47 protein-coding genes and 2 tRNA genes (2 of these 49 cut by a window edge) are annotated in these 57,671 nt (G+C 30.5%); 33 read left to right on the top strand and 16 right to left on the bottom strand.

Features of this window, described 5'->3' with window-relative positions; genetic code table 11:
• The 3 genes in view from ACN0WB_RS00460 to ACN0WB_RS00450 are tightly spaced (at most 45 nt apart) and all read right to left on the bottom strand, a layout consistent with a single transcriptional unit that may run on beyond the window.
• Window positions 1–346 carry the 5' portion of a four helix bundle protein gene (locus tag ACN0WB_RS00460; protein ID WP_417427743.1) on the bottom strand. The gene continues 44 nt to the left of window position 1, outside the view, so 346 of the gene's 390 nt are visible here — the first part of the coding sequence; the start codon lies at window positions 344–346; its stop codon lies beyond the left edge, outside the window.
• 45 nt (window positions 347–391) lie between these two features.
• Window positions 392–1,477, bottom strand: coding sequence for a dTDP-glucose 4,6-dehydratase (gene rfbB, locus ACN0WB_RS00455; protein ID WP_417427741.1), 1,086 nt, complete (start codon window positions 1,475–1,477; stop codon window positions 392–394).
• A 44-nt stretch (window positions 1,478–1,521) separates the two neighbouring features.
• Window positions 1,522–2,832, bottom strand: coding sequence for a UDP-glucose dehydrogenase family protein (locus tag ACN0WB_RS00450; RefSeq protein WP_417427740.1), 1,311 nt, complete (start codon window positions 2,830–2,832; stop codon window positions 1,522–1,524).
• A gap of 181 nt (window positions 2,833–3,013) precedes the next feature.
• Here ACN0WB_RS00450 and rimP point away from each other — a divergent pair, with 181 nt between their 5' ends.
• From rimP to ACN0WB_RS00385, 13 genes are all read left to right on the top strand, one after another.
• Complete coding sequence (rimP, locus tag ACN0WB_RS00445) at window positions 3,014–3,481, top strand: ribosome assembly cofactor RimP (RefSeq protein ID WP_417427738.1); 468 nt, start codon at window positions 3,014–3,016, stop codon at window positions 3,479–3,481.
• A gap of 20 nt (window positions 3,482–3,501) precedes the next feature.
• On the top strand, window positions 3,502–4,737 hold the full coding sequence (gene nusA, locus ACN0WB_RS00440; protein ID WP_417427736.1) for a transcription termination factor NusA: 1,236 nt from the start codon (window positions 3,502–3,504) through the stop codon (window positions 4,735–4,737).
• Between the two features lie 82 nt (window positions 4,738–4,819).
• Entirely contained in the window at window positions 4,820–7,639 is a 2,820-nt protein-coding gene (gene infB / locus ACN0WB_RS00435) for a translation initiation factor IF-2 (RefSeq protein ID WP_417427734.1), read from the top strand.
• Between the two features lie 190 nt (window positions 7,640–7,829).
• The gene (locus tag ACN0WB_RS00430) at window positions 7,830–10,685 is read left to right on the top strand and encodes a SusC/RagA family TonB-linked outer membrane protein (protein ID WP_417427732.1); all 2,856 of its coding nucleotides are present in this window, start codon (window positions 7,830–7,832) and stop codon (window positions 10,683–10,685) included.
• Window positions 10,686–10,694: 9 nt separating this feature from the next.
• Entirely contained in the window at window positions 10,695–12,272 is a 1,578-nt protein-coding gene (locus tag ACN0WB_RS00425) for a RagB/SusD family nutrient uptake outer membrane protein (RefSeq protein WP_417427730.1), read from the top strand.
• 53 nt (window positions 12,273–12,325) lie between these two features.
• Window positions 12,326–13,090: a hypothetical protein gene (locus tag ACN0WB_RS00420; RefSeq protein WP_417427728.1), complete on the top strand. Its 765-nt coding sequence runs from the start codon at window positions 12,326–12,328 to the stop codon at window positions 13,088–13,090.
• Between the two features lie 130 nt (window positions 13,091–13,220).
• Window positions 13,221–15,149: a putative porin gene (locus tag ACN0WB_RS00415; protein ID WP_417427726.1), complete on the top strand. Its 1,929-nt coding sequence runs from the start codon at window positions 13,221–13,223 to the stop codon at window positions 15,147–15,149.
• 81 nt (window positions 15,150–15,230) lie between these two features.
• Window positions 15,231–16,817 (top strand): bacillithiol biosynthesis cysteine-adding enzyme BshC, encoded by a 1,587-nt coding sequence (bshC, locus tag ACN0WB_RS00410; protein WP_417427724.1) that lies wholly within the window; start codon window positions 15,231–15,233, stop codon window positions 16,815–16,817.
• Between the two features lie 39 nt (window positions 16,818–16,856).
• Window positions 16,857–18,767, top strand: coding sequence for a LysM peptidoglycan-binding domain-containing protein (locus ACN0WB_RS00405; protein WP_417427722.1), 1,911 nt, complete (start codon window positions 16,857–16,859; stop codon window positions 18,765–18,767).
• A gap of 36 nt (window positions 18,768–18,803) precedes the next feature.
• Entirely contained in the window at window positions 18,804–19,679 is an 876-nt protein-coding gene (gene fabD, locus ACN0WB_RS00400; RefSeq protein ID WP_417427720.1) for an ACP S-malonyltransferase, read from the top strand.
• Window positions 19,680–19,728: 49 nt separating this feature from the next.
• Complete coding sequence (locus tag ACN0WB_RS00395) at window positions 19,729–20,646, top strand: GYDIA family GHMP kinase (RefSeq protein ID WP_417427718.1); 918 nt, start codon at window positions 19,729–19,731, stop codon at window positions 20,644–20,646.
• 112 nt (window positions 20,647–20,758) lie between these two features.
• The gene (pckA, locus tag ACN0WB_RS00390) at window positions 20,759–22,363 is read left to right on the top strand and encodes a phosphoenolpyruvate carboxykinase (ATP) (protein WP_417427716.1); all 1,605 of its coding nucleotides are present in this window, start codon (window positions 20,759–20,761) and stop codon (window positions 22,361–22,363) included.
• 185 nt (window positions 22,364–22,548) lie between these two features.
• Window positions 22,549–23,577 carry a DUF4407 domain-containing protein gene (locus tag ACN0WB_RS00385; RefSeq protein ID WP_417427714.1) on the top strand — a complete coding sequence of 343 codons (1,029 nt, stop codon included), beginning with the start codon at window positions 22,549–22,551 and terminating at the stop codon, window positions 23,575–23,577.
• Between the two features lie 2 nt (window positions 23,578–23,579).
• Here the strand turns inward: ACN0WB_RS00385 and aroQ are convergent, their stop codons facing one another.
• The 5 genes from aroQ to ACN0WB_RS00360 form a co-directional block, all read right to left on the bottom strand.
• On the bottom strand, window positions 23,580–23,993 hold the full coding sequence (gene aroQ, locus ACN0WB_RS00380; RefSeq protein ID WP_417427712.1) for a type II 3-dehydroquinate dehydratase: 414 nt from the start codon (window positions 23,991–23,993) through the stop codon (window positions 23,580–23,582).
• A gap of 139 nt (window positions 23,994–24,132) precedes the next feature.
• Window positions 24,133–24,204 (bottom strand) — tRNA-Glu (locus tag ACN0WB_RS00375).
• Window positions 24,205–24,217: 13 nt separating this feature from the next.
• Window positions 24,218–24,472 (bottom strand): 30S ribosomal protein S20, encoded by a 255-nt coding sequence (gene rpsT, locus ACN0WB_RS00370; RefSeq protein WP_417427711.1) that lies wholly within the window; start codon window positions 24,470–24,472, stop codon window positions 24,218–24,220.
• Window positions 24,473–24,576: 104 nt separating this feature from the next.
• Window positions 24,577–24,648, bottom strand: a tRNA-Glu gene (locus ACN0WB_RS00365).
• Window positions 24,649–24,706: 58 nt separating this feature from the next.
• Window positions 24,707–25,990: an N-acetylmuramoyl-L-alanine amidase gene (locus ACN0WB_RS00360; protein WP_417427709.1), complete on the bottom strand. Its 1,284-nt coding sequence runs from the start codon at window positions 25,988–25,990 to the stop codon at window positions 24,707–24,709.
• Window positions 25,991–26,017: 27 nt separating this feature from the next.
• Here ACN0WB_RS00360 and ACN0WB_RS00355 point away from each other — a divergent pair, with 27 nt between their 5' ends.
• The 3 genes from ACN0WB_RS00355 to ACN0WB_RS00345 all read left to right on the top strand — a co-directional run bounded on the left by ACN0WB_RS00355 (window position 26,018) and on the right by ACN0WB_RS00345 (window position 29,546).
• The gene (locus ACN0WB_RS00355) at window positions 26,018–28,630 is read left to right on the top strand and encodes a putative LPS assembly protein LptD (protein ID WP_417427707.1); all 2,613 of its coding nucleotides are present in this window, start codon (window positions 26,018–26,020) and stop codon (window positions 28,628–28,630) included.
• 79 nt (window positions 28,631–28,709) lie between these two features.
• On the top strand, window positions 28,710–29,093 hold the full coding sequence (locus tag ACN0WB_RS00350) for a RidA family protein (protein WP_417427705.1): 384 nt from the start codon (window positions 28,710–28,712) through the stop codon (window positions 29,091–29,093).
• On the top strand, window positions 29,094–29,546 hold the full coding sequence (locus ACN0WB_RS00345; RefSeq protein ID WP_417427703.1) for a hypothetical protein: 453 nt from the start codon (window positions 29,094–29,096) through the stop codon (window positions 29,544–29,546). It abuts the gene before it with no gap.
• A gap of 50 nt (window positions 29,547–29,596) precedes the next feature.
• Here the strand turns inward: ACN0WB_RS00345 and ACN0WB_RS00340 are convergent, their stop codons facing one another.
• Window positions 29,597–31,132 carry a trypsin-like peptidase domain-containing protein gene (locus ACN0WB_RS00340; protein ID WP_417427701.1) on the bottom strand — a complete coding sequence of 512 codons (1,536 nt, stop codon included), beginning with the start codon at window positions 31,130–31,132 and terminating at the stop codon, window positions 29,597–29,599.
• 364 nt (window positions 31,133–31,496) lie between these two features.
• Here ACN0WB_RS00340 and ACN0WB_RS00335 point away from each other — a divergent pair, with 364 nt between their 5' ends.
• The 6 genes from ACN0WB_RS00335 to ACN0WB_RS00310 are packed head-to-tail and all read left to right on the top strand — an operon-like array spanning window position 31,497 to window position 39,618.
• The gene (locus ACN0WB_RS00335) at window positions 31,497–32,003 is read left to right on the top strand and encodes an RNA polymerase sigma factor (RefSeq protein WP_417427699.1); all 507 of its coding nucleotides are present in this window, start codon (window positions 31,497–31,499) and stop codon (window positions 32,001–32,003) included.
• The gene (locus ACN0WB_RS00330) at window positions 31,981–32,685 is read left to right on the top strand and encodes a hypothetical protein (RefSeq protein ID WP_417427697.1); all 705 of its coding nucleotides are present in this window, start codon (window positions 31,981–31,983) and stop codon (window positions 32,683–32,685) included. The genes ACN0WB_RS00335 and ACN0WB_RS00330 overlap by 23 nt, the downstream gene beginning before the upstream one ends.
• Window positions 32,686–32,698: 13 nt before the next feature.
• Window positions 32,699–33,991 carry a DUF4252 domain-containing protein gene (locus ACN0WB_RS00325; protein ID WP_417427696.1) on the top strand — a complete coding sequence of 431 codons (1,293 nt, stop codon included), beginning with the start codon at window positions 32,699–32,701 and terminating at the stop codon, window positions 33,989–33,991.
• Between the two features lie 2 nt (window positions 33,992–33,993).
• On the top strand, window positions 33,994–34,506 hold the full coding sequence (locus ACN0WB_RS00320) for a DUF4252 domain-containing protein (RefSeq protein WP_417427694.1): 513 nt from the start codon (window positions 33,994–33,996) through the stop codon (window positions 34,504–34,506).
• Between the two features lie 39 nt (window positions 34,507–34,545).
• A complete protein-coding gene (locus ACN0WB_RS00315; protein WP_417427692.1) occupies window positions 34,546–37,041 on the top strand; it encodes a T9SS type B sorting domain-containing protein in 2,496 nt (831 codons plus the stop codon).
• 30 nt (window positions 37,042–37,071) lie between these two features.
• Entirely contained in the window at window positions 37,072–39,618 is a 2,547-nt protein-coding gene (locus tag ACN0WB_RS00310; RefSeq protein WP_417427690.1) for a T9SS type B sorting domain-containing protein, read from the top strand.
• Between the two features lie 32 nt (window positions 39,619–39,650).
• Here the strand turns inward: ACN0WB_RS00310 and ACN0WB_RS00305 are convergent, their stop codons facing one another.
• Window positions 39,651–41,696, bottom strand: a complete 2,046-nt coding sequence (locus ACN0WB_RS00305) for a prolyl oligopeptidase family serine peptidase (protein WP_417428737.1) — start codon at window positions 41,694–41,696, stop codon at window positions 39,651–39,653.
• A 196-nt stretch (window positions 41,697–41,892) separates the two neighbouring features.
• Between ACN0WB_RS00305 and ACN0WB_RS00300 the strand changes: the two genes are divergently transcribed.
• A complete protein-coding gene (locus ACN0WB_RS00300; protein WP_417427688.1) occupies window positions 41,893–42,072 on the top strand; it encodes a hypothetical protein in 180 nt (59 codons plus the stop codon).
• 152 nt (window positions 42,073–42,224) lie between these two features.
• Window positions 42,225–43,889: a 2-succinyl-5-enolpyruvyl-6-hydroxy-3-cyclohexene-1-carboxylic-acid synthase gene (gene menD / locus ACN0WB_RS00295; protein ID WP_417427686.1), complete on the top strand. Its 1,665-nt coding sequence runs from the start codon at window positions 42,225–42,227 to the stop codon at window positions 43,887–43,889.
• A 17-nt stretch (window positions 43,890–43,906) separates the two neighbouring features.
• On the opposite strand, the gene ACN0WB_RS00290 is transcribed toward menD, so the two are convergent.
• Entirely contained in the window at window positions 43,907–44,527 is a 621-nt protein-coding gene (locus ACN0WB_RS00290) for an aminotransferase class IV (protein WP_417427684.1), read from the bottom strand.
• Window positions 44,511–45,485 carry an aminodeoxychorismate synthase component I gene (locus ACN0WB_RS00285; protein WP_417427683.1) on the bottom strand — a complete coding sequence of 325 codons (975 nt, stop codon included), beginning with the start codon at window positions 45,483–45,485 and terminating at the stop codon, window positions 44,511–44,513. Before ACN0WB_RS00285 ends, ACN0WB_RS00290 begins: the two co-directional genes overlap by 17 nt.
• 45 nt (window positions 45,486–45,530) lie before the next feature.
• Here ACN0WB_RS00285 and ACN0WB_RS00280 point away from each other — a divergent pair, with 45 nt between their 5' ends.
• Genes ACN0WB_RS00280 through ACN0WB_RS00265 form a run of 4 tightly spaced genes read left to right on the top strand, consistent with a single transcriptional unit; the run spans window position 45,531 to window position 48,371 of the window.
• The gene (locus ACN0WB_RS00280) at window positions 45,531–46,268 is read left to right on the top strand and encodes a hypothetical protein (protein WP_417427681.1); all 738 of its coding nucleotides are present in this window, start codon (window positions 45,531–45,533) and stop codon (window positions 46,266–46,268) included.
• 34 nt (window positions 46,269–46,302) lie between these two features.
• Window positions 46,303–47,043, top strand: coding sequence for a beta-carotene 15,15'-monooxygenase (locus ACN0WB_RS00275; RefSeq protein WP_417427679.1), 741 nt, complete (start codon window positions 46,303–46,305; stop codon window positions 47,041–47,043).
• A 28-nt stretch (window positions 47,044–47,071) separates the two neighbouring features.
• A complete protein-coding gene (locus ACN0WB_RS00270) occupies window positions 47,072–48,151 on the top strand; it encodes an AI-2E family transporter (RefSeq protein WP_417427677.1) in 1,080 nt (359 codons plus the stop codon).
• Window positions 48,152–48,161: 10 nt separating this feature from the next.
• Complete coding sequence (locus ACN0WB_RS00265; RefSeq protein ID WP_417427675.1) at window positions 48,162–48,371, top strand: DUF3820 family protein; 210 nt, start codon at window positions 48,162–48,164, stop codon at window positions 48,369–48,371.
• Between the two features lie 257 nt (window positions 48,372–48,628).
• Here the strand turns inward: ACN0WB_RS00265 and ACN0WB_RS00260 are convergent, their stop codons facing one another.
• Genes ACN0WB_RS00260 through ACN0WB_RS00245 form a run of 4 tightly spaced genes read right to left on the bottom strand, consistent with a single transcriptional unit; the run spans window position 48,629 to window position 52,676 of the window.
• Window positions 48,629–49,702, bottom strand: a complete 1,074-nt coding sequence (locus ACN0WB_RS00260; protein ID WP_417427673.1) for a DUF3810 domain-containing protein — start codon at window positions 49,700–49,702, stop codon at window positions 48,629–48,631.
• Window positions 49,683–51,437, bottom strand: a complete 1,755-nt coding sequence (locus ACN0WB_RS00255; RefSeq protein WP_417427671.1) for an MFS transporter — start codon at window positions 51,435–51,437, stop codon at window positions 49,683–49,685. The genes ACN0WB_RS00260 and ACN0WB_RS00255 overlap by 20 nt, the downstream gene beginning before the upstream one ends.
• A 30-nt stretch (window positions 51,438–51,467) precedes the next feature.
• Window positions 51,468–52,205, bottom strand: a complete 738-nt coding sequence (locus ACN0WB_RS00250; protein ID WP_417427669.1) for a lysophospholipid acyltransferase family protein — start codon at window positions 52,203–52,205, stop codon at window positions 51,468–51,470.
• A gap of 12 nt (window positions 52,206–52,217) precedes the next feature.
• On the bottom strand, window positions 52,218–52,676 hold the full coding sequence (locus ACN0WB_RS00245; protein ID WP_417427667.1) for a GtrA family protein: 459 nt from the start codon (window positions 52,674–52,676) through the stop codon (window positions 52,218–52,220).
• A 191-nt stretch (window positions 52,677–52,867) separates the two neighbouring features.
• Here ACN0WB_RS00245 and ACN0WB_RS00240 point away from each other — a divergent pair, with 191 nt between their 5' ends.
• The 5 genes in view from ACN0WB_RS00240 to sprA are tightly spaced (at most 56 nt apart) and all read left to right on the top strand, a layout consistent with a single transcriptional unit that may run on beyond the window.
• Window positions 52,868–53,131 (top strand): hypothetical protein, encoded by a 264-nt coding sequence (locus tag ACN0WB_RS00240; RefSeq protein ID WP_417427665.1) that lies wholly within the window; start codon window positions 52,868–52,870, stop codon window positions 53,129–53,131.
• A 56-nt stretch (window positions 53,132–53,187) separates the two neighbouring features.
• Window positions 53,188–54,054, top strand: coding sequence for an ATPase (locus tag ACN0WB_RS00235; RefSeq protein WP_417427663.1), 867 nt, complete (start codon window positions 53,188–53,190; stop codon window positions 54,052–54,054).
• Between the two features lie 9 nt (window positions 54,055–54,063).
• Complete coding sequence (locus ACN0WB_RS00230; RefSeq protein ID WP_417427661.1) at window positions 54,064–56,361, top strand: NADP-dependent malic enzyme; 2,298 nt, start codon at window positions 54,064–54,066, stop codon at window positions 56,359–56,361.
• Window positions 56,358–56,942 (top strand): Holliday junction branch migration protein RuvA, encoded by a 585-nt coding sequence (gene ruvA / locus ACN0WB_RS00225; protein WP_417427659.1) that lies wholly within the window; start codon window positions 56,358–56,360, stop codon window positions 56,940–56,942. Before ACN0WB_RS00230 ends, ruvA begins: the two co-directional genes overlap by 4 nt.
• A 3-nt stretch (window positions 56,943–56,945) precedes the next feature.
• A protein-coding gene (gene sprA / locus ACN0WB_RS00220; protein WP_417427657.1) for a cell surface protein SprA crosses the window boundary here: on the top strand, window positions 56,946–57,671 show its 5' portion. Its footprint extends 6,345 nt past the window's final position; only the first 726 of its 7,071 coding nucleotides appear in the window; the start codon lies at window positions 56,946–56,948; the stop codon falls past the right edge of the window.

Here is a 57,671-nt window from a genome sequence, read left to right as displayed (position 1 = left end):
TTATGGTCATTGAAACTAGCATTCCCAAAACTTCATCATATTTTTTATATAGATCTAAATAGACTTTTTCATCTAAATATCCGCAAGCTAATGCAAAATCCAACCAATTCTGTGTTTCGGCTGCTTCTCCATCTGCATCATTTAATTTATTGATAAAGGACTTTTCGTATCTTCTTTTTCGCCACGCTTCCGTAATATTTGCATTGACGGAGCGAGATGACCTTCTGATTTGATCAGTTAATGAATATTTTTCTTCCGCAGGAAATTTTTTAGATAAATGAAATATTTCCATCGCTGCGGAAAATGCCTTCTGATAAACAATTAAATCCTTATGAACTTTTACCATAACTATTTCCGTTATCTATAATTTATTTTCCAAACCCTCAAACCCTCAATTACTCAAATATTGATCACTATAATACTTTTGATAATTTCCTGAACTTACGTTTTCAAGCCAATCTTGATTTTCTAAAAACCAATCAATCGTTTTTCCTAAACCTTGTTCAAAAGTAACTGAAGGTTTCCAACCCAATTCTTTGTTAAGTTTTGTAGCGTCAATCGCATAACGTAAATCGTGTCCCGGTCGGTCTTTTACATAAGTTATTAATTTTTCTGAATGACCTTTTGGATTTCCCAATTTCTCGTCCATTTGTTTGATGAGTTCTTTCACCAAATCAATATTCTTCCATTCATTAAATCCACCGATATTGTAAGTTTCGCCGATTTTTGCTTCATTAAAAATCTGATGAATTGCTTTTGCATGATCAATTACAAAAAGCCAATCTCTGGTATATTTTCCGTCACCGTAAATTGGAAGTGGTTTTCCATTAATAATATTTAAAATACAAAGCGGAATTAATTTTTCTGGAAAATGATTTGGGCCATAATTATTAGAACAATTTGAAATAATAAATGGCATTCCATACGTATTTCCATAAGCGCGAACTAAGTGATCGGACGCGGCTTTACTTGCAGAATAAGGTGATTTTGGATCGTAAGAAGTTTCTTCCGTGAAAAATCCTGTGTCTCCTAAACTTCCATAAACTTCATCTGTAGAAACGTGGTAAAATAAGAAATCTCTTTTTTCATCTGGAAAGTTTCCGTGTTGATGGTCTGGATTTAAAGTCCAGAATTCTCTTGCTAAATTTAAAAGATTTGCCGTTCCATTTACGTTTGTATTAATGAAAGCGTTTGGATCTGTAATACTTCTATCAACATGAGATTCTGCCGCCAAATGAACAATCGCGTCTGGTTTGTATTTTTCAAAAATCGGACGCAATTCTTCGGGTTTTGTAATATCTGCTTTCTCGAAAACATAGTTTGGTTCGTTTTCAATATCGGTTAGATTTTCTAAATTCCCTGCATAAGTTAAAGCATCAAGATTAATGATTTTTTTATCAGGATTATTTTTCACAAATTCCCTTACAACGTGAGACCCGATAAATCCTGCACCGCCTGTTATTATTATTGTTTTCATATTAGTTTTTAACCTTTAAATATGTTTTTTTTGATTGTTGGTTTTTATCCGATTGTTCTTCTTCCAATACTTTTATAAAAGAAACCATTTTGCTCGGGTAACTCTAAAGGAAACATATTTCTGCCATCAAAAATCGCTTTATTTTTTAATTTTTCAGCCATTAATTTGAAATTTGGGTTTTTAAATTCCGGCCATTCAGTTGCAATTAAAAGACAATCTGCATTTTCCAACGCAGAATACATGTCTGCGGCATAAGAAATTTTATCTTTTAATAAGTTTCTTACATTTTTTTCTGCAATCGCATCGTAAGCAACAATTTCTGCACCTTTTTCAAGTAATAATTTGATATTATCCAAAGAAGATGCTTCTCTTATATCATCTGTATTTGCTTTAAAAGCCAAACCCCAAAGTGCGATTTTTTTACCTTTAAGTTTTCCGTCAAAATATTTTTCAATTTCTGAAACTAAAATCACTTTCTGCGATGTATTTACATTTTCAGTAGCTTCTAAAATTTCAAAATTAAAACCCTCTTGTTTGCCACTTTTTATTAAAGCTTTTACATCTTTCGGGAAACAGCTTCCTCCATAACCAATTCCAGGAAAAAGAAAACGATGCCCGATTCTATCATCACTTCCCATCCCCAATCTTACTTTATCTACATCTGCACCTACTTTTTCACAATAATTTGCAATTTCATTCATAAAAGTAATTTTCACTGCTAAAAAAGAATTTGAAGCATATTTTGTAAGTTCCGAAGATTTTTCATCCATGAAAATTATTGGAATTCCAGTATTTGTAAATGGTTGATAAACTTTAGACATATAAGATTTTGCTTTCTCAGAACTTGAGCCAATTATAACTCTGGACGGATTCATAGAGTCATCTACTGCAAAGCCTTCACGCAAAAATTCTGGATTAGAAACAACGTCAAATTCTACTGTAGTTTTAGCTGAAATAGTTTCTCGCACTTTGTCGGCAGTACCAACAGGAACAGTTGATTTATTTACAATCACTTTATAAGAAGTCATCATTTCACCAATGTCATTTGCTACTTTTAAAACGTAAGATAAATCTGCAGAACCATCTTCTCCCGGTGGGGTAGGAAGCGCAAGATAAATTACATCGCTTTTATCTAAAGACTCTTTTAAATCTGTAGTGAAAAATAAACGTTGCGCTTGGATATTTCGCAGAAACATTTCTTCAAGATTAGGTTCATAAATAGGAACTTGCCCTTGTTTCATTGATTCTACTTTATTTTCATCTATATCTACGCAAAAAACGGAGTTACCCAATTCTGCTAAAGTGGTCCCTGTAACTAAACCAACGTAGCCAGTTCCTACAATTGTTATATTCAAAAGATTATGTTTTTAATTTGGCAAAAATACAAAATTTAACAGATAAAGATATTAAACTTAAGTGAGCGTATTTGCATAACATTAAATTTTATTTTATCTTTGCAAAAGATTTACGGGATATAATGGGAAGGCTTCGGAAGAAAGCCTTTTTTCGTAGATGAACTTTCAGTATTGTTTTTAGATGAGTTTTAGAGAAAAAGTAACGGTTTTAGTTAATGATTTTTTAGCAGAAAGAGAAGATTTGTTTTTAATAGAAACAAAAATTTCTACTGCGCAAGACATTACTGTAATTTTAGACGGAGATAACGGAGTTACGTTGCAGGATTGTTTAGATGCAAGCCGCGCAATAGAATTTAATCTTGATAGAGAGGAAGAAGATTTCAGTCTTCAAGTGATGTCCGCTGGTTTAAGTGAACCGTTAGTTACACCGAGACAATTTAGAAAAAATATTGGAAGAGAGATTGAAGCTTGGTTAAATAATGGAGAAGAAATTGAAGGAGAACTTGCAGAAGTAAGTGAAACAGATATTACTTTAATATTAAAATACAGAAGACCAAAATTAATTGGCAAAGGCAAAGAAGATGTGGTAGAAGAAAGAAAAATTTCTTTAGAGGAGATAAAAAAAGCCTTAGTGAAAGTAAAATTTTAAAAATAAAAAGATTAAAATAGATGGATAATTTAGCGTTGATTGAATCCTTTGGAGATTTTAAAGACGAAAAAGGAATCAGTAAAATAGATTTAATGGCTATTATAGAAGATTCCTTAAAAACTTTGCTTAGAAAAAGATATGATTCTGATGATCATTTTGATGTGATTGTAAATCCAGATAAAGGAGATTTTCAGATTTTTCTTAATAAAATGATTGTGGAAGACGAAATGTCTGAAGATGATGATTTGGAAATCGAGATTTCTGAAGCTAAAAAAATTGATGATAGTTTTGAAGTTGGTGAAGAATATACCCAAGAAATTTTAGTAAATCAATTGGGAAGAAGAAGTGTTTTAACTTTAAAACAAATCTTAACAACTAAATTACAAGAATACAATAACGCTGCACTTTATGAAGAATTTCATGATAAAATCGGCGAGATTGTGACAGGTGAAGTTCACCACATTAGAAATAAACATGTCATTTTATTAGATGACGACGGCAATGAATTTATTTTACCAAAAGAAAATCAAATTCCTTCAGATTATTTTAAAAAAGGAGAAAGCATTCGCGCAATTGTAGAAAGTGTAGATTTTCACGGTTCAAAACCACAAATTATTCTTTCGAGAACGGCACCAAAGTTTTTAGAAAAATTATTAGAATTAGAAATTCCAGAAATACAAGACGGAACTATTATTTTGAAAAAAGTGGTAAGAATTCCTGGTGAAAAAGCAAAAATTGCAGTAGATGCTTATGACGACAGAATAGATCCAGTCGGAGCTTGTGTTGGAGTAAAAGGTTCAAGAATTCACGGTGTAGTTCGTGAGTTGAAAAATGAAAATATCGACGTTATCCAATGGTCTAAAAATCCAGAAATAATGGTAAAAAGAGCTTTGGGAAATGTGACAGTTAATAAAATTGAAATCAACGAAGAAAATAAATACGCTTTAGTTTATACTCCTGTAGAAGAAATTTCTAGAGTAATTGGTAAACAAGGACAAAATATCAGATTAGCAACTTGGTTAAGTGGTTATGAAATCGATGTTTACAGAGAAAAACGGGAAGATGATGATGTAGATTTAAATGAATTCAGAGATGAGATAGAAGATTGGGTGATTGATGAATTTAAAAAAGCAGGACTTCTTACCGCTCGTAGTATTTTAGATAAAGATACAGATGTATTATCCAAATTAGTAGATTTGGAAGAAGAAACTATTGATGATGTGAAACAGATATTAAAAGCGGAATTGGATATTTAAATTTCAATTTTATTATCAATATTAATTTAAATAAAAAAACAAGTTTTGTGCAAATGTTGCACATTGAAGCAAACAAATTTATATGCCAAAAATAAGATTAAATAAAGCAGTAAAGGAACTTAACATTTCTATCCCAAGAGCAGTAGAATTTCTACAAAGCCAAGGAATAGAGCTGGAAAGTAATCCAAATACTGTATTAGAAGAAAAGGCATTTTCTGCATTAGAAGCTGAATTCCGTAAAGACGGTGAACAGAAAAAGGCTTCTCATGAGGTGGTTATTGCGAAAGTTCCAGAAGAGAAATTGGAGATTGAAGTGCAAAGAACACCTGAGGTCATAAGAGCCAAAACCAATCTAAGACCTGAAACAAAGATTTTAGGCAAAATAGATTTGAATTCTACTAAACCTGTGCGTGAAGAGCAAAAAGTTCAGCCGGAAAAAGTGGAAGAGAAAAAACAGGAAGTTGTAAAAGAAGAACCTGCTAAAGTAGAAGACGTTGCAGAAAAAAATTCAGAGAAGCAAGAGTTTAAAGTTTTAGATAAAATAGATTTATCACAGATTGAAGGAACTCGACCTAGAAATACCAAAAAGGAACATCATAAAACTTCTAAATCACAAGCAGAAGAAAAAGTTAATCCAGAACCGGTAAAAGTTCTTACTCCCGAAACCAAACCTGTGGCAGTAGAACCAACAAATGAAGAAGAACCAGAATCTCAAGTAATTGAGACGGTGTATAAAAAATTAGACGGTGTAAAAATTCTTAAACAAACAGTTGATTTATCCCAATTTAATAAACCAAAAACTGCAGGCGGACAAAAGAAAAAAAGAAAAAGAATTGAAAAACCAGCTACTCCAGGAACTACAATTCCAGGAACAACAGGAGGGAATCGCCCACCGCAACAAAACAGACCAGCTGGTGCAGCAAATAATAACAGAGGAACCGGTCAAAGACCTGGAAATTCTAGAAGAGGTTCTAGCCCATCAATGCCGGTTGAACTTACGGAAGAGCAAGTTAAAAATCAAATTAAAGAAACTTTAGAAAAATTAACTAATAAAAAAGGTAAATCTAAAGGATCTAAATATAGAAAGGAAAAAAGAGTTTATCGAAGAGAACAAGATGATCTACAACACGAATTAGACGCAAAAGACAGAACTTTAAAAGTAACGGAATTTATTTCTGTAGGAGAACTGGCAAGTTTAATGGAAGTAAGTCCGATGGAAGTTATTTCTGCGTGTTTCTCTTTAGGAGTAATGGTTACAATGAATCAGCGTTTAGAAGCAGATACACTTTTATTAGTTGCAGACGAATTTGGATTTAAAATAGAATTTTCTGATGCAGATTTGGAAGAATCTATCACGGAAATAGAAATAGATGCGCCGGAAGATTTACAAAGTCGAGCACCAATCGTTACTGTAATGGGACACGTTGATCACGGTAAAACATCTTTATTAGATTATATTCGTAAAACAAATGTAATAGCCGGTGAATCTGGAGGAATTACGCAGCATATTGGAGCTTATAATGTTCAATTAGAAACGGGACAAAGAATTACATTTTTAGATACACCTGGTCACGAAGCTTTTACAGCGATGAGAGCTCGTGGTGCGCAAGTTACTGATATTGCAATTATTGTAATTGCCGCAGATGATGATGTTATGCCACAAACTAAAGAAGCAATTGCACACGCACAAGCAGCTGGAGTTCCTATGATTATTGCTTTAAATAAAATTGATAGACCAGGAGCAAATCCAGATAAAGTTAGAGAGCAACTTTCAGCAATGAATGTTTTAGTAGAAGAATGGGGTGGAAATGTTCAGTCTCAAGAAGTTTCTGCAAAAGTAGGAACCAATATGGATTTACTTTTAGAAAAAGTTTTACTACAAGCAGAAATTCTAGAATTAAAAGCAAATCCAGAGAAGTTAGCGCAAGGTGTTGTTATTGAAGCGGCATTAGATAAAGGTCGAGGTTATATTGCAACGATGCTTGTACAAGCTGGAACTTTAAATGTTGGAGATTATGTTTTAGCTGGAACCAATCATGGTAAAGTGAAAGCAATGTTAGATGAAAGAGGGAATGCTATGAAATCTGCAGGTCCTTCAATTCCTGTTACAATTTTAGGTTTAGACGGCGCGCCAACTGCGGGAGATAAATTCCGGGTTTTTGAAGACGAAAAAGAAGCGAAAACAATTGCTAATAAAAGAGATCAGTTGCAAAGAGAGCAATCTATTAGAACTAAAAAGCACTTAACTTTAGATGAAATCGGTCGTAGAATTGCTTTAGGCGAGTTTAAAGAATTAAACATTATCTTAAAAGGTGATGTGGATGGTTCTGTAGAAGCACTTTCAGATATGTTAGAAAGATTATCTACGGAAGAAATTCAAGTTAATATTTTGCATAAAGCTGTAGGACAAATTACAGAAAGTGATGTTCTTTTAGCTGCTGCTTCAGACGCAATTGTAATTGGCTTTAATGTAAGAGCTGGTGCAAATACAAAAGAATTAGCAGATAGAGAAGAAATAGAAATCCGAACTTACTCTGTAATTTATGATGCAATAGATGAGGTTAAAGAAGCGATGGAAGGAATGCTTTCTCCTGAAATAAAAGAACAAGTAATTGGTAATGTTGAAATTAGAGAAACCTTTAAAATCACGAAAGTTGGAACTATTGCAGGTTGTATGGTATTAACTGGAAAAGTTAACAGAAGCTCAAGTGTGAGATTATTAAGAGACGGTATTGTGAAGTTCGATGGCAAACTAGAAAGTTTAAAACGCTTTAAAGATGATGTAAAAGAAGTAACCAAAGGTTATGAATGTGGACTTAATATTAAAGGATACAACGATATTGAAGTTGGAGATATCCTTGAAGTTTATGAAGAAATCTCTGTTAAGAAAACCTTAAAATAAATTATAAATAAATAATATTTAGAAAAAAAAATCCTACACTCTGTGTGGGATTTTTTTTGTTTTGATAATAAAATATCTATTTAAATATCTATTTCATTATGGTTTTTAAGATTTAAAAAAAATAATATAAAATTTGTGTATGTTAAAATTATTTAACATCTTTGCTTTTTAATATTAAAATAATCTTAATATGAATTTAAAATTACGTGTAGTAAGTATGGCAGCGGTGTTCTTTACAGGATCATTGGTTGTGGCGCAAAAGTCTAAAAAAGACACAATTACCTCAGAAAAGAAAATTGAGGAGGTTGTGGTTTTGGGATATAGTAAAACTTCAACAAAAGCTAAGTCTACAACATCTTCAGTTACTGTTAGTTCCGAAGTGCTCGAGAATAGACCGAATGTATCTGTGCTTAATTCCATTCAAGGAACAGCGCCTGGGATTTCGGTTAATTCCTTTTCAGGTTCTCCAGGATCAGGTAAATTTGATGTTGTAATACGAGGATTAAGCAGTTTAAATGGATCAACAGATCCTCTGTATGTTGTAGATGGATTAATTACGTCCTCTTCACAATTTCGAAATATAAATACTTTTGATATTGATACCTTTAGTATTTTGAAGGATGCTCAAGCAACAGCGATTTACGGAAATAGAGGAGCGAATGGAGTAGTTGTTATTACAACTAAAAATGGAAGATATAATTCAGCTTTAAAAGTTTCTTATAATGCTTTAACTTCTTTTTCTGAATATCCAAAAACAAAATATAATTTAGCAAACGGTACACAACTTTTGACCATTCAAAAACTATATGGTGCAGGTTATGGTTCTACTTTGTCACAAAGTCAAATTGACAGCAATCTGATTAATACAGATTGGAATAATGAATTTCTCCAAACAGGAGTATCTAAACAACACAATTTAAGTATTAGTGCAGGTGGAGAAAATGTAAATAATTTTACATCACTAGGATATTTAGAAAGTGACGGAATCGTAAAAGCAACAGACTTCAAGAGATTTACTTTAAGAAATAATCTAAATGCGAAATCAAAAGATGGAAGATTCCTTATTTCTGCCTTGGTAGGAATTGGATATTCTAAAAGACATCAATTAGATGATGAAACTAATGGCGGGATTAACGCAAATGTGATTCAGAATCCATTATTTGGTACAGTTCTATCACCTGGATATTTGGCACCTGGTAATTATGCAAATGGTCAAGAATTATTTAATGCAATTGGTGCTAATACAACAGATTTCAGACCTTTAATTTTAAAAGATATTATCAATGGTGGGGTGAAAAACTTATTTACTGAAACAAGCATTTCAGCTAATGTCAATGGTTCTTACAAAATAACTGATGATTTCACAATAGGTAACAGAACTGGAATCGACTTTCACCAATATCAAAGAACTTTTGCTAGATCTGCAAATGGCTACTTATCTCTGGTTGTTGCAAATAGTCAAGGAGCACAATATGGTGGTTTTGAAACTTTTGATAAAACAGATGATGCTACAATAAATTCTGTAACTAATGTAAAATATGACAAGGTAATTGGTAATCATACTTTTTCCGCTGCAGTATATTTAGACTATTTAAAGGTAAATTGGGAACGTAATATTCAAACTCAAAATGGTTTAAATCCATTAAATTGGGCGTTTGGTGCAGGTACGGGATATGTGCCATTTAATGCAGCAACTCCAAATATATATAGACCATCGGTTTCTGCAGGAAAAGTAATTGCTGGTACTTTGGCGTTTTTTGGCACACTTGATTACGATTATAAAGATAAATATGGTTTTAGCGCCGTTGGAAGAAGAGATGGTTCTTACAGATTGTCTCCAGCCAATAAGTGGGAAAACTTTTGGTCTTTTGCTGGAAGATGGAATATTAATAAAGAAGATTTCATGAGCGGCTCAAAATTTAATTTATTAAAACTTCGCGCATCCTTAGGAACAACTGGTAATCAAAATTTAGGACAACCAGGAAATAATACAAATCCATTAGTGCTTAATCCACTAATTTATTTAGATCAGTATAATAGTACTTCAGGTTATCAAAATTTACCAGGATTCGCCTTAACTAATGTAGGAAATAATTCACTGAAATGGGAAAAGGTTAGACAATATAATATAGGTTTAGACTTTAATTATGATGGTAAACTAGAAGGAACTTTTGATTATTACAGAAAATTAACCACAGATCTTTTTAATGGTATTGCAATATCTGGTATTACTGGGCAATATAATATAACAGGTAATAATGGAAGGTTAGAAAATAAAGGTGTTGAAGCATCTTTAAAATATAATATGGTTAGAAACGAAAATCTAAGAATTTCGTTATTTGCTAATGCTGCTTATAATAAAAACACAATTTTAGATTTAGACACTCAAGATTTAACTAATGATGTTGTAGATGCAGTTGGAGGACCAATCAATCAGTTTCAACTTTATAACTATTTGGGGGTTAATGCAGCAAATGGAAATCAATTATTTCGAGATATTAATGGTAATGTAACTGAAAACCCAGTAGCATCAGATAGAGTTTTAACTGGTAAATCGCCAAGACCAAAATATACAGGTGGATTTGGAGCAAATGCTGATTACAAAGGATTTTATTTAAATGTTTTGTTCTCATGGCAACAAGGTGGTTATATCTGGGATAACTTATACTCTTGGTTAATGGATCCTTCTTATGCCGCAGCTAATTTAAATGTTTCAGCGGATTTATTAAATGCGTGGACACCAACTAATTCAAATTCGAATATTCCATCCGTTTCCGCTACAAATGCAGGGAAAGAAGGATCTTCAGACAGATTTCTATTTAAATCAGATTTTATAAAATTGAAGAATATAGAGGTTGGATATAGCTTACCAAAATCCATTTTAAAAAATATGCCTATTAAGGCTTTAAGAATTTTTGTTCAAGGTGAAAATTTATACACATGGTCTCACTGGAAAGGTTTTGATGCTGAACCAGTTACTACATACTCATTAAATGTGTATCCAAATACAAAAGTAATTTCATTAGGAGTAAATGTAGATTTTTAAAAAAAAAATATGAAAAAAATAATTAATATAGCTATAGTTTTAGCTGCTATGTCACAAATTACAATGTTGAATAGTTGTAATGACGCAATAAATATAGATCAACCTGGTCAAATTGACGATAAAGCTATTTTTACAGATGTATCCAATTTAAATTCATTTTTGGTAGGGTCTGTTTATGCGAGTCTAGATTTAAGTAACGAAATCCTATTTTCCTCCGTTTTTACTGATGAAGTAAAACCTGGTGATGGGAGTGGTGGACAAAATTTTGATTCCCATCGTTTATTTCTTGACCCATCTAATGGTTTTGCTTCCGCTATTTGGATAAGTAAATACAATGTTATTAATAATGTAAATCGTTTATTAGAAGGTGCAAAGCTTATTACACCACAACCATCGCAAGTTGCTCAGTATAATAATATTTTGGCACAAGCGAGAGCGGTTAGAGCTTTTGCCTATTTAGATTTAGAAACCTATTATTCACCGAATATGGAAGATCCCAATGCATTAGGTGTAATAATTGTAGATGGTATTCCTGAAACAGATGTGAAACTTCCAAGAAGTACAAATGCACAAGTTTATGATGTTATTAATGCGGATTTAGACTATGCAAGAGGTATTTTAACTTATGACAATTCTACCTCTGCACGCTATTATGTGGGGAAAGGTTTTGTGAATGCTGTTTCTGCGAGATTTAATTTATATAGAGGTAATTTGCCTTTGGCAAAAACTTATGCCCTAGATGTCGTTGCAAACTCAGGTTTATCGCTTACGAATGCAACACCTATATCAAATGCACCTTCAGGTCCATTTTCGTTTCCAACACCTTCTGCTACATGGAATTCTCAATTCTATGCAGTTGCATCATCTTTCAATCCATACCGAAATCTGTGGAATGATTCTGCAAGAGGTGAAATTATATTTTCATTAAATAGACTTGCAACAGGAAATGGAGCAAGTATTGGTACAATTTATAATACTAATACTTCAAATACCTCTGGAGCACCACTATGGTTTATGGGTAGAAATTTATTTAATGCAATAAATGTAAATGGAGATATTAGACGATATGCATTTGTAGATCCATCTTCAATTATTAGTCCAACTTATGCAACGGATCCAGCTCCTATAAATTCTGATAAATTAATCATTGATAAGTATCCGGGTATAACAAGTGCAGCAACTCGAAATGATTTGAAAGTATTTAGATTATCTGAAATGAAATTTATTTTAGCTGAGTGTGAAGTTCCAACTAGTCTAACTAATGCAGCAAATTACATTAAGGAAGTTAGAGTTGCAAGAGATTATGTAGGTGGTGCATTATTAACACCAGTTTATGCAACTCCTACGCAAGCTTACGCTGATATTTTAAAAGAAAGACGTAAAGAATTAGCGTTTGAAGGACATCGATACATTGATTTAAAAAGATTAGCTGTAAAAGCGGGAGTGACAATGGATAGAAACTCTACTGATGATGTTTCAACAATACCAGTTGTAAATTTAGCAAATGGAAGTTATAAGTATACGCTACCTATTCCACTTTCTGAAATTGCTGGTAACCCAACAATTCAGCAAAATCCTGGATATTAATTTTAAAAAATAATAAAATGAAAAAAATATTTTCAATACTCGCAATTCTCTTATTGACTTTATCCATAAATTCATGTACAGATAATGACGCACTGGCTTACGATGGAGATTCATTATTGCTTTTCAGCGCTCCTCAAAGTTCAGCAGATGTTTTTGTTTTTTCAGGAACAGGATCTACTGATTATAAAATCCCATTTGGTGTTGCCAAGCAAGTAGAAACTGACAGTGATGTGACATTAGTTGTAGATGCTGCAAATTCTACAGCTAAGGAAGGAGTAGATTTTACTATTCCTAATAAAACTGTGACACTAAAAGCTGGAACTGCAACTGGTGTTTTTCCAATTAAATTTTTAGAAGGAGGTGCTACGCAAAGTGGAAAAACTGTTGCGTTTAAACTAACTTCAAACAGTTTAAAAAATGCTGGTTTTAATCAAAACTTTGCAATTAATGTTTCTCTTACTTGTCCAGTTGCTACATTTTTAGGTGACTTTACAAATACAGAATCATTCTTCTTTAATCCTGGTTCTGTGGTTTCTATTGTGGCAGCTCCAAATGCTCAAAATCAGTTAATAGTAAAAGATTATTTTCCTAATGATCTTGTATTAAATTATGATCCAAATACATTTGTAGTGACGATTCCAACTCAAAGTTGTGGTTTTTCTTATGCTGCTTACGGTAATGTGTCTGTAAGAAAACCATCTGATGCAACTTTAGTATCAAGTTTTAATCCTTGTACACGAGTACTTACTTTGTATATGAACTACTTTGTAAGCGCTGGATCTTTCGGAGATGGTCAAGACATTTTTGAAGGAATTTAACCAAGACTTTAAATTAATTTTTAATAAAAATCCGTCCCGAATTTATTCGAGACGGATTTTTTTAGTATTTAAAATTTTGATATTTTTTATTCCCTTTCAATTCTTTACATTTGTAGCACAATTTTTTTGAATGAAATATCTTTTTCTAAGTTTATTTTTTTGTTTTTCTTTAAAAGCACAGATTATAAATAAAACTGATTCTAATCAAGTAAAGTCTTCGGATACTTTAGTAGTAGATTCTGGCGTAAAAGATTCTTTGAAAATATTTAAACCCACTATTTACGATTATCAATTCCAAACACAATTTTCTGAAAAGAAAATTTTTGATACCGTTCTTTCACCTAACAAAACTTTTATTTTTTCTCAATACAACAATCAAGATAATTTTGGAAAAATTCAATTTTCTAATGTTGGAGAAGGTTTTCAAAATTTGGTTTATAGCGTAAATCCAGAAAAAAACTTATCACTTTTACCTGAAAATAAATCTTTTAATATTTTACCCATAGAAGATGTGAAATATTATGATGTGAAAACGCCTACAGCTGCATTTATTTATCATAATGCGGTGAATAATGGCGCTGTTTTAAATTCTACTTACACCCAAAATATCGGTTCGCGTTTTAATTTTGCTATAGAATATTTTGGATTGCGTTCCTTGGGAAATTATCAAAATAATTTAGCAAGTAGCAATAACACATTATTTTCCGGTCATTATCTTTCCAAAAACAAACGCTATCAATTTTTCGCACATTATCTTCATCAAAATGTTTACAACGAAGAAAATGGTGGAATTACAGATGTAAATTTATTTTTACAAGGAGATAGTAGATTTAATAATCGACAAAATTTCCAAACCAATCTTACAAATACAAATTCTCGTTTTGCTTATAGAAGATATTATTTTAGTCAAGAATTTGCACCATTTAATGTAGATAAATATCCATTTAAAATTCGCCACACAATTTATAATCAAAGAAATAAATATTATTTAGATGGTAAGTTGGAACCTTACTATTATTCTTCGGTAAATGAATTAATTCCAAATTTTCCCGTCACAACTAAAAAATATTCTAATAATTTCAGCAATACTTTAAGCTTGGTTTTTGATAAAGAAAAATTTAAATTTGATGCAGGAGTTCGATATCAAATTATAAAAACGGGTGCAACTCCAGGTGTTATTTCAAACTTGTACACCATTCCTACTGAAATTTCAGAAAATAGAATTGGTGCAGTTGGAAATCTGCAAATAAAATTATTAAATAAAATCAATCTGAAATCTTTCTTTGAATTTTCTCAAGGAAGTGCTTTCGGTACTTATTTACGTTCCGAAAACTTACTTAATTTTGAACCAATTAAAGGTTATAATGTAGATGCTAAAATAAACTTTCAATCCGCTTCTCCTTCTTTTAATTTGCTGGAAAATACTTCTCCCTATCGAAAGTTTAATTATTATTTACAAGATGTAAAAAATGAAAATGTAACCGAAATTGGAGGAAAAATTAATTTGAAATGGTTTAAAACCGAACTTTTCGCAAATTATTTCCGAATTGATAATTATACTTATTTAGATGAATTTGCACAGCCACAACAAAGTGCTTCTTCATTAAATATTTCTCAAATTGGCGGCGAAGCAACTTTAGATTATTACAAATTTCATCTCAACGGGAAAGTTTTATTTCAAAGTGCTTTAACAAATAGTGCACTTTTACCAATGCCGAATTTTATCGGAAGAATAAATTTTTATTATCAAACAAAAGCCTTTAAAGATGCTGCTGAAATTCAAACCGGTTTAAAAGTTTATTACTTTTCAAAATTTGCATCAAGAGAATATTTTCCTTTGCTTAATGAATTTATTTTACCAAATGCAAATTCTTATTCCATCGGCGGACAACCAATTGCAGACGCTTACTTTAATTTAAAAGTTAAAAGATTAATCCTCTTTTTAGAAGCCGAACATTTTACAACTACATTTTCTCAAAATAAATCTTTTACCGCACCAAATTATCCACTTTACGATTTCCGTGTAAATATTGGCATTGTGTGGTATTTGTTTAATTAATTTTCGCACGAATTTTGTTTTTCATTTTGTAAATTTGAAAATTATCGCTTCTCATTTTTATTTCGTTAAAATTATTTTATTTTGAAAAGAAAATTAAGTTTATCTTTTACTGAAATCACTTCAATTCCGCAGCTCATCAAAGATTTCTTGAATGAGAAATTTCCGAAATTTAAAGAAGATGTTTTTAGTTTAGAGAATTTTAAAATAAAAATTGAAAATAAAGCTAAAAATTTTTCTGCCGAGAATAGAAAAAATCTTTGTACTGTATTAGAAAATCAGTTAGGTAATTTGAATTTGACTGATTTACAAAAGACAAATCTCACTCTTTTAAAAGAAGAAAATACGTTCACAGTAACCACAGGTCATCAACTTAATCTTTTTTCCGGTCCTGTTTTTTTTGTTTACAAAATTTTACAAACCATTAAAACTGCGGCGTTTTTAAAACAAAATTTCACTAAAAATAATTTTGTTCCTGTATTTTGGATGGCGACAGAAGACCATGATTTTGAAGAAATTAATCACTTTAAAACCAAACATAATTATTTTGAAATTAAAGGAAAATCCGGCGGCGTTGTAGGAAAAATAGAAATTGAAGATTTGGCTTTTATTTCAGCTTTTGAAGAAGAATTTAAAGATGATATTTTTGGAACTGAATTGATTTTACTTTTAAAGAAAGCTTATAAAAAGGGAGAAACTTTAACTACTGCAACAAGATATTTTGTTAATCAATTGTTTTCAAAATATGGTTTAATTATGATTGATGGCGATGATCATTTGCTTAAATCTGAAATGAAATCTATATTTTCAGCAGAACTTTTAGAACAAACTTTATATAATTCCACTAAAAATACAGTTCAAAAATTAACTGATTTGTATGGAAAAGTTCAAGTGAATCCACGAGAAATCAATCTTTTTTATCTCACAGAAACACGAAATCGAATTGAATTTGATGGTGAGAATTTTAATATTGTAGATACAGATTTAAAATTCACGAAAGAAGAGATTTTATCAGAACTAGAAAATTATCCAGAAAAATTTAGTCCAAATGCGGTTTTGCGTCCGGTTTATCAAGAATATATTTTACCAAATATTGCTTATATTGGTGGAAATGCAGAAGTGATGTATTGGTTAGAACTAAAGGAATTATTTAAAAAAATAGATTTGGCTTTTCCAATTCTTATTCCAAGAAATTCCATGCTTTGGCTTCCAGAAAAAGTCTTTTCAAAATTGGAAAAATTAGACTTAGATATCACAGATTATTTTAATAATTTTGATTTGTTAGTGCAAGAAAAACTGCTAAATAAGAATGAAATTTTAGATGAAATTAAAAATTCAGAAGAAACATTAAAGAAACAATTTCAAACTTTGAAAGAAGAAGCAGAAAAAACCGATGTCACTTTTTATAATTTAGTGGAAGCCGAAGAAACACGCCAATTAAAATCTTTTAACAAAATGAAAAAGAGATTATTACGAGCTGAAAAAATAAAAAATTCGGAGCTTTTAAATCGGATGGAAAATTTATTTTTAGATATTCATCCCGGAAAAACTTGGCAAGAAAGAGTATTTAATTTTAGCGTGTTTTATAGTGAGTTAGGAAAAGAATTTATTGAGAAATCTTATGCTGAAATGAATGTGGAAAATTCAGAATTAATTATTCTGCAGGTTTAATTTTAAAGACTTATTTTTGTAAAATATTAAGACTATTCAATGATTAAGAAAATCCTCTTTTTATCTGGACTTTTTTTAGGTTTCAGTGCTTTTGCACAAAGAACTCACGTGGTTGTAAAAGGAGATAATCCTTATAATATTTCTAAGAAATACGGCATTTCTTTAGACCAACTTTATAAACTTAATCCACAAGCGAAAGGAACTCTTGCTTTGGGAGAGGTTTTAAAAATCGATAATTCTACCAACAAAAACATAGAAAAAGAAAAAGTTTCTTCCAGTAAAACTTTGGGTAAAATTGTTCTGCAACCAAAGCAAACTATTTACGGAATTACGAAGCAATATCACATTACAGAAGCAGAATTGCGCGCGCTAAATCCAGATTTAGATAATCATATGAAAATTGGTGATGAAGTGATTATTCCTTCTAATTTGATTTCAAAATTTGGTGGAAACCAACCGATTGCTAAAACTGAAACTCCAGAAAACGTTGTAACAACACCTTTATTTAATTCCAAAGATGTTTATACAATAGAAAGTAAGGACAATTATTACAAGATTTCCAAAAAATTTAATCTTACTCAAAAAGAATTATTTGCTTTAAACCCAGGTTTAGAACAAAAAGGTTTGCAACCCGGAGAACAAATTATTATAAAGGGAATTGAAAAAGATTCTCCAAAAACGGACACAAATAAAGAAATAAAAACAGTAAAAGTTGATGAAGAAAAAGCTACGAATAACGTTCAGATTTCCTCTTCAAATCCTTCAAATACAGATGATTATGTAACTTATACGGTTCAAAGTCACGATACGGTTTTTGGTATTTTAAATAAATTTGGAATTTCTTTAGATCAATTAATATCTTTAAATCCATCTCTATCAGAAGGTTTAAAAGCAGGGATGGTTTTAAAAATTAAAAAATTACAACGAGGTTATGAAAAGAAATCTGGTGATGCTTTAAATGTAGTTTTAATGTTGCCTTTTGGTTTTGATACCAATGACACAAAATACAGAAATCTTTCTCTTGATTTTCTTACAGGTGCAAAATTAGCTATTGAAAGAAATGTGAAATCTGGACAAAAACTTGATATTAAAATAATTGATGCGGGAAACGAAAAATCTTTTAAAAATAGTTTAACGCAAATTAATCCAGATAATACGGATTTAATAATTGGTCCATTTTTTAAATCAAGTGTTTTAGAAGTTTTAAATTTTGTAAAAAAACAAAATATTCCGGTGGTTGCGCCTTTCGCAAATTCAGAAGATTTATATGATTACGGAAATTTAATTATTATTGAAACCAAGGATAATATTTACGCCGATAGAATCATAAAAGAAGTGAAAGATGTTTATTCTGATCAAAAAATTTATATCGTTTCAGATTCGGATAAAACGCAATCCAATTATATTAAAACTAATTTAGAGAAAAACTTAAAAACTTCTAACATTGTAATTGTAAATTCTTCTTCAGATATTGTTGCAGAAAAAAATATGATGACGGGACAATCTGCTCCTATTATCGCAATTTTAGCCAGTAATGACGAAAATGAAGGAGCAAAATTTGCCAGTAAAATGATAGAAATTTCCAAAGAAGTTTCTGGTAATAAAGCCTTTAGTATGTATTATAATGCCGCTTTTGAAAAAAACATTGATGAATTAAGCCAAGTGAATTTGGTTTATTTAATGGATAGAAAAATTGATACCGATGGAACTTTTGAAAAAGAAATTTTAGAAGATTATAAACAAAAATATTGTAAATCACCTTCCAAATATTCTGTAATTGGTTTTGATGTGATGAATGACATTTTAAGTAGAGAGAATAAAAAAGGCGAGATTTTTAAACAAATTGATAAAGTACAAACACAATTAGCTACAAAATTTGAGTTTGTAAGAACCAAACCAAATGGAGCTTATCAAAATACGGGTTATAGAGTCGTAAGATTGATACCTTAAAACCAAAAATTTTTATTAGAATATTTAAATAATTATATGAAAGCACTTGTATTTCCTGGGCAAGGTTCACAATATGTTGGAATGGGAAAAGATTTGTACGAAGCTCGTAAAGACATAAAAGATTTGATGGATTCAGCTAATGGTATTTTAGGATTTGATATTCTTTCCATTATGTTTGATGGTACATCTGAAGATTTGCAGAAAACACAAGTAACGCAACCTGCCATTTTTATTCATTCTGTGGCAGCTGTAAAAGCAACCTATACTTTAGGTGCAGGAATGGTTGCAGGTCATTCTTTAGGAGAATTTTCCGCTTTAGTTGCAAATGGAGTTTTATCTTTTGAAGACGGTTTAAAATTGGTTTCGGCGCGCGCAAAAGCAATGCAAGAAGCATGCGACGCAAATCCAAGTTCAATGGCGGCAATTTTAGGTTTGCCAGATGAAACTGTTGAAAAAATTTGTAATGAAATTGAGGGAATTGTAGTTCCTGCGAATTATAATTGTCCCGGTCAATTGGTAATATCTGGTGAAACTGAAGCAGTACAAAAAGCATGTGAAGCAATGAAAACTGCAGGCGCAAAACGAGCACTTTTATTGCCTGTAAATGGCGCTTTTCATTCACCTTTAATGGAACCCGCAAGAAAAAAATTAGCAGAAGCAATTGATAATACTCAATTTAGAAAAGGAACTTTGCCAGTTTATCAAAATATAACAACTACTGCAGTTACTGATGCGGAAGAAATAAAACAAAATCTGATCGCACAATTAACCGGTCCCGTAAAATGGACTCAAACGATTCAGAATATGATTAAAGATGGAGCACACAGATTTGTAGAAGTCGGTCCAGGAAAAACTTTACAAGGATTAATTAAAAAAATAGATCCTTCCGTAGAAACTTCTTCTGCAATTTAGAAAGAATTTTAGAGCCACTTTATGTGGCTTTTATTTTAAATCAATTTTCGTGATTTCACAGACTTATTTTTCACCCGGCAAATTATTAATTACTTCAGAATATTTTGTTTTGGACGGCGCTTTGGCTTTTGCCGTTCCTACATTTTTGGGGCAGAAAATGGAAGTAAGTGAAATTTCAGACTCAAAAAATTTAATTATTTGGAATGCTTTTCATGAAAATAAAGAGTGGCTAAATATTAAAATTGATTATAAAAACTGGCAAATTTTAGAAGGTAATATCCCAGATTCTGCGGTGTTTATTTTAAATGTTTTTAAAAATATTCGTGAATTAAATCCTGACAAATTTAGTACAGATAGTTCTTACTATTTTAAAACCAATTTACAGTTTCCTTCTAATTTTGGCTTAGGAAGCAGTTCTACTTTGATGAATAATTTAGCGAAATGGGCAGAAATTAATCCTTTTGTTTTAAATGAAAAAAGTCTTGGTGGAAGTGGTTATGACATTGCAATTGCTGCACAGAATCATGCTATTTTATTTCAAAATTCAGATGGTAAAAACAATGTTGAAACGATAAATTTTAATCCCCCATTTTTAGATGAGTTAGTTTTAATTCATCTCAATCAAAAACAAAATAGTCGCGAAGGAATTGAACTTTATAAATCAAAAGAAAGGTCTCAAAGTTTAATTAATTATTTTTCGGAACTTACAGAATATATTATAAAATCTTCAGACATAGAGGAATTTTCAACATTTATAGAAAAACACGAAATAGGAGTAAGTCATTTTTTAGGTTTAAAAACTGTGAAAAATTTACATTTTTCTGATTGTCCTGTTTTTATAAAAAGTCTTGGAGCATGGGGCGGAGATTTTGTGCTTAGTAGAAAATTTCCCAATTATAAAAATTATTTTGCAAATAAAAATTATTTCACAGTCTTTGATTGGAAGGAAATTGTAAAAACATTTTAAACTATTATTTTCTCAAAATGAGAAATATCAGTTAGTAAATTACAGATTTATCTTCAAAATTTATTTAGATTTGTGAAATTCGTAAATTTAAAATCTTAAACAAAAATACGCAATGAAAAATTCACATCTTAGTTCTGCTTTGCAGAAATTAGGCATCACAAGCGAACATGAAATCTCCTATAATCCGAGTTACGAAGAATTATTTCAAGATGAAATTTCGGAAAAAAATCAAGGATTTGAAAAAGGAGTGGTTACTGAAAGTGGCGCTATAGCTGTGAAAACAGGGGTTTTTACTGGTCGTTCTCCGAAAGATCGTTTTGTAGTGAAAGATGATATTTCTAAAGATACCATTTATTGGGATGGAAAAGTAAACGTCCCAACAACGGCAGAAGTTTTTGACGAATGTAAAAAATTAGTTGTTCAACAATTATCTTCTTCTAAAAAATTATACGTCGTGGATGCATTTTGTGGGACAAATCCAGACACAAGATTGAAAGTTAGATTTTTAATGGAAGTTGCGTGGCAAGCTCATTTTGTGACAAATATGTTTATTCGACCTTCTATTTATGAATTAGAAAATTTTGGTGAACCAGATTTTATCGTTATGAACGGTTCTAAAACAACCAATCCAAATTGGGAAAAACAAGGTTTGCATTCTGAAAATTTTATCATGTTTAATTTAACTGAAAAAATGCAGATTATTGGTGGAACTTGGTATGGCGGAGAAATGAAAAAAGGAATGTTTTCTATGATGAATTATTATTTGCCATTAAGAGGAATTGCTTCCATGCACTGTTCTGCAAATGTTGGTGAAGAAGGGGATGTTGCTGTATTTTTTGGACTTTCTGGAACTGGAAAAACCACACTTTCTGCAGATCCAAAAAGATATTTAATTGGTGATGATGAACACGGATGGGATGATAAAGGCGTTTTTAATTTTGAAGGGGGTTGTTACGCAAAAGTTATTGATTTATCAGAAGAAAAAGAACCAGATATTTGGCGCGCTATCAAAAGAGATTCTTTATTAGAAAACGTGGTAACTGATGAAAATGGGAAAGTAGATTTTAAAGATAATTCTATTACAGAAAATACAAGAGTTGCTTATCCAATTTATAATATTAATAAAATTGTTTTGCCTTCAAAAGCAGGACATGCAAAAAAAATAATTTATTTGTCAGCTGATGCATTTGGCGTTTTACCTCCTGTTTCAATTCTTACAGATGAACAAGCGCAATATCACTTCTTATGCGGTTACACTTCAAAATTAGCAGGAACAGAACGCGGAATTACAGAACCAACCCCTTCCTTTTCTCCCGCTTTTGGAGAAGCATTTTTGTCTTTACATCCAACAATGTATTCTAAAACATTAATTGGTAAAATGAAAGAACATAATGCAAAAGCTTATTTAGTAAATACAGGTTGGAACGGAACTGGGAAAAGAATTTCTCTAAAAGATACTCGTGCCATTATTGATGCAATTTTAGATGGAAGCATTGATAAAGCTGAAACACAAATCATTCCAGTAATGAATTTAGAATTCCCAACTTCTTTACCGAATGTTTCCGAAGGAATTTTAGATCCGCGCTTTACGTATGAAAATGCACAACAATGGGAAACTAAAGCTAAAGATTTAGCGGCAAGATATATTAAAAACTTTGAGCAATATTGTGATAATGAGGAAGGAAAAGCTTTAATTTCCGCTGGTCCACAATTATAAAATAATTTTTAAAATTTATTTCCTCAATCGTTTCGGTTGGGGATTTTTTTTGATTTAAATTTGAAATAAATACATTGTTTTACCTAATACTATTTGTAACATTGTTGCGTTATTAAATACTTATTAATTAAAATTGACATTAAAAATTTGAAACTAAAATGATTAAAAATAACCTATCACATAAAATGAATTGGTTCCAAAAAGCATTAATGGTTTGTTCAGGAGGAAATATTCATATTTTAAGAAAAACACCAAGTGAATGGAATAAATTTTCTGGTATAGGTGGAATTGTATTGTTTACCGCAGTTTTTGCATCACTTTCTGCGGGCTACGCTTTGTTTACTGTTTTTGATAATTATTTTGCCGCAGTTGGTTTTGGAATTCTTTGGGGTCTTATGATTTTTAATCTTGATCGCTATATAGTCTCTTCCATAAAGAAAACAGGAACTTGGTGGAACCAAATTTTAATGACCATTCCTCGTTTGCTTTTAGCTGGATTTTTGGGGATAATTATTTCTAAACCATTAGAATTAAAAATCTTTGAAAAAGAAGTTAACAAACAATTAAACACTATAATTCAACGAAATAAAACAGAACTTCAAAAGGAAATAAACGGCAGAATTTTACAACAATCTGGTCCTTTTGAAACCGAAAAAAAACAAATTTCTGATAAAATAGCAAGCTATCAAAAATCTTATGATTCCGCATCAGTTGAACTAGAAAAAGAAATATTAGGAAAACAAAGCGGACTCACTTCTGGGAAAGTTGGATTTGGAAGCAACGCCAAGCGAAAAGCACAATTAAAAGAACAACGCCTCAAAGATTTAGAAAATTTTCAAAAACTATCTGCGCCCAGATTGACTTATTTAGACAAAGAAATTTCAAAAGTTTATACAAATATTGAAAAAGAGCGCGGAAAAACCGAAAAATTCGAGGACAAATACAATGGTTTTGCGGCACGTTTACAAGCATTAGATGAACTGGGGAAAAATTCTGCAATTATTGCCACAGCTGCTGCTTTTATTATGGGCTTGTTTATCACATTGGAAATTTCTCCCGTTTTGATAAAATTAATTTCTTCAATTGGTCCCTATGATTATCTATTAGAAAAAACAGAGAATGATTTTAGACTTTATTCAAAAGAAAAAATTGAAAAAGGTAACGCAGAAACAGATTTTAGAATTGAGGATTTTAAAAGGAAATTTCCAAAATAGAATTATTTTTTCAATAAACTTAAAATTGCCAAACGATAACCTTCCAAACCAAAACCAGAAATAATTCCATTGCTTACAGCTGCAGTAACAGATTTTTGCCGAAATTCTTCACGTTGATAAATGTTGCTAATATGAACTTCTATTTTCGGTTTGATAATATTTTTTAAACAGTCGGAAATTGCGTAGGAATAATGCGTGAAAGCGCCCGGATTAATAATAATGGATTCATAGTCATCTTTTTGCAAACGATTGATAATTTCACCTTCTACATTGGATTGATAATAATTTATTTCTTCATTTAAAAATTCTTTTTTCAAATTTTCTAAATAACTTTCCATAGAAACATCGCCATAAATTTCTGGTTCACGCATTCCTAAAAGATTAAGATTGGGTCCGTTTAATATTAGAATTTTCATTTTTTAATTTTAACAAATATATTAAAGAATAATTTATTTTTTATTGAATATTTAGTTTATTGAATATTTAGTTTATTGAAATTAATAAAATATCAAATAATAAAACAAAAAAAACCTTCAATTTCTTGAAGGTTTTTAGTAGCCCGTAGGGGAGTCGAACCCCTCTTTCCAGGATGAAAACCTGAGGTCCTAACCGATAGACGAACGGGCCGCGTCCATTTATTTTAAGCTAAACCGTTAACGAATTTAGTTAATTTACTTTTTAAATTTGCTGCTTTGTTTTTGTGGATAATGTTTTTCTTAGCTAATTTATCCAATAAAGCGATTACTTTTGGCAATTGCTCAGTTGCCGCTGTTTTATCTTCTTCATTACGCAATACTTTTACCGCAGATCTTGCAGATTTGTAGTAGTATCTATTGCTTAATCTTCTTACTTCTGATTGTCTGATTCTTTTCAGAGCTGATTTATGATTTGCCATATTTTCTAAAAACTTGGGTGCAAAGATATATAATTTTTTCTATTTTCAAAATCTTTTTTCAAAAAAATAAAAAAATTTACCAATGCGGATTTATTTCTTATTTGTAGCCTATAGAGGAATCGAACCCCTGTTGCAAGACCGAAAATCTTGAGTCCTTACCACTAGACGAATAGGCCAAAATTTTCTGCGTGCAAAATTAAGAAAATTAAAACATTTAAAAAAACTTTATGTTAATTATTTAAAGACTTTTTCTATAACGGTATTTTTTATACCTTTTTTTTCTAAATCTTTTTGGAGTTCTACGGCTTTTTCTAAAGAATTTTCTTTGCCATAAGTGTAATAAAATAGACCTTTTTCTTTATTGCGTTCCACATCTTTTAAGTTTGATAAAATGTAGGAATCACGACTCAACTTATCTTTCGAAACTAATAATTCTATTTGAAAATAACCAGTTCCTAAAGTTTGATTGGGAATAAAACCAACAGAAAATGCATTTCTAAAACCTGCATCTTTCGCTGTTTTTAGATTGTTATCACGAATTGATGCCATGTTTGTATTACTATAATAATATTTATACAGACCATTTTCTTTTATGGTAAGAATGTAATTTAAACCTTTTAGAGCGGGATCTCCTTCTTCATATTTTATAGGTGTACTCATTAAAAGAATTCTAAAATCGTTTTTGGAAGGTACTTCCGCGGGTTTCTTTGGTTCTTCGGGCACTTTTGGAGAAACATTTCCTCTTAGGTTTTTATAACTTACAATGGCGTCATAAATGGATTTTGCAACTTCATTTTGTCCTTCATCTGAAACTAAATAATGCGCTTCATCATAATTACTGATAAATCCAGTTTCCACTAAAATTGAAGGCATTGCATTCAACCGTAAAACATGCAAATCTTTTTGTTTTACGCCGCGAGATAATCTTTTATTTTTATTTGCGAAATTATCTTCTACAAAACTTCCCACAAGTTGACTGGCTTCCAAATATTTACTTTGTTGAATTTTTAGTGCAATAAGAGATTCTGGAGATTTAGGATTATAAGATGAAAAAGTTTTTTTGTCTTCTGCGTTTAAGAAAATCACATCGTTTTCTTCTTTTGCTACTTCTAAATTTGTTTTGTTTTGGTTCGGTCCTTGTACGAAAGTTTCAGTCCCATAAGGAGCGCTTCTATCATTTGCATTACAATGTATCGAAACAAAAAGATCGGCTTTATTACGGTTTGCTAAATTAGTTCTCGCCGTTAAAGAAGGATATTCATCTACAGTTCTAGTAAAAATTACTTTTATATCCTTATTTTTTTCTAAAAGTTTGCCTAATTTTAAAGTAATTCCTAATGTTACATCTTTCTCGTTAACTTGTCCAATATCAGAATATTTTCTGTTGGCTCCATAATCTGAGCCGCCATGACCCGCATCTAGGACTAAAACAAATTTTTTCTGAGCCGAAGTAAACGTAAATAATAGGAGAGAAATAAGAAAAAAACATTTGTGAATGTTAAATCTTGTTATAATCATCTTTCAATTTTAAAATTTATATTAATTTTGAGCCCAACTAACAATTTCCATCTTTTGCACAAAACTGTCTTCAAAAATATACTACTATTTTTAATTATCCTAATTTTTAACAATTTTTTAGCACAAACCGCGCCGAAAAATCTGTCACAAAAAAAGGTAATTACTGATACTTTAAAAGTAAAGGATACTTTAGTTGTGAAAGAACAGCTAGAAGATATTGTGCAATCTAAAGCAGAAAATATCAGAAATGATTTGCCCAAAAAAATGACCTATCTTAATCGGAAAGCGCAAGTAAAATATCAAAATTTACAAATAGATGCAGATTACATAAGCATCGATTGGAAAAAAGGACTTGTTTTTGCGCGCGGAGAATTAGATTCTTTAGGTAAAATAAAAACTCCTGTTATAACAACACAAGCTGGGAAAAAATATGAAACAGACCAATTTTCTTATAACTTAAAAACCAAACAAGCCATTGCTTTTAATGCAAGAACAGAAGAAAGTGAAGGCGTAATTGTCGCTCAAAAAACCAAGAAATACAATGATTCTATTTTCTTTATGAGACAAGGAAAATATACCACAGACGACTATTTTATTAAGAAAAAAGACACCGCCGCAGATTATTATTTGCTCGCTCCAAATATTAAATTAATTAAAGGCAAACAAAGTTCACAAGTAATTACAGGACCCATTCAGCTTTATATAGAACAAGTTCCCACGCCATTAATTTTACCTTTTGCAATTCTTCCGTTTTCCGACAAAAGATCTGCGGGAATTTTAATTCCAAGTTTTGGAGAAAGACAAGATGTAGGATTTTTCTTAAATGGTCTCGGTTATTATTTACCAATAGGTGATCATTTTGATTTAAAAATCCTTGCAGATTTATATACAAAAGGCAGTTATAATTTTAAACCTGAACTTAATTATAAGAAAAACTACCGCTATTCTGGAAATTTTTCTGCGGATATTGGAACAACAATTCGTGGGATAAAAGGTTTAGATGATTATTCAAAATCTGGAACTTATAGAATTTCTTGGCGACATCAACAAGATACAAAAGCCAATCCGATGCTTACTTTTTCTGCATCTGTAGATATTGTAAGTACGAAATTTTATAATAATACTGTAAATAATAATTATATTTTTAATCAAAATGTTTTAAATACACAGCAAAATTCTACAATAAGTATAGTAAAACGTTTTCTAAAACTTCCGATTACAATTACAGGAACCGCATCTTATTCACAAAATTTTTCTACCGGTTTAACGGATATTCGTTTGCCACAAATGAATGTTGCAATCAATCAATTTTATTTATTAAAATCTAAAACTGGAGTTAGACAAGGTTTATTAGAAAATATTACTGTAAATACCGGTTTGAATATTAACAATTATGTTTCTGCACCGCAAAGTGAATTATTTACAAAAGCTATGTTTGATAAATTGCAAACAGGAATTAAAAATAACATACAACTTGCAACCAATACAACTGTAGCAAAGTATTTTACTTTTTCCCTTTCTGCAAATATTGATAACGCTTTAACAACCAAAACTTTAACAAAATATTATAACCCAATTACTAATTTGGTAGAAAACAATTTGAACAGAAAAATTGCGGGATATTCTAGTTTTTCTGCAGGAGCAAGTTTGCAAACCACTTTGTATGGACAGAAAAATTTCGCAAAAGGAAGTACAATTCAAGCCATTAGACATGTAATTACGCCAAGTTTAAGTTTTAGTTATTCCCCAGATTTTAGTGAGCCGAAATATGGATATTATAAAAATTATTATAATAATCGTGGAGAATTAACGCCGTATTCTATTTTTGATGGCGGTATTATTGGAGCTCCCAATTCTGGTTTAGTAGAATCGGTGGGTTTTAGTATTGGAAATAATATTGAAATGAAAGTAAAATCTAAAACAGATTCTACAGGAACGAAAAAAGTGAAAATTTTTGAAAATTTAAATATTTCTGGTAATTATAATTTTGCCGCCGAAAAATATAAATGGTCGGTTTTTAGTATCAGTGGACAATCTTCTTTCTTTAATAATAAATTAAATCTGAATACCAGTTTGACTTTAGAGCCTTACGAAATTCTTTTTGAACCAGGAAAGGATGAAGGAATTAGAACAGAAAATTTCGGGCATTTTAGTTTGCAAGGTTTTAATATTCAATTAAGTTATCCTCTAAGTTCTGAGATTTTTGGTAAAAAGAAAGACTACGCAAAATTATATAAAACAAAAGGTGAAATACGAAACGAGAATTATTATTTTGATGAGCAAAATTATGCTCATTTTGATCAACCTTGGACTTTAAATATTAATGCCAATTACGCTTACACAAGAAATTTAACCAAGTTTGGTCAAAAAGTGGCATCCATTGGTTTAGATGGAAGCATCAAATTAACACCATACTGGAATATTACCGGAAGTACAAATTATGACGTAGTTTCTAAGCAATTAGCTTACACAAGAATTGGTTTTTCTAGAGACCAAAGAAGTTTTACTATTAATTTTAATTGGGTTCCTTTTGGACAATATAAAGTTTACGATTTTTTCATTGGTATAAAAGCCGATATCTTGAAAGATGCCGTGAAATATAAAGACAGAAGTTTTACACAACCAAATGCACCATTTTAATTAATTTAAATTGACGCTTTAGAACTAATATTTTATATTTGCGCTATTATAAATTCTTTTAAAGAAAAATATTTTAATTATGCCGAAGAAAATTATCTCTACACAGTTTGCACCAGCTGCCATTGGACCTTATTCCCAAGCAAATTTCGCTAACGGAATTCTTTATATTTCTGGTCAAATCCCTGTAGATCCCGCTTCTGGGAAACTTGTAGAAGGTATTGTGAAAGAAACGCATCAAGTGATGAAAAATTTGAAAGCAGTTTTAGAAGAAGCGGGAATGACTTTCAGAAACGTAGTAAAAGCCACTATTTTTTTAAAAAATATGGATGATTTTGCACAAATGAATGAAATTTATGCTTCTTATTTAGAAGAAGATTCTTATCCGGCGAGAGAAACTGTACAAGTTTCTTGCTTACCAAAAAATGTTGATATAGAAATTTCTATGATTGCACATCAAGATTAAATGAATTTTTTAAGAAATACTTTTGCCGTAATTGTTGGGCTTTTGGTGGCAGGATTTATCATTACTTTGGGTATTAGATTAAATCCTTCTTGGATAAATTATGACCAACTTACGCCGTTTCAACAATGGGATAGTTTGCTGAAATCTGTTCAACACAAACCTTACTTTTTTGTTGTATTGCTTATTTCTACAGGTGTTGCTTCCACTGTTGGAGGCGTAATTACCGCAATCATTGTGAAATATGCGAAAGTAGCTTATGCAATTTTGATAGGTTTTATTTTATTATTTTTAGCGATGTTGGATATTATTATTTTCCCTTATCATCCAACGTTTTATAAAATTACTATTTTTCTTACTTTTTTTCCTTTTGCTTGGATGGGTGGGAAAATTACAGAAGTTATTTATGAGCGAAAAAAGAAACTCAAAATAAAATCTTTAATTAAGAAGAAATAAAAAACGCAACATTTGGAGTTGCGTTTTTTTTGATTTAATTATAATATTTATTACGGCATTTTAAAACCACGAGTATAAATCCTTCCAAATCCATCAACATATTTCACAGAAACATTTCCTTTGAAATTTTTCAAAATGTTTTCAATGTCTTTTTGAGAATTTACGGGTTTGCCATTAATTTCCATTATTACGTAATTATCTTGAACTCCAATTTTTGAAAGTTCACCACCTTGCACCGTATTTTGTACTAAAACTCCACTTTCTAAGCCATAATCAGTTTTTACTTTATCGCTTAAACTTTGAAATTCTGCTCCAATTTTTTCTGGAACACTCAGATCTGCTTTACTTCTTGCAGAAGTTCCACCATTTTTATCTTTTAAAGTAACGGTTGCAGAATATTCTTTGCCTGCTCTTTTGTAAGTTACAACCACTTTGTCGCCTGGTCTTCTACTTCCAATCGCAACAGATAAATCAGAAAAGCTTAAAATATTTGCATTATCTACTTTTGTAATAATATCTCCTGGTCTTATTCCTGCATCTTCTGCTCCACTTTTTCCTTCAACGCTTACTACATAAATACCGGTTCCAGTTTTTATATTTGTTTTTTTCTCTTGATTATATCCTGCCACTTGTCGATCGTCTGATAAATCTAGTGAACTTACACCTAAAAAGCCGCGTTGTACAAGACCATATTTTTTTAAATCTTCTACTACTTTGTGAGCTAAATTTGAAGGTACCGCAAAACCGTAACCTTCATAATAACCCGTATTGGAAGAAATTGCAGAATTAATTCCAATTAAATCTCCATTAGTATTTACTAAAGCACCACCAGAATTTCCTGGATTAATTGCAGCATCTGTTTGTATAAAACTTTCAATGGGTGTTTTACTTTGTTGTTGAAGTAAATTAATACTTCTTCCTTTTGCGGAAATAATTCCAGCTGTAACTGTAGAATTTAAACCAAGTGGATTTCCCACGGCTAAAACCCATTGCCCAACTTCTACATTATCAGAATTGGCAAAATTTAAATAGGGTAATCCACTTTCATCTATTTTTAATAATGCAATATCTGTATTTGGATCACGTCCAATTAATGTTGCAGTATAACTTTTTTGATTAGAAAGTACTACTTCTAATTTATTTGCTCCTGCAACCACGTGGTTATTAGAAATAATGTAACCGTCAGATGAAATAATTACCCCAGAACCTAAACTTGTAGGCATATTTTTTGGTGGTTGTTGTCTTTGTTGAGGTTGTTGTCTTTGTCTTCCACCAAAAGGATCTAATCCGCCCCCAAAAAACCAATCAAACATATCTTGGTTAGAAGAGTTATCTGGCGAATTTGTTTGATAATTTTTTATTGTAACAACAGCCGGAACTGTCATTTTCGCAGCGTTTACAAAATCTTCACTTGCACCTGCCGTATTCATCGAAGCAAATCTCGCATCTTTGCTGGAATTATGAAAGTAACTGTAATCTGAATTACTTGCAGATGGACTGAAATAATTAATTGCACCAAAAGTGGTACCCGCTGAAATTACTCCCACAATTGCAAGAGGTAATAATTTTTTTAAACTGTTCTTCATTTTTTTTCTTTCTTAGTTTATGATTTTATTATTCAAAATTACTAATAAATTGGTAGCATAAAAAGCGCCCTTGTTTCACTTTTAACTATACTTTAACAAGAATTATGCAATTTTAAAACTTATTGTAGATTTTCATAATTAAATTAAGAATATTTAGCATAATAAAAATTTTAATTTTTAAAAGTTTTTGTCATTCCGTAGGAATCTCAACAGTTTAGATTCCTACGGAATGACAAACATTTGTTTTCTTGGGACTCAATATTTATTACCAACTTATTTAAATAAATTTCGAAGAAATTACTTTATTTTAATTTAGATGTAATAAAACTTTATCTTTAATTGTCTTAATATTAGAAACTAAACTATGACTTTACAAACATTTGAAACCTCGGTTTTTTCTTTGAAAGATGAAATGTACCGCTTTGCAAAAAAGATTTTGCAGAGTTCAGATGAGGCCGAAGATTTAGTACAAGATTTATTATTAAAATTTTGGCAGAAAAAAGAAGAACTTTTGCAATATGCAAATTTGAAATCCTATATTTTAAAATGTGTGAAAAATGATTGTCTAAATAGATTAAAACACCATCAAGTAAAAATGAATTTTGCAGAAATAAAACTTCACACTTCAGAAGAATTTACTATGGAAACTAATAATCTTAAAGATTTTATTCTAAAATATATTAGTGAATTACCAGAAAAGCAACGCCTCGTAATCCACTTAAAAGATGTAGAAGAGCACGAAATTTCTGAGATTGCGGAAATTTTGGAAATGGAAGAAAATGCAGTTCGAGTTAATCTAATGAGAGCTCGTCAAAAAGTAAAAACACAAATCACTCAACTAATGAATTATGAACACAGAACAATATCATAAGTTGCTCCAAAAGTTTTACGACGGAGAAACGAACAAATCTGAGGAAGAATTATTAAAAAATTCTGAACATCTTTCTGCAGAAGAATCATTGTATTTTGAAACTTTAAAAGTAGGAAAAGCAGAAAAATCTAAATTAAATTTTAGTGAATTCATAGCTTTAGCTGAAGATAAAAAAGTAATTCCAATTTCAACAAAATCTTCTAATTTTAAATGGATTTGGATGGCCGCAAGTTTAGTTTTAATATTTTCTCTCGCTGCTTATTTGTTTATTAATCAAGAAAATTCTACGGAAAAAATTAAAAATCAAATTGCAACAGCAGATATTTATAAAAAAGAAAAAGTTGAAATAATGCAGGAGAATACTTACGAACCTGTAGAAGTAATAAGCAAACCAGAACTCATAAAAATAGCAAATAATCAAAATATTTTAGATGATATTTTACCCAAAAAATCTCGAATGAAAAAACGAGTTATAAAAAGATATGTAGAAAATTCCAAACCAGAAAAATTAAAAAATAAGCCAGAATATGAAAGCGGTTACGTCATTATTAATGGTCACAAAATCACCAATGAAAAAGATGCGATCGACGTTACAAAATATTCTTTCCAAATTTTAGCAAACAATGTAAACCGAAGTATTGATCAAACGGACGTTATAAATACATTAAATTTTGACAATTAAATTTTAAAAAATCATGAAAAAAACACTATTATTATTCGTAATTATCTTTGGTGCAGTTGTAAATATGTCCGCTCAAAGAGAAAAATTAGACCAACTTTTTGATCGATATCAAGATTCTGAAGGCGTTACGTCTATTAAGATTTCTAAACCAATGTTCAGTTTATTGAATAAATTAAATTTAGAAGAAGGAGAGTTAGACCAAATAAAACCTTTATTAAGTAAAATAAATGGTTTGAAAATATTAATAATTGAAAAACCAAACGGTAAATCTTCAGATGGCAAAAGCGTAAAATCAAACTTAAATTATTCGGGAATACAAACAGATATTTCTTCCATATTAAAAACTTTGAAATATGAAGAATTAATGTCTGTAAACAGCAAAGACAATAAAATTAAATTTCTTTCGGCCGGCGCAAAAGATGGAATTTTAAATGATTTGTTACTTAATATTTCATCAGATGACAATACGGTTTTAATGATGCTCGATGGGAAAATTTCTATGGAAGATGTGAATAAATTAGTAAATGAAACCCAAAATGGAACATTCAATTTTTCTGGAGATGTTTCTAGTTCATCTACAAATTCTTCTTCCTCTTCAAAAGTGATTAATCGTAATTCAGAAGAAAGAAATTTAGAAAGTTTCACAGGTATCGAAGTTTCCTCCGGAATTAAAGTAAATTTCACACAAGGCGATAAACAGGAAGTTCGCGTGGAAACCGATGCAGATAAATTGCAATATATTTCTACCGTTGTACAAGGAAATACTTTAAAAATATCTATAAATAATCCGTCAAATAAAAATTTAAAGTTTAATAAAATCTTTGTGAATGTTGTTGCTCCAGAACTCAATAAAATTCTGACAACTTCGGGTTCAAGTTTTGTAATTTTAAATACTTTAAAAGGAAACCAAATTAATATAGAAACAACTTCTGGTTCACTTTTAAACGGAGATTTTGATATAAAAAATAACGCAAATATTTCCACTACTTCTGGTTCTAACTTAAATGCAAACATAAAGGTTGCCCAATTAAATTTTGAGGGAACAAGCGGAAGTAATGCAACAATTAACGGAAAAACTTCGCAAGCAAATTTTAAAATTACAAGTGCCGCAAATTGTAATGCGCAAAATCTTGAAGTTCAAAATGCAAATACAAAAGTAACTTCTGCGGGAAATTTATCTGTAAATGTTTCTGTAGAATTAAAAGCCGAAGCTTCATCTGGCGGTAAAATTCGCTACAAAGGAAATCCTTCAAATATTGAGAGCAACATTAGTAAAATTTCTGGCGGTAAACTTGTAAAATTCTAATTATGAACCTGAAATTTATTTTAAAACTTACCTTATTTTCAGTTTTCTTTTTTTTATTTCAATCTTGTATTGTTTCTTCAAAACCAAATATTGCTTATTTTAAAGGAGCAAAAAGCACAAATTCTAAAGCGGAATTTACCAGTGTAAACTTGCCTTTATTTTTAGCAAAACCGATGATTAAAAAGGCTTTACGAAGTGAGGGAGATAAAAATGCCCAAGAAATCATTGCAATAATTAAAAAAATCTCGAAAGTAAAAATTCTCACCGTAGAAAATGGCGATGAAACACTTGTGAAAAATTTCGCTTCTTATCTCATAAATAATAATTATGAAGATTGGGTTTCAATTAAGCACGACGGCGAAAATGTTAATATAAAAGCCCAACAAAATGGAGATTTTATTAAGAAATTAATGTTGACTGTAAATTCTGGAAACGAGTTGGTTTTTATAGATATCCGTGGGAAGTTTACGCCAGAAGATATAAGTAATTTGATAAATGCTGCAAATAAAAATTAATTATTTGTAAGTTTTTAAAAATGAAATATCTTTACGCAGATGTTTCGACACAAAATTTTATTTTTAATTCTAATCTTTCTCAGTTTTTCTGCAAAAGCACAACTAGATTTAGAACATTGGTTTCCTCCTGTTTTTAGTTCAGGTGGAAATGTTAATCAGTTTTATATTTATTTATCTACCGATAAAACAACACCATTTAATGTAAAAATTTATAGTGATAATCAAGAAATTGGTTCGGTAATGCTTAGTAAAAGTCAGCCCGTAAGTTATCAACTTCAAAATTATCAATTAATTTATCTTACGGCAGAACGTTTAACGATGACGCCACAAAAATTCGGACTTCATTTAGCGGGAGAAAAAAGTTTTTATGCCAGTTTGCGTATTTCTGGGACGCCTTCTACTGTAATTTCATCTAAAGGAAAAACCGCACTTGGTGAAGAATTTTTTGCTGGAATGGAGCAAAATATTAAATATGGAAATCCAAGAGGTGCGATGAATTACCAAATTTCTGTAATGGCAACTCAAGATAATACACATGTAAAACTTTCAAATTATGATAATCGCGTCGTGTTTGCAGATAAATCTACAGCCGATGAACTCAATTTTACTTTAAACAAAGGAGAATCTTACATGATTGTTGCACTCAAAAAAGATGCAGATCCAATGTTGGGAATTGATGATTTTGAAGCCAATTTAATTGGAGCAAAAATAACTTCAGACAAACCCATCGTTGTAGATAATGGAAATTTTGAAAGTCATTATTTTGGAGAAACCGATGCAGATATCACAATGGATCAGGTGATTCCTACCTCAAAAATTGGTAAAGAATATTTTTTAATTAGCGGAATGTCGCCGTACAAATCTCCCACCGAACGCGCATTAATTATTGCTACAAAAGACAATACCAAAGTTTTTTTTAATGACGATTCACAACCTACAAAAACTTTAAATTCTGGAGAATATTTTTTCACTGCGCCTTATCTTCCAGTAAAATTTATTAAAGGAAATATTCCCAATTATATAATTTATGGTAAAACAGTAGAAACTGGCGGAATGTATATTAAAACATCAGAACCAGCTTATGTGTATCAAATTAGTGGAGGTTTGCTGGATGCGCCGCCGCCGAGAGCTTTAGATAGAACATTTGGACCAGAAGGAATGCTTTTGTCGTTTCCTTTAGATAAAGATTATTCGCAAGACCCACGTCAGAATTTAGAAAATTTAGTGCAAATTCCAAAAAATGATGAGATAGGAAGTAACCAATTTAATACTAAAGTTTCTGTAAAAGCGCCAAGTAATGCAAATGTGAAAATCAATGGATTTACACCGCCATTTTCACCAATTATTGGTAAACCAGGATGGTCTTATTTTACGACTAATTCTCCTGGAACGCTTAATATCACGTCTGATAAACCTTTAAATGTAGATGCAGTTGGAGGAAGAAAATTTTCTGGTTTTGGAAGTAGTTACACTGCTTTTTCTAATGATCCATTTATCATTGTTAATGGAAATTGTTTACAAGAATTCGTTTATTTAACAGTAAGTAACACACAATTTGATAAAATTCAATGGCGATTAAATGGAATTGATATTTTAGGCGCAAATTCCTCAACTTTTGAACCAAAACTTGCAGGGATTTATACTTGTGCATTAAGTTATGCGGATTTTATTTTTGAAACTGTAGGTATAAAAGTGGAAAATTGTCCTTATTCCATTTCCACAAAAGATATCGGTGATGTTTGTCCAAATTTTATGGTTAAACCAGAATTTAGTCCGCCAAATGAAAATTTTAAAATTTTTTCCACAGAGATTTTAACACAACCACAAAACGGAAAAGTAGTTTTGAATAATGGAATTTTAAATGCTACAATGAATTCTGGTTTTTCAGGAAAAGACAGATTTGTTTATAAAATTACTGCTGAAAATGATTTTTATGAAGTGGTAAAAATTGAATTTAATACTTTGTCCGGAGCAATCGCAGATTTACTTTCAGAAATCCGTCCAAAAAATATAGCCAATCGTGTTTATTTTTATAATTTACTTTCTGCGATTTTAAATTTAAATAATGAAACATTTGTTTTTTATGAAACTGAAGCTGATGCAAGAGCTGAAACAAATTCTATTTCTTTACCAGAAAATTACGAAACAGCGAATCCAACATTCGTTTTTGTGAGAGTTTTAGGGATAAATGGTTGTTTTGTAATAAAAAAAATAAATTTACTTCTTCCTTATCCGTCACCAAATGACGGCAATTTATTCCCCAATGTTTTCACACCCAATGGCGATGGTTTTAATGATGAATGGAATTATTCTGTTTTACAAACAATGGAAAATGTACAACTTCAACTTTTTGACCGCTATGGAAAATTGATTTTCAAACATACTTCTCAAAATTCTTCCTTTAAATGGAACGGACTTGGAGTGCAACAAAAAAAATTAAAAACCCAAACTTTATGGGTTGTTTACTCTTATTATGACCCAATTGTGAGAAAAATTTATCAAGGAACACAGTGGGTTTTATTAAAAAACCGGTAATATATTTTTAAAATAAATATCTTTACCATCGTGTTATACAAAAAGCTAATATGTTTATTAATTATTTTTTACAGTTTTTCTGTAAAAGCACAACTTGATTTAGAACATTGGCTTGCTCCGATTAATTGGTTTCCAAGAGAAGGTGGAACTCCACAGCTTTTTGAAAGTAAAATCTATCTTTCAACTCCGCACGAAACTCCTTTTTTAGTAAAATTATTTGACGGAGATACAGTTATCGCAAGTTTTATGCTCAGTAAATCTACGCCAATCATTTATGATTTAAGTTCTGATGTGTATTTTACTGGGGATAAATTTTTATTTCAGCCAATCACTCGCGGATTGCACATAGCCGGCGCAAATAGTTTCTATGCGAGTTACAGAATTTCTAGCGATTTGGGAGAAGAGATAATTACATCCAAAGGAAAAACAGCAATCGGAAAGCATTTTTTTATTGCAGCAGCACCTTTTTATGTTGATGAAAAACCCATAGCTACTTTTTTTACAAGCATTTATGCCACAAAAAATAATACAAAAGTAACTGTAAACAATAAACAAAATCGGATTATTTTCGCTGACGGACAAAAGCATTCTCAGTTTTCTTTTACATTAAATAAAGGTGAATCTTATTCTTTAAAAGTAGGAGCAAAAGATAATTATAGTTACGATCCCGCAGATATTCCTTATGCTTTTAGCAATGACGTTTTTAATGAATACATCGGTGATGAAATAATTGCAGATCAGCCAATAGCAGTTGTAAATGGAAATGATAGAGGACAAGTAGCTTTTGATCAATCTTATAATACTTTATATGACCAAGCGCTTCCTGTAAAGAGTTTAGGACAAGAATATTTTGTAAGGAATGGTTTTTCTACACCATTTGGAAGTTCTGAAGGAGCATTAATTATTGCTACGGAAGATAATACAAAAGTATTTTTTAATAATGAAACAACTCCAATTATTTTAAATAAAGGACAATATTATACTACCATTTTAAGCAGACCACAAAAATTTATAGAACATGATGCAACAAATGTAGATATAGCTAGAAATCTCGGTTTGTATATAAAATCGTCCGCAAAAGTTTATTGTTATCAATTTACTGCAGGAAGTCCAAATCAATATAAAGGCAGCTATTTTGCAACCTATTGTCAAAGTATGAGTTTGGTTTTACCTTTAGATATTTCACTTCCAGGAACTGTAGATTTTGTGCCAAAATTTTCTAAAATTGGTCTTAAAGTAACTTTAGATTCGAGGATAAATATTTTTTTACCAACGGGTCAGATTCCTAAAATTAATGATGTTGCTGTGAATTCTTCTACTGGACCATTTAATATTAAAGGAACGGATTTATACAAATATTTTCAAGTAAAGATTCCAAAGAACACATTAGATAATTTAAAAGTTTCAGCTAATTCTGGTTTGGTTTTAAATATTATAAATGGGCATGAAAGAATTGCAGCGTTAGATTTTGAAGATACAAAAGGGTTTTCAAGTTTTTACACCGGTTTTTCTAACGATCCTTATATAATTAAACAAGGAAATTGCATACAAGAAGAAGTTTTATTGTCATTAAATAATGTAGATTTTGAAGGTTTTCAATGGCAATTAAACGGCGTCGATATTCCAGGTGCAAATTCCCCAACTTATATTCCCAAAATTGCAGGTTCTTACACTTGCGTTTTGTCTTATTCTACTTTCACTTATACCACAAAACCAATTATTGTAGAAGATTGTCCTTACGCAGTTTCTACTACTAATTTAGGAAATATTTGTGCAAATTTTACAGTTACGCCAAAGTTTACACCACCAAATGAAAATTTAAATTTCACTAAAGTAGAAATTTTAACACAACCGAATTTTGGTTCCGCAATAATTGATAATAATAAAATTAACGTAAAAAATAATGTTGGTTTCTCTGGTAATGATAGATTTGTTTATAGAATTACCGCAGCAAATGGTTTTTATGAAACCGTAAAAGTGGAGTTTTCTATTCTCTCTGCACCAATTGCCGATATAAAATCTGAAATTTTAAATGAAAATTTTGAAGATCCAAATTATATTTACAATTTAAATTCTGCTATAAATAATACAAATGGGGAAAGTTTTCATTTTTATCTTACAGAATCTGACGCAGAAAATGAAGTGAATGAAATTTATAATTTAATTGCCTTTTCTACAAATAATCCCAATGAAGTTTTTGTAAGAATTAAAACATCAAATGGCTGTTTTACTATTAAAAAAATCATTCTTTTAAAAAAAATACCCATTCCACCAGAACCTACTGAAGATGTTAAATTACCAAATGCTTTCACTCCAAATGGAGACGGAATAAACGATGTTTGGGATTATTCTCTTTTAAAAGAATCTTCTGATTTAAAATTAATAATTTTTGATCGTTTCGGTAAAAAAGTATTTGAAAGAAAAAGCGATTCAGAAGATTATTTCTGGGATGGAAAAAATGAAATTCAACGTCCACTTCCAACCGGTTCTTATTGGGTTTCTTATTCTTTTAATTTAAAAAACGCTTCTGAAAAGATTTCAAAAAGTATGTGGATTCTTTTAAAGAATAGAAATTAAAAAGCCGATTGAAATTTCAACCGGCTTTATATTTATTTTAATTTTCTAATTCCCATTTCATAGAGCGCGAAACTGAGTAAATCTCCATTTTCACCTATTACTTGGTCTGTAGATTTTCCTGCGCCGTGTCCTGCATTGGTTTCAATTCTTATTAAGACTGGATTATTACATGATTGTTTTTCTTGCAAATTTGCTGCAAATTTAAAAGAGTGCGCCGGAACAACTCTGTCGTCATGATCACTTGTAATTACCATTGTCGCAGGATAACAAACGCCTTTTCTCACATTTTGAACCGGCGAATAAGATTTTAAATATTCAAACATTTCTTTAGAATCTTCTGCCGTTCCATAATCGTAACTCCAACCAGCTCCTGCTGTAAATTTATTGTAACGCAACATATCTAAAACGCCTACTCCTGGAAAAGCTACTTTTGCTAAATCTGGTCGCATCGTCATTGTAGCTCCAACTAATAATCCGCCATTTGAACGGCCAGAAAGTGCCATAAAATCTTTAGAAGTATAACCTTTGTTTTGTAAATATTCTCCTGCTGCAATAAAATCTTCAAACACATTTTTCTTATTCATTTTCGTTCCTGCATCGTGCCATTTTTTCCCATATTCTCCACCTCCACGAATATTTGGTACAGCGTAAATTCCACCATTTTCCATCCAAATTGCATTTACCGAAGAAAAAGCGGGTGTAATACTAATATTAAATCCACCATATCCGTATAAAATAGTTGGATTTTTACCATCCATTTTTAAGCCTTTCTTATAATTAATCATCATCGGAATTTTTGTACCATCTTTTGACGTGTAAAAAACTTGTTCAGAAACAAAATCATCTGGATTAAATTTTACTTTTGGTTTTTGGTAAACTTCAGATTTACCTGAGTCGGCGTTAAATTTAAAAGTCGTTCCAGGTGTGATGTAATTGGTAAAAGAATAATATAAATCTTTCTCTTTTTCTTTGCCACTAAATCCACTTGCAGTTCCTTTTCCTGGAAGCGAAATGGTTCTAATTAATTTCCCATTATAATCAAATTGATCAATACTTGTTAAAGCATCTTTCATATAATTTGCAAAAATATAACCGCCGCCTGTGGAAACAGAAAGTACGTTTTCAGTTTCTGGGATTACGTCTATCCAAACTGTTGGAGAATTAATATTAAATTTCACCAACCTCATATTTGGCGCATCTTTGTCGGTCATTGCATAAATAAAATCGCCTTTTGTATCTACAACATTTGTATTAAAATCGTAGCCTTTTTGGATGGGAATAAAATCCGTATTATTTTTTAAATCTTTTATATAAAGTTCATTTCCATTGGTTGCATTAGATGCACTTAAAATTTCATAACGTTCGTCATCAGAAACGCCAATTCCCATATAACGTCTTTTAAAATCTTCACCACCAATAATGAGTTTATCTTCACTTTGTTTCGTTCCTAATTTGTGAAAATAAACTTTGTGAGTATCCGTTTTTGCAGTTAATTCGCTGCCATTTGGTTTGTCATAACTGCTGTAGAAAAATCCTTCTTCTCCCAACCAAGATGCTCCAGAAAATTTTACATCGATAATCGTTTCATCAATTTTCTGTTTTGTATCTGCATTTAAAATAATTATTTTATTCCAATCAGATCCACCTTCGGAAATAGAATAGGCTACTAAATTTCCTTTTTTATTAAATGAAATTCCCGCCAAAGAAGTTGTTCCATCTGCAGAAAATTTATTGGGATCTAGAAAAACTTCTGTTTTACCGTTTTTATCTGTTCTGTAGATTACAAATTGTGCTTGCAAACCATCATTTTTGTAGAAGTAAGTAAAATTTCCTTCTTTAAATGGCGCACCAATTTTCTCATAATTCCAAATGTTTTTCAGTTCTGATTTAATCTTATCACGAAAAGGAATTTTTGAAAAATAATCTTTTGTAAATGCTGCTTCACGTTTTACCCAATCTTTTGTATCTTCCGAGCGATCGTCTTCAAGCCATCGGTATGGATCTTCTACAAGTGTTCCAAAATAAGTGTCGGAATGTTCGATTTTTTTTGTTTCAGGATAATTTAATTTTGTCTGCATAGTTTGTGCGACGCAAGATGTGGCAATTAATACCGAAAATGCGTTAAAAATAAAAGGTGTTTTCATTGAGTAGAGATTTTATCAAAAGTAGGAATTTAAAAGCATTTGAAAAAATATTGTTTTAACAAACTTTAATAATCTCTGCAGTAAAAGGGAACATTATTTGTATCTGAGTTTGCAATAAAATTAAAAAAATATGAAAAAGGAAACCACCATTTTACTTGCAGGAAGTTTTGGCATTTTTGCCGTTTTAGGAATTATTGCAGTAAGAAAGTTTTTGAAAAATAAAAGATATAAAGAATATTATCATCATTTTAAAGCTTTGCAAGAAAGCCAATCTGCAGATGACGGAATTGAATATTTTGCTTTAAGATAAAATAAATTTTTAAGTTTTATAATTCCAGCTTTTTAAAAGTTGGATTTTTTTGTTTTAGTTTTATAAAATCTAGGTTTTATTTTAAAACTTATCAAAATTCAGTTTAAGCAAATTCTTATTCCTATTTTTGTTGATTAATTTTACAATTTCAAATGAAGCAGTTTTCGTCCAAAAGAAGCATACAATTATTAGGACATATTTTAAAATCTTACGGAATTGAAGATATTATAATCTCTCCAGGTTCGCGAAATGCACCACTTGCAATTCACTTTTCAGAACTTGATGAATTTAATTCTTATAGTATTGTAGATGAAAGAAGTGCGGCTTTTGTAGCTTTAGGAATGGCGAAAAATATTAAAAAACCTGTGGCAATAACTTGTACAAGCGGTTCTGCTTCAGCTAATTATTATCCAGCAATAACAGAAGCTTTTTATTCTAATATTCCACTTTTAATTTTAACCGCAGATCGACCTTCCAATTATATCGATATTTTTGATGGACAAACTATCCGTCAAAAAGAAATTTATAAAAATCATTCTTACGGAGATTTTCAGCTTTTAGAAGATTCAAAAGAAAATTCTGAAACTGAAAATTTTGATATTATTAAAAAAGCCGTGGAACTTTGTATTGAAAAACAAGGTCCAGTTCATATTAATATTCCTTTGGAAGAACCACTTTATGAATTGGTTTCCGAAATGCCTGTTTTTTCTACCGTTGAAAAAACCATTCAAAAAAAACCTTTTGAAATTTCTTCTAATTTAATTGCAGAATGGCATTTGTCTAAAAGAGTTTTAATTTTAGTTGGAACGCGAGATTACAGTGAAGAATTGGAAATGCAATTGACACAATTTGTGAAAAATCACAGCGTAGTGGTTTTAAGTGAAGTAAATTCTAATCTTAAACACGACAAATTTTTCTCACACATTGATCGCTATATTTTCAATTTTACTGAAGAAGATATTAGAATTTTTGCCCCCGATTTATTGATTACAATTGGGCAAAATGTAGTTTCTAAAAAAGTAAAATATTTCTTGCGACAGGCAAAACCAAAAAATCATTGGCACATAGATCCGTTTTGGCAACCCGATACTTTTTTCGCATTAACGGAAAAAATTGAAACAAAACCAGAAACATTTTTTGGAAATTTTATAAATAAAATAAATCTTGAACCGCAAGCTTATTATAATTTATGGGATAATCTGCGAGATAAAAAAGACTTAAAACATATAGAGTTTTGCAATAAAATTGGATTTTCGGATTTTAAATTATTTGAAAATTTAGCACAGAAAATTCCGCAAAATTATAATATCCATTTTAGCAATAGTTCTGTGATAAGATATGCGCAATTGTTTCATTTTACACAAAAAAATATTTACTGCAACCGCGGGACAAGTGGAATTGATGGTTCAACTTCTACGGCAATGGGATTTGCAATGAAAAGTAAAAATCCCACGGTTTTAGTAACCGGCGATATTAGTTTTTTCTATGATATTAATGGTTTATGGAATCAATATATTCCGCCTTATGTGCGAATAATTATATTTAATAATGGCGGCGGAGATATTTTTAAAATCATTCCGGGTCCAGATTCTACCAATGCTTTAGATGAATTTATTTTGACAAAACACAACAGAACTGCAGAACTTTTAGCAAAAGATTTTGGATTTTCTTATTTTAAAGTAGAAGATGAATTGACTTTGGAGCGTGTTTTAGAACAGTTCTTTTTGCCAGATTCTAAACCGAAAATTTTAGAAGTGGATACAAAAGAAATCGAAAATGCACAGATTTTGAAGAATTATTTTTCGGAGATGAAATAGGGATTTAACCAAAAATATTATCCTATTTCCTGCGACGTTTCGGGAAAATTTTCTATAATTTCTATTGGATAAATAATTTCCTCAAAACCAATCATCGCATTTATCATTTGGAAATGAGAAAATTCTTTCAAATTTTGAAGATTTATTTCTGTTTCTTTCACTTTTTTAGATTTTAAAAGTGCTTGTCTTTGCACGCCATTCAGCAAAAATGTATTTGGAGTAAACCATTGTTTTCCTTTTAAAAATAAAAGATTAGCGTAAGAAGAATCTGTAATGTGGTTATTTTTTACGATGATAATTTCTTCAGATTTTGCTTTATTTTTCATCATATCAAAGATTTTGCGATCTTCAAATTTGAAAGAATAATCGAGTGTATTATTTTCTACTAAAGAAATTTGATTGAGTGTAGAATAAGCGTAAGGAATAACGCCAGTTTTGAATTTTGAATTTAAATCATAAACAATTCTTAACTTGTAAAGTCCATCTTCATCATGTTCCAAATCTTTAAAAATTTTAGCTAGATCTAAAAGATTTTCTTTTCCAAAATGTTTAAAAGTCTCATTTACACGCTTTTGATGAAGGTCTAAATTATAAATTTCTTGGTCTTCTATCTTAATGCTTTCAATGAATTGGGACATATATTTTATTTTTCATTTCTTGATATTCGTCGGCTAATTTACTCAAATGTGTGATTCCACCGCCACTTTTAAAATAAAGTTTTTCATCTTTTTTTTCTATAAATCTTATCATCACACAAGAATCTAAATTAATGCCGTCAAAATAACCACAAACTCCGGTATAAAAACCTCTTTCGTGTGTTTCTGAAGCTAAAATAATTTCTAAAGTTTTTTGTTTTGGTGCGCCTAAAATAGAACCTGCAGGAAGTAATTTTTGCAATATACTACCAATTTTATTTTGAAATTCTGGTTTCAAAGTTCCGGAAATGTCAGAACTCATGGCGTAAAGATTTTTTTGTTTGGTTTTAATAAAATCAATTCTTTGGAATTCGTCCACTTTTACTTTATCCGCAACTATTGATAAATCGTTTCGCAGCAAATCTACAACAGTGTAATGTTCTGCTTTTTCTTTGATGTCGTTTTTTAAATTTTCAATTGCATTTTCTTTCGACGCATCAATTGTTCCTTTCATCGGATGTGTAAAAATTTTTTGATTTTTTATTTCAATAAAAGTTTCGGGTGAGAAAAAAACAAAATCGTCATTTTTGCAAACTTTGTATTTTTCTTTAGCTAAATAAAAGAATTGTTGTAATGTAAAATTGCTTTCAATAGGCGTTTCACAAGTATAATTGATTAGGTAAGAATTTCCGAGTTTTAAATTTTCTTGCACTTTTTTAAAACCAATTTCGTATTCAGATTTGTTTTGTGGGAAAGATTTTAAACTTAAATTTTGAGGAATAAATTCGTCTGTTTTATTTTTAAAATGAGGAAAATCTACTAATATTTTCTCTGTCTTCAGAGAAGTTTCTTTATAGATTAAAATATTTTCTATTTTAAAATCAATCATAAAGAAAAATGGTTCACTTTTTTCGGAAAGCAAATCCATTTCAAGAAATTTATTTTTTATATTAGAAAACATTCTGCAAAAGTAAGTATTGATGTGTATTTTTGCACAAATTATTTTATGGAAAATAGACCGACAAGGAAAAGTAGTATTGAGGAAATTTTAAGAAAATCAATTAATTATTGGGCGCTGACTTTAAATATTCAAATTATTTTTAGTGTTCTTTATTTTTCTATTATTTTTCTTGTGGCTTATTACTTTTTCAAATATTATGGTTTGCAACCGGAATTTCTACGCTTAATAAAATTGTCTGAAACTAATATTCCTGCAGCTCAAGAAGGTATTATAAAATGGGCGGAAAATCCGAATTTTGCAACTTTTGTAATCGTTTTTGTCATTATAAAAGCAGTTATGTTTCCTTTAAATATTGGAATTTTCCATATTTACAGAAAGATAGACGAGAAAATTCCGTTCAATATTTCTGATTTATATGAAGGTTACAGAGGTTTTAATTTTTTTAAATTTCTGGGATTTGCTATTTTCTGGGGATTTATAAATTTATATGCAGGCGCTTTTAAACCTTTGGTTTTAGTTTGGATTTTAATAACAATTTTCTCTGCGCCATTAATGTTTTTTAAAAACGTAACTATTTTTGAAACTATCCGTTTGACCATAAAAGCTCTAAAATTAGATTTTCCAACCATTTTTATTTGTTGTTTTTTGGCTTTCTTATTTAGTTATTTTGGTATTATTTTCTTTTTTGTTGGCATTTTAATCACTTTTCCCTTTTGGAATGCAGTAATTTATACGATGTATTGCAAATATTTTAGAGAAAGTGAAAAGGAAGTTTCTGCATAATTTTTTTTTAGTTACTTTTATAAAAAAAAATACTATGGAAAATTTTACAGAATTTGATAATTTAACAACTACACCACAAAAAGACAGTAGTTCTATTATTTCGCACGCTTTTGGCATTTATAAGAAAACATTTCTTTATGCTATTTTAGCCATTGTTCTTACGATTATTGGCTCTTATATTTTCTCTTTTTTTGCTGAATTAATAACTGGTTTTGATGCTGAAAGTATGCAAGAATTTGCTAAATCTGGATCTACAGATTATAAAAGAATTTTTATGATGCCCGGTTACGGAAGCTTTTTAGGATTAAATGGTTTGTTCGGATTACTTTTATATCCTATTTATGCGGGATTTTTATACATTTTAAATAAAGCTAATTTCAATGAACAAATTTTAGTTTCCGATTTATTTATTGGATACAAGCAAAATACATTGCAAATTATATTATACGGTATAATTTCTAATATCATTCTTACAATAGCTTTTTCATTATGTTTCTTACCAGGTCTTTTTTTAGCACCTCTTTTCATTTTTGCTTTTCCTATTTTGTTCTTTGAGAATACAAATGCAATAGATGCAATAAAAAAATCTTTTAAAATTGCACAAGATAATTATTGGACAATTTGGGTGATTGCAGTTTTAGCATTTCTTATATCAATCTCTGGTTTAATTTTATGTTTTGTGGGCATTATATTAACTGCTCCATTTCTTTATGCTGCAATTTATTCTGCTTATTGTGCGTATAACGGTGCTCCAAAACCAATTATAAAGGAGTAATTTTCTAAAAATTAAAATAAAATTTAAAATGCATCATAACTTACCGATTAGTGAAGAAAAAATAAAACAAGTATTTTTATTGATACTCATTGTTGCCTTTATTTTGTTGATTGGTTTTAATTTGGCGCTTTTTATTCCGTCCGTTTTAGGTGCAATTACTTTGTATATTATTACGAGAAAATACAATCTGTATTTACAAGAAACCAAAAAATGGAAACCATGGTTGGCTTCGGGTTTTATAATTTTAGTAACGCTAATTATTCTTGTTTTGCCCATTTATTTTATGGGAGATTTATTAATTGATCGACTTGGGAATGCCAAAGAATACATGGGAAAATTTAATGTGTTTATAGATAAAATTCATGATTTCGTTTACCAAAAAACCAGTATAGATTTGCTCAACAAAGAAAATATGACCAAGTTGAAAGATACGGTTGGTAAATTTTCTTCCTCCGCATTAAGCACAACATTTAATACAATTACTGTAGTTTCTTCTACTTATTTTATTTTATATTTTATGCTGGAGAAACCACGTCTTTTCGAACGATTATTAAAAAGTTCAGCTCCTTTAAAAAAAGCAAATGTTGAATTAATCGGTGAAAAAATTAGAGCAATGGTGACTGCAAATGCCATAGGAATTCCAGTAGTTGCAGTTGGACAAGGAATTGTGGCTTTAATTGGATATTATATTTTTGGCGCTCCGAGTCCGTTGGTTTTGTTTGCTTTAACTTGCGTTACCGCGATGATTCCAATTGTAGGAAGTGCCATAATTTTCGTTCCAGTTTGTATCTTTATGATTGCAGAAAATAATTTAGGGAGCGGTTTGGGATTATTTGGTTATTGCGTTATTCTTGTTGGTTTAACGGATAATTTGATGCGTTTTACTTTACTTAAAAAACTTGAAGATATTCATCCATTAAATACAGTTTTTGGAATTATTATGGGAATTAATCTTTTTGGTTTTATGGGATTAATTTTTGGACCCATTTTAATTTCAATTACAGTTTTATTAATTCAAGTTTACAGAGATGAATTTAATGGTGAAGATCACGAAATTATTTTGCCAGAACCAAAAGAAATAGAAGAAAAGATAGATCTTTCTGTCTAAAAAATTAAAAATGAATCCAGAAATATTAAGAGAAATCTGTATTCAAAAAATGCCTTTTGGAAAATACAAAGGTTACATTTTAGCCGATCTTCCTATGTTTTATTTAGAATGGTTTCAGCGAAAAGGAATGCCTCCTGGGAAATTGGGAATGCAACTTTCTACTGTTTACGAAATAAAACTAAATGGATTAGAAGATCTTCTAAAACCTTTGCGTAAATAATCAAGAGGGTATTGATTTTAAGTTTTTTACCTATTATAAATCATTGTTTATAGAAAATTTTTCCAGAGAGTTTATTTATGAAAGCGTGTTTTTTTTCTAGAATTAATATTAAATATTTCCTAAAAAATATTTGCAAATATTTAAAATAAACGTATTTTTGCAATGCTTTAATGAGACAATATTGTTGCTCTTATTAAAGCATAAATTTTTTTTCATCATTTGTGTTTTGAATCGCACCGCAAGGTGCGATTCTTTTTTTATTTTTCTTTGCGCTCATATTTAATCAGCATTTCCGTAAAATAAGAATAAGTAATACTTCCATCTTGTTGGTTGGATTTTAAGAATAAATTATTTGTTATTGCAAAAATAGTATCCAAAAAACTTTCGTGTTTTTTTCTAAAAATTTGATCGTACTTGCGATCTTGTCTCATTCCCGCGGAATAATGTGTCAAAATTCTATTAACAAAAACCGGATCAGTTTCATTTATGTAGGACAGAAGACTTTTTAGTGCAAACAAATCTGTAGAATATTTTAAAGATTTATTTTCAGAATTTTTACCAATTAAAAAGCCTATAAAGTTGGCTTCATTTTCCCGAGCAAATCCCAATTGATGAGCGCTTTCGTGAGCTAAAGTAAATGGTAAAAACGTAGCAGGTAATTCAGAATTATATTGCGCTTCTGCGGTAAAAGGATTGTAATATCCCAAAATTCCGGTGTAACTCATTACGCTTCTAAATAAACTAGGTTTAAAATCATTAATTAAAGTTGATTTTTTCTGAACAAAAAGTGTAGGTAAAGAATTTTGATTTTTTAAAACAGCCATTTTTACCTCATCTAAATTTGCAATTGCAAAAACACCATATTTATTTGCTTCTACATTTTCTCGATCTTCAATGCATAATTTTAAATATTTAAAACTGAGACTTTTTGCTTCATTTAAAGTGATTTCTTCTTTCGGTAGTTGCTTTAAAATTGGCGATTGAAAGTAGAGCAATCCCCAAAATAATTGATAAATAAAGTAAAAAATATTAAAAAATATTAAAATAGAAATCGCGCTTTTTTGTCGTTTCTTTTTTTTAAACAAATTAAAAATGAAAATAATTAAAAATAGAACAATCACAACATACAAAACATCGCCTACAGAAAAATAAATTTTACTGAAAATAAATTGATGAAATTGTTTTTTATCCTCAAATAATCTATTACAAAAAGAAATGACTACTTCACTTTTAGACAGACAGTAGAATAAAAAAAATTGGACAAGTAAAACACTTGCCCAAAATCTTTTTTGTTTAATATTTAGATGTTTATTAATGAGCACTGCTTTCATTTTCTACTAAAACTACACCTTGTTTTTTCAAAATTTTCGGGGTTATAAAACCATAAAATGCAAGATACATAAAACAAATTATTGGAATTATATAGCTAAAATGTGTATAAGTAATTCCCATAATTCCTTTTGGATTGGTTAAATCAAAATCACAAATATAACCTTGAATTAAAGGGATTATTCCACCGCCTAAAATCATCATAATTAAAAAGGATGAAGCTTTGCCCGTATTTTTTCCTAAACCTGCAATTGCCAAGTCGAAAATTGAAGGCCACATAATTGAACAAAATAATCCACCCGAAATGAAGAAATATTTTGCGATTTCTTTGTCTGGCCAAACCAGTCCTAAAACCATCATCACAATACCTGCAAAACCAAAGAGCATCAAGGTTTTTCCGGCATTTTTACCGCCCCAAAAACTCATTAAAATAAATATAATAATCCAAATCGGATAAATATAAAATGCTGAAACATCTTTTCCACTTAGATAATTTGCGCCTAAAATAATTCCGAAAGCAATGAATGGAACAATAAATTTTAAAAGCATATTGTTAGTTTTTGAAGTGTTGAAAACATTGATTCCGCCATTCCATCTTCCAATCATCAAACTTCCCCAATAAAGTGAAATAAATGGTGCAATATTATTTTCTAAAATATTTCCAAATTCGTGCGTATGAAGCAATGCGGGTAAATTACTCACAATAGAAACTTCTACACCTACATAAATAAAAATTGCGAGCATTCCCAAAGCCAATTGCGGATATTTTAGAATACTAAATTTCTCCGCACCTTCTTCAATTTTTTCTTCTTCCTCTTTCGCAGGATCGTCAATTTTTGCAAAAAGCATAAAAACTGCAACTAAAAGAAAAGCAATTCCTAAAATAATAAAAGGCTTTTTTACCAAAGATAAATGCGTTTTTACAAATTCTTTTGGGTAAATAATAGACGTTGCAGATTTTTTTACGACATCAAATTTATCTATGTAAGGAACTAGTTCTGCATCATTTTTATTTTGTAATTCTGTAACCGCTTGATTTATTTCTGCAAGATTTGCATCAATATCTGCTTCTGATTTACTTAGAATTGTATTTTCGGAAGTTGAAAGAATTGCTAATTCCTGTTTATTTTGAATTAGTTCTTTTTGTAAATCCTTAAAATTATTTTGAACAATTTCTGTTTTAGTTAAATTTTTATCTCGTGGTGCAGAATCTGAACGATTTCCCATACCGAAAAGTGCAATTCCCACGATGATTGGTCCAATCGTAGTTCCTAAAGAATTCACGCCGCCCGCTAAAGTTAAACGATGCGCTCCTGTACTTGCACTTCCCATTTTTATAGCAAGAGGATTCGCTACAATCTGTTGTACAGAAAATCCTAAACCTACGATAAACAAGGCTGTAAGAAAGAATGCGAAACTTGCCATTGTGGCTGCAGGAACAAATAAAAATGCACCAATTGCTGAAATTACAAGTCCAAAAGACAAAGTTTTTTTATAACCAAATCTTTGTAAAACGTCACTTTTTAAAGAAACTAAAAAGAAAATAACAGAACCAACAAAATAGGCTGCATAAAACGCCCATGCTACAAGTTGAGATTGCACTTGCGATAGCACAAAATATTTTTTAAAAACAGGGATTAAAATATCATTACTCGCTGCCACAAAACCCCAGAAAAAAAAGACAATAATCAAAGAAATAAACTGTGACCATTTAGTTTGAACATGATTGGATTGCATATGTTATCGTTTTATTTAAAACAAATATAATTAAATATTTGGCTTAAAATTCTTTTCTAAAGTTTTTTTAATTTCTTCTTGTGCGGTCTCTTTTAAAACGAAAACTTTTTCATTAGGTTCCAAAACATCGTTAAAATATACTTTTACTTTTCCCGGATGCCCTATTTTATTATTAAAAGGAAACATTTCTTTTAAACCCACAAAAGTAAAAACCGCAATTGGAAACTGGTGTTTTGAAGCCAAAGTAAAAGCACCATCTTTAAAATCTCCTAATAAAATTGAGGTGTCATCTGGAACGCCACCTTCTGGAAAAAGCACAATACTTTGTCCTTCTCGCATTCTTTCGGCGCATCTTCTATAAACCTCACTTCTGCTTTTTACGCTGCTTCTATCAACCATTACACAGATTCGTTTATAAATTTGCCCGAAAATGGGAATTTTCACCAATTCTTTTTTACCAACGAAAACTAAAGGATGATTTGGCATCAAAATGCAAGGAAGCATTACATCCATTATTGAAGTGTGATTGGAAATAAAAATATATTGCAGATTTTTATCTATTTCTTTCTGAGTTTCTTTTATTAATTCATAGCGAAAACCCATTCCGTAAAACAGCGTGAAACACCACAATCTTATAAAAATATAACAGTATTTGTAATGTTTTGGATTAAAAGTTAAAAGGAAAACGAAAAACCCAAAAAAGAAAGTGGCAATTGCAGCTAAAATTAAAAACCAAAGCCGCCACAAATAATTAAAGAATATGGTCATTGAATTATAAAATTAGCCATTAAAAATAATTTTTTTCTTTACTGAATAATTTAAAATAGAAACCACAATAATAGCGAAAATTTTACTCAACACTTCTGGGCTAAAAACAAAAAGAGAAATAGAAACATTCTCTAAAAACACATAATGAAAGAACAATTGAAAAAGGCTTAAACTCAACATTGTAGAAATAGAAGAAACTATCATAAAATAAAGAAATTCTTTTTTCTTGGAATGTTTTCCCTGCTCAAAAACAAAACAAATACTTAAAACATAATTAAAAAGTATTGCGCATAAAGTTGATAAAACATTACTTAAAGGATATTTTATCCCATAAAAGTTAAGTTCCGACGGAAAAATCTTTGGCAAATAAACACTTCCTAATTTAAACAAGCCAATTTCAACAACAGCGCTTAAACCGCCCGCTAAAATGAAAAGTAAAATCTGCTTTTGTTTTATTATGATTTCTTTCATATTCTGTTGCAAATTTAAAATTTAATGTTAAAGATTTATAAATTGTTGTTAATTAATTTTTTAGTAAATAATTATTTTTTACATTTATTCTTCCAAAAAGTGAAAATTGCCGAAGAAATTTTACTGTCCCTATATTTCTAGAAAGTCTCTGGTAATTTTAAATAAATAAATCATAAAAATAAAATTGCCCAATGTCAACTTTGAAAAACCTAAGAGCCTCCCAAAGATTTTCGCCGTTAAAGCAAAAAATCTCAGAACTAAAAAAAAACAATACCCGATTCAAAAAAGTTTATCGCGAATATGAAATAATGTCAGAAGAACAATGGAATTTAGAAACTTCTCCAGAAATCTCTGTTTCTGACGATTTTTTAGATGCTGTAAATGTACAAACCAGATATTTAGAAGATGAAATTGAGGTCTGGTTACATCCAGACGAAGAAAACAAAACAGTTTAAGCAATTTTAATCTAAAGATTAATTCTTATTTTAGCACTCTTAAAATTTGCTAAAATATGTTTGCAATTGTAGATGGCGGTTCTACCAAATGTGACTGGATTATTCTCGATAATACCGGAAAACTACTTTTTAAAACTGAAACAATTGGTTTTAATCCTAATATTATAGATGCGCATCTCATTCCCGCAGAAATAAATAAAAACCCTCAACTTTTTACAGAATCCACCAAAATAGAATATTTATTTTTCTATGGTTCTGGTTGTGGCGTTCCAGAAAATTGTCTTTTAGTAGAGCAAGAATTAAAAAAAGTTTTTTTTAATGCAAATATTTTTGTTAAAGAAGATATGACTGCGGCAGCTTATGCAGCTTATGATGGAAAACCAGCGGTAATTTGTATTCTTGGAACAGGTTCTAATTCTTGCTTTTTTGACGGGGAAAACATAAGGCGGGATTTGCCGTCTTTGGGATTTTTAATTGGTGATGAAGGAAGCGGAAATGCTTTGGGAAAAATACTTTTGAAAAATTATTTTATGAAAAAGTTTCCTGCAGATTTGCATGATGAATTTGCTAAAACGTACAATCTCAAAATAGAAGATGTCATTAGTAATATGTATCACAATCCTCGAGCAAATGCATATCTCGCAGATTTCAGTCGCTTTATTTTAGAAAGAAAATCACATCCATATTTACAACACTTAGTATTTGAAGAAATTAAAAACTTTTTAGATTACCAAGTTTTACCTTATGAAGAAAGTAAAAATTGTGAAATAAATTTTATTGGTTCAATCGCACATTATTATGAAGATATTTTGCGAGCAGCTGCAGCAGAAATGCATTTAACCGTTGGAAAAGTGGTGCAAAGACCAATCGAAAGTTTGGCAGAATATCATTTAAAATACATTTTGCCGAAATTAAAAAATTAGAAAAAAATTATGAGTAATAAAACAAATAGAGATCAGAAAAATTTTATAAAAGCAGCTTTAGATTATCATCAATCAGAGCCAAAGGGAAAAGTAGAAGTTATTCCTTCAAAACCGCATTCTACTCAAAGAGATTTGTCTTTAGCTTATTCTCCAGGCGTTGCAATTCCTTGTATGGAAATTTTTGATCATCCAGAAAAAGTATATGATTATACCGGAAAAGGAAATTTAGTAGCTGTTATTTCTAATGGAACTGCCGTTTTAGGTTTAGGCGACATTGGTCCGGAAGCTTCTAAACCAGTGATGGAAGGAAAAGGTTTATTATTTAAAATTTTTGCAGACATTAATGTTTTCGATATTGAAATTAATGAAAAAGATCCTGATAAATTTATTGAAATTGTAAAAGGAATTGCGCCCACTTTTGGTGGAATTAATTTAGAAGACATCAAAGCACCTGAAGCTTTTTACATAGAACAAAAATTAAAAGAGGAATTAAATATTCCTTTAATGCACGATGATCAACACGGAACTGCAATTATTTCTGCGGCAGCTTTAATTAATGCTTTACAAATTGCCAATAAAAAAATTGAAAAAATTAAAATGGTTGTTAATGGAGCAGGAGCTGCAGCAATTGCTTGTACCAATCTTTATATGGCTTTAGGATTGAAAAAAGAAAATATTTTAATGTGTGACAGCAAAGGAGTGATTAATCATAAACGTGCAAATCTCACCGCGGAAAAATTAGATTATGTTTCTAAAACGGATAAAACAACCTTAAGTGAAGCTTTAGAAAATGCTGATGTTTTTGTGGGCTTATCTAAAGGAAATGTCGTTTTACCAGAAATGTTGAAAAGTATGGCAAAAAACCCTATCGTTTTTGCTTTGGCAAATCCAGATCCAGAAATTGATTATAATTTGGCGATGGAAACACGCAAAGATGTTTTGATGGCGACTGGAAGAAGTGATTTTCCAAATCAAGTAAATAATGTTCTCGGTTTTCCTTATATTTTTCGTGGCGCATTAGACGTTCAAGCAACAGGAATTAATGAAGAAATGAAGTTAGCTGCAGTTTATGCAATCGCTGATTTGGCTAAAGAACCAGTTCCAGAAGCGGTAGTTTTAACTTATAATCTTAAAACTTTAAATTTTGGACCAGAATATTTTATTCCAAAACCATTTGATAACCGTTTAATTACAAGAGTTTCCATGGCAGTTGCAAAAGCGGCGATGGAAAGTGGAATTGCAAGAAAAAATATTGAAGATTTTGAGTTCTATGAAAATCAACTTTTAGACAGAATGGGTCGTGATGAAAAACTCATCCGAATGATGCAAAACAGAGCGCGTTCTAATCCGAAACGTGTCACACTTTCAAATGCGGAAGAATATAATGTTTTAAAAGCGGCGCAAATTCTTTACGAAGAAGGAATTGCACATCCCATTTTATTGGGAGAAAAAAAATACATTAAAGAGCAAATGAAAAAATTTGGAATTGATTTAGATGTTCCAATTGTAGATCCAGCCGATGATGACCAAGAAGAAAACCGTATAAAATACCGAGAAATGCTTTGGGATTTACGCAAACGAAAAGGTGTAAACGAATACAAAGCAAAACGTTACGTTCGCCAAAGAGATTTTTTTGGGCCTTTAATGTTAAAAAACGGTGATACAGACGCTTTAATTGTTGGTTTTTCTAAAAATTATTCTTCCGTTATAAAACCCATTTTGGAAATAATTGATAGAGAGAAAGGCGTTGAAAAAGTGGCTTCAATGATGATGATTTTATCTGAGAAAAAACCATACTTCTTTGCAGATACTTCTATTAATAAAAATCCGTCTGCGGAAGATTTGGTTTCTATTGCAAAAATGTCTGAAATGACGGTAAAATCTTTCGCTATAGAACCCAGAATTGCTATGTTGTCTTACGAGAATTTTACGGCAAAAGCGGAAGTTTCTAAAAAAGTAGCATCTGCTGTAAAAATGCTGCACGAAAAATTCCCGAAAATGATTGTGGATGGAGAAATTCAACCGGATTTTGCAATGAACAGCGATCATCTTTCAGATTATCCTTTTTCAAAATTAGGAACGACACCTGCAAATACTTTTATTTTCCCCACTCTAGAAAGTGCGAATCTTTCCTATAAAATTATCCGCGGAATGAAAGTAGCGCAAACAATTGGTCCCATTTTAATGGGTTTAAACAAACCAGTTCACGTGTTACAAATGCGTGCAAGTGTGGAAGAAATAGTAAATCTTGCGACGATTGCGGTTTTGGATGCGCAGAAGAAAGAATTATCTAAAAATAAATTATGATTTATTCTTTAAGAGGAAAAGTTTTAGAAATTCAGCCCACTTCTTGCGTTGTAGAATGCAACGGCGTTGGTTATTTGGTGGCAATTAGTTTGCAAACTTCAGATAAAATAAAATTAAATGAAAATATTTTTATTTTCATCCAGCAAATTATTCGTGAAGATGCTAATTTGCTTTTTGGTTTTAACACTCTTTTAGAAAAAGAAATGTTTAATTTGTTAATTAGTGTTAATGGAGTTGGAGCCGTTTCTACACTCATTTTACTCTCCACTTTTAGCTTAGAAGAAATCGCAAATGCCATACAATCTGGTAATAGCAGATTGATTCAAAAAGCAAAAGGAATTGGTACAAAAACAGCTGAAAGAATTATTGTAGATTTGCGAGATAAGGTGCAGAAATTCGGGCTTTCTGAAGAAAATATTTCTCAATTTGCAGATAATAAAATCAAAGAAGAATCGTTATCTGCTTTAGAGGTTTTAGGAATTCCTAAAAAGATGAGCGAGAAATTGGCAGATAAAATTTTAAAAGAAAATCCAGCGTTTACAACAGAAGAATTGGTAAAGCAGATTTTAAAAAAGATTTAACATTTGAAGAAAAAAAATATTTTTCTGTATAGATTAATCACACTACTGTTTTTATGTTTTTGTTTTACTAAAACTTGGGCGCAAAAAGTTCCTGAAGATAGTACCATTGTAAGAAAACAGTTTAGTCTTCCCAGTCCGATTCGATATGATGCTTTTTATGACATACAAAGCAACATGTATTATTTGTATCCAAAAATTGGCAATTTTGTTACAGGAAATCCAGTGGCAATGACACCCACAGAATATCAAACTTATGTAAAGAATAACCAAATCAGTTCTTACTATCGTGAAAAATCTGATAAAAACAATTTAGTTTACAGAAACGATCAGACTGATCCGGAAAAGAAAGGTTTTATTCCAAGTGTTACCATAAAAAATAAATTATTTGAAACTATTTTTGGCGGTAATAAAATTGAAATTATTCCACAAGGTTTTGCCTCATTTGATTTGGGAATTTTATACCAAAAAATTGATAATCCTTTAATTCTTCCACAAAATAGAACCAGTTTTGCAGTCAATATTCAACAAAGAATTCAGCTTGGTTTATTAGGAAAAGTGGGCGAGAATTTACAATTAAAAGCCAATTATGATACCCAAAGTGGTTTCGCTTTTGAAAATAAAATGAATCTCGTTTATCAAGCAAAAGGAACTTGGCAAGATTTGCAAAGCAAAGGTTTGAATGATAAAACAACGGGCGGTGAAGATAAAATTATAAAAAGATTAGAATTT

The organism is Halpernia sp., assembly GCF_048269545.1.
Classification (GTDB): Bacteria; Bacteroidota; Bacteroidia; order Flavobacteriales; family Weeksellaceae; genus Halpernia.
This window is presented reverse-complemented; position numbering and strand designations above follow the sequence as displayed.

Bases quoted from the DNA above. Each gene is read 5' to 3' on its own strand.
- rfbB (WP_417427741.1), bottom strand. From the start codon at position 1,477: ATGAAAACAATAATAATAACAGGCGGTGCAGGATTTATCGGGTCTCAC.
- aroQ (WP_417427712.1), bottom strand. From the start codon at position 23,993: ATGAAAATTCTAATATTAAACGGACCCAATCTTAATCTTTTAGGAATG.
- ACN0WB_RS00335 (WP_417427699.1), top strand. From the start codon at position 31,497: ATGACTTTACAAACATTTGAAACCTCGGTTTTTTCTTTGAAAGATGAA.
- ruvA (WP_417427659.1), top strand. From the start codon at position 56,358: ATGATTTATTCTTTAAGAGGAAAAGTTTTAGAAATTCAGCCCACTTCT.
- ACN0WB_RS00245 (WP_417427667.1), bottom strand. From the start codon at position 52,676: ATGAAAGAAATCATAATAAAACAAAAGCAGATTTTACTTTTCATTTTA.
- ACN0WB_RS00290 (WP_417427684.1), bottom strand. From the start codon at position 44,527: ATGTCCCAATTCATTGAAAGCATTAAGATAGAAGACCAAGAAATTTAT.
- infB (WP_417427734.1), top strand. From the start codon at position 4,820: ATGCCAAAAATAAGATTAAATAAAGCAGTAAAGGAACTTAACATTTCT.
- ACN0WB_RS00385 (WP_417427714.1), top strand. From the start codon at position 22,549: ATGAATTGGTTCCAAAAAGCATTAATGGTTTGTTCAGGAGGAAATATT.
- ACN0WB_RS00325 (WP_417427696.1), top strand. From the start codon at position 32,699: ATGAAAAAAACACTATTATTATTCGTAATTATCTTTGGTGCAGTTGTA.
- ACN0WB_RS00315 (WP_417427692.1), top strand. From the start codon at position 34,546: ATGTTTCGACACAAAATTTTATTTTTAATTCTAATCTTTCTCAGTTTT.
- ACN0WB_RS00255 (WP_417427671.1), bottom strand. From the start codon at position 51,437: ATGCAATCCAATCATGTTCAAACTAAATGGTCACAGTTTATTTCTTTG.
- ACN0WB_RS00345 (WP_417427703.1), top strand. From the start codon at position 29,094: ATGAATTTTTTAAGAAATACTTTTGCCGTAATTGTTGGGCTTTTGGTG.
- rpsT (WP_417427711.1), bottom strand. From the start codon at position 24,472: ATGGCAAATCATAAATCAGCTCTGAAAAGAATCAGACAATCAGAAGTA.
- ACN0WB_RS00405 (WP_417427722.1), top strand. From the start codon at position 16,857: ATGATTAAGAAAATCCTCTTTTTATCTGGACTTTTTTTAGGTTTCAGT.
- ACN0WB_RS00415 (WP_417427726.1), top strand. From the start codon at position 13,221: ATGAAATATCTTTTTCTAAGTTTATTTTTTTGTTTTTCTTTAAAAGCA.
- nusA (WP_417427736.1), top strand. From the start codon at position 3,502: ATGGATAATTTAGCGTTGATTGAATCCTTTGGAGATTTTAAAGACGAA.
- ACN0WB_RS00275 (WP_417427679.1), top strand. From the start codon at position 46,303: ATGGAAAATTTTACAGAATTTGATAATTTAACAACTACACCACAAAAA.
- ACN0WB_RS00260 (WP_417427673.1), bottom strand. From the start codon at position 49,702: ATGAAAGCAGTGCTCATTAATAAACATCTAAATATTAAACAAAAAAGA.
- ACN0WB_RS00265 (WP_417427675.1), top strand. From the start codon at position 48,162: ATGAATCCAGAAATATTAAGAGAAATCTGTATTCAAAAAATGCCTTTT.
- ACN0WB_RS00425 (WP_417427730.1), top strand. From the start codon at position 10,695: ATGAAAAAAATAATTAATATAGCTATAGTTTTAGCTGCTATGTCACAA.
- rimP (WP_417427738.1), top strand. From the start codon at position 3,014: ATGAGTTTTAGAGAAAAAGTAACGGTTTTAGTTAATGATTTTTTAGCA.
- ACN0WB_RS00350 (WP_417427705.1), top strand. From the start codon at position 28,710: ATGCCGAAGAAAATTATCTCTACACAGTTTGCACCAGCTGCCATTGGA.
- ACN0WB_RS00360 (WP_417427709.1), bottom strand. From the start codon at position 25,990: ATGATTATAACAAGATTTAACATTCACAAATGTTTTTTTCTTATTTCT.
- ACN0WB_RS00250 (WP_417427669.1), bottom strand. From the start codon at position 52,205: ATGACCATATTCTTTAATTATTTGTGGCGGCTTTGGTTTTTAATTTTA.
- ACN0WB_RS00330 (WP_417427697.1), top strand. From the start codon at position 31,981: ATGAACACAGAACAATATCATAAGTTGCTCCAAAAGTTTTACGACGGA.
- ACN0WB_RS00430 (WP_417427732.1), top strand. From the start codon at position 7,830: ATGAATTTAAAATTACGTGTAGTAAGTATGGCAGCGGTGTTCTTTACA.
- ACN0WB_RS00235 (WP_417427663.1), top strand. From the start codon at position 53,188: ATGTTTGCAATTGTAGATGGCGGTTCTACCAAATGTGACTGGATTATT.
- ACN0WB_RS00300 (WP_417427688.1), top strand. From the start codon at position 41,893: ATGAAAAAGGAAACCACCATTTTACTTGCAGGAAGTTTTGGCATTTTT.
- fabD (WP_417427720.1), top strand. From the start codon at position 18,804: ATGAAAGCACTTGTATTTCCTGGGCAAGGTTCACAATATGTTGGAATG.
- ACN0WB_RS00340 (WP_417427701.1), bottom strand. From the start codon at position 31,132: ATGAAGAACAGTTTAAAAAAATTATTACCTCTTGCAATTGTGGGAGTA.
- ACN0WB_RS00285 (WP_417427683.1), bottom strand. From the start codon at position 45,485: ATGTTTTCTAATATAAAAAATAAATTTCTTGAAATGGATTTGCTTTCC.
- ACN0WB_RS00305 (WP_417428737.1), bottom strand. From the start codon at position 41,696: ATGCAGACAAAATTAAATTATCCTGAAACAAAAAAAATCGAACATTCC.
- menD (WP_417427686.1), top strand. From the start codon at position 42,225: ATGAAGCAGTTTTCGTCCAAAAGAAGCATACAATTATTAGGACATATT.
- ACN0WB_RS00270 (WP_417427677.1), top strand. From the start codon at position 47,072: ATGCATCATAACTTACCGATTAGTGAAGAAAAAATAAAACAAGTATTT.
- ACN0WB_RS00280 (WP_417427681.1), top strand. From the start codon at position 45,531: ATGGAAAATAGACCGACAAGGAAAAGTAGTATTGAGGAAATTTTAAGA.
- ACN0WB_RS00240 (WP_417427665.1), top strand. From the start codon at position 52,868: ATGTCAACTTTGAAAAACCTAAGAGCCTCCCAAAGATTTTCGCCGTTA.
- ACN0WB_RS00230 (WP_417427661.1), top strand. From the start codon at position 54,064: ATGAGTAATAAAACAAATAGAGATCAGAAAAATTTTATAAAAGCAGCT.
- pckA (WP_417427716.1), top strand. From the start codon at position 20,759: ATGAAAAATTCACATCTTAGTTCTGCTTTGCAGAAATTAGGCATCACA.
- ACN0WB_RS00320 (WP_417427694.1), top strand. From the start codon at position 33,994: ATGAACCTGAAATTTATTTTAAAACTTACCTTATTTTCAGTTTTCTTT.